This is a genomic window from Glycomyces buryatensis (genome assembly GCF_004912275.1).
In the GTDB taxonomy this organism is placed as follows: Bacteria; Actinomycetota; Actinomycetes; order Mycobacteriales; family Micromonosporaceae; genus Glycomyces; species Glycomyces buryatensis.
The window spans coordinates 1-55,285 of the sequence record NZ_STGY01000077.1; the positions used below are offsets into that span (position 1 = coordinate 1).

Annotated in this window: 47 protein-coding genes and 1 pseudogene; 15 read left to right on the forward strand and 33 right to left on the reverse strand. The window is 67.7% G+C overall.

Annotated features, from left to right (window positions below; all coding sequences use genetic code 11):
- Positions 1-420 precede the first annotated feature (420 nt).
- From FAB82_RS23725 to FAB82_RS23745, 5 genes are all read right to left on the reverse strand, one after another.
- Positions 421-2,499, reverse strand: a complete 2,079-nt coding sequence (locus FAB82_RS23725) for an alpha-galactosidase (RefSeq protein ID WP_136537045.1) — start codon at positions 2,497-2,499, stop codon at positions 421-423.
- A gap of 85 nt (positions 2,500-2,584) precedes the next feature.
- On the reverse strand, positions 2,585-3,610 hold the full coding sequence (locus tag FAB82_RS23730; RefSeq protein ID WP_136537046.1) for a LacI family DNA-binding transcriptional regulator: 1,026 nt from the start codon (positions 3,608-3,610) through the stop codon (positions 2,585-2,587).
- Between the two features lie 28 nt (positions 3,611-3,638).
- Positions 3,639-4,964, reverse strand: coding sequence for an ABC transporter substrate-binding protein (locus FAB82_RS23735; protein WP_136537047.1), 1,326 nt, complete (start codon positions 4,962-4,964; stop codon positions 3,639-3,641).
- A 44-nt stretch (positions 4,965-5,008) separates the two neighbouring features.
- Positions 5,009-5,827 (reverse strand): carbohydrate ABC transporter permease, encoded by an 819-nt coding sequence (locus FAB82_RS23740; protein ID WP_211116821.1) that lies wholly within the window; start codon positions 5,825-5,827, stop codon positions 5,009-5,011.
- 10 nt (positions 5,828-5,837) lie between these two features.
- Positions 5,838-6,788, reverse strand: a complete 951-nt coding sequence (locus tag FAB82_RS23745) for a carbohydrate ABC transporter permease (RefSeq protein ID WP_211116822.1) — start codon at positions 6,786-6,788, stop codon at positions 5,838-5,840.
- 248 nt (positions 6,789-7,036) lie between these two features.
- Between FAB82_RS23745 and FAB82_RS23750 the strand changes: the two genes are divergently transcribed.
- Both FAB82_RS23750 and FAB82_RS23755 read left to right on the forward strand, forming a co-directional pair.
- Entirely contained in the window at positions 7,037-8,350 is a 1,314-nt protein-coding gene (locus FAB82_RS23750) for a hypothetical protein (protein ID WP_136537048.1), read from the forward strand.
- Between the two features lie 361 nt (positions 8,351-8,711).
- Positions 8,712-9,872 carry a hypothetical protein gene (locus FAB82_RS23755; protein ID WP_136537049.1) on the forward strand — a complete coding sequence of 387 codons (1,161 nt, stop codon included), beginning with the start codon at positions 8,712-8,714 and terminating at the stop codon, positions 9,870-9,872.
- Positions 9,873-9,882: 10 nt separating this feature from the next.
- On the opposite strand, the gene FAB82_RS23760 is transcribed toward FAB82_RS23755, so the two are convergent.
- Together FAB82_RS23760 and FAB82_RS23765 are read right to left on the reverse strand one after the other, a co-directional pair.
- On the reverse strand, positions 9,883-10,866 hold the full coding sequence (locus FAB82_RS23760) for a pirin family protein (protein ID WP_136537050.1): 984 nt from the start codon (positions 10,864-10,866) through the stop codon (positions 9,883-9,885).
- 86 nt (positions 10,867-10,952) lie between these two features.
- Positions 10,953-11,420 carry a MarR family winged helix-turn-helix transcriptional regulator gene (locus tag FAB82_RS23765; RefSeq protein WP_136537051.1) on the reverse strand — a complete coding sequence of 156 codons (468 nt, stop codon included), beginning with the start codon at positions 11,418-11,420 and terminating at the stop codon, positions 10,953-10,955.
- Positions 11,421-11,546: 126 nt separating this feature from the next.
- On the opposite strand from FAB82_RS23765, the gene FAB82_RS23770 reads away from it, so the two are divergent.
- From FAB82_RS23770 to FAB82_RS23780, 3 genes are all read left to right on the forward strand, one after another.
- On the forward strand, positions 11,547-11,924 hold the full coding sequence (locus FAB82_RS23770) for a DoxX family protein (RefSeq protein ID WP_136537052.1): 378 nt from the start codon (positions 11,547-11,549) through the stop codon (positions 11,922-11,924).
- A 28-nt stretch (positions 11,925-11,952) separates the two neighbouring features.
- The gene (locus FAB82_RS23775) at positions 11,953-12,924 is read left to right on the forward strand and encodes a pirin family protein (RefSeq protein WP_136537053.1); all 972 of its coding nucleotides are present in this window, start codon (positions 11,953-11,955) and stop codon (positions 12,922-12,924) included.
- An 82-nt stretch (positions 12,925-13,006) separates the two neighbouring features.
- The gene (locus FAB82_RS23780; protein ID WP_136537054.1) at positions 13,007-13,954 is read left to right on the forward strand and encodes an NmrA/HSCARG family protein; all 948 of its coding nucleotides are present in this window, start codon (positions 13,007-13,009) and stop codon (positions 13,952-13,954) included.
- Between the two features lie 18 nt (positions 13,955-13,972).
- Here the strand turns inward: FAB82_RS23780 and FAB82_RS23785 are convergent, their stop codons facing one another.
- Complete coding sequence (locus FAB82_RS23785) at positions 13,973-15,244, reverse strand: MFS transporter (RefSeq protein ID WP_136537055.1); 1,272 nt, start codon at positions 15,242-15,244, stop codon at positions 13,973-13,975.
- A 323-nt stretch (positions 15,245-15,567) separates the two neighbouring features.
- On the opposite strand from FAB82_RS23785, the gene FAB82_RS23790 reads away from it, so the two are divergent.
- Positions 15,568-17,145, forward strand: a complete 1,578-nt coding sequence (locus FAB82_RS23790) for a ricin-type beta-trefoil lectin domain protein (protein ID WP_136537056.1) — start codon at positions 15,568-15,570, stop codon at positions 17,143-17,145.
- A gap of 69 nt (positions 17,146-17,214) precedes the next feature.
- Here the strand turns inward: FAB82_RS23790 and FAB82_RS23795 are convergent, their stop codons facing one another.
- The 7 genes from FAB82_RS23795 to FAB82_RS23825 are packed head-to-tail and all read right to left on the reverse strand — an operon-like array spanning position 17,215 to position 24,186.
- Complete coding sequence (locus tag FAB82_RS23795; RefSeq protein ID WP_136537057.1) at positions 17,215-17,919, reverse strand: molybdate ABC transporter substrate-binding protein; 705 nt, start codon at positions 17,917-17,919, stop codon at positions 17,215-17,217.
- On the reverse strand, positions 17,919-18,596 hold the full coding sequence (locus FAB82_RS23800) for an aspartate/glutamate racemase family protein (protein ID WP_136537058.1): 678 nt from the start codon (positions 18,594-18,596) through the stop codon (positions 17,919-17,921). The genes FAB82_RS23795 and FAB82_RS23800 overlap by 1 nt, the downstream gene beginning before the upstream one ends.
- On the reverse strand, positions 18,593-19,381 hold the full coding sequence (locus tag FAB82_RS23805) for a hydroxypyruvate isomerase family protein (RefSeq protein WP_136537059.1): 789 nt from the start codon (positions 19,379-19,381) through the stop codon (positions 18,593-18,595). The genes FAB82_RS23800 and FAB82_RS23805 overlap by 4 nt, the downstream gene beginning before the upstream one ends.
- Positions 19,378-20,373 carry a phosphoglycerate dehydrogenase gene (locus FAB82_RS23810; protein ID WP_136537060.1) on the reverse strand — a complete coding sequence of 332 codons (996 nt, stop codon included), beginning with the start codon at positions 20,371-20,373 and terminating at the stop codon, positions 19,378-19,380. Before FAB82_RS23810 ends, FAB82_RS23805 begins: the two co-directional genes overlap by 4 nt.
- The gene (locus FAB82_RS23815) at positions 20,370-21,833 is read right to left on the reverse strand and encodes an NAD-dependent succinate-semialdehyde dehydrogenase (RefSeq protein ID WP_136537061.1); all 1,464 of its coding nucleotides are present in this window, start codon (positions 21,831-21,833) and stop codon (positions 20,370-20,372) included. Before FAB82_RS23815 ends, FAB82_RS23810 begins: the two co-directional genes overlap by 4 nt.
- A complete protein-coding gene (locus FAB82_RS23820) occupies positions 21,830-23,557 on the reverse strand; it encodes a GH39 family glycosyl hydrolase (protein WP_136537062.1) in 1,728 nt (575 codons plus the stop codon). Before FAB82_RS23820 ends, FAB82_RS23815 begins: the two co-directional genes overlap by 4 nt.
- A gap of 2 nt (positions 23,558-23,559) precedes the next feature.
- Complete coding sequence (locus FAB82_RS23825) at positions 23,560-24,186, reverse strand: carbohydrate ABC transporter permease (protein ID WP_136537063.1); 627 nt, start codon at positions 24,184-24,186, stop codon at positions 23,560-23,562.
- Between the two features lie 690 nt (positions 24,187-24,876).
- Here FAB82_RS23825 and FAB82_RS23830 point away from each other — a divergent pair.
- Complete coding sequence (locus FAB82_RS23830; protein ID WP_136537064.1) at positions 24,877-25,626, forward strand: GntR family transcriptional regulator; 750 nt, start codon at positions 24,877-24,879, stop codon at positions 25,624-25,626.
- 92 nt (positions 25,627-25,718) lie between these two features.
- On the opposite strand, the gene FAB82_RS23835 is transcribed toward FAB82_RS23830, so the two are convergent.
- The 4 genes from FAB82_RS23835 to FAB82_RS23850 all read right to left on the reverse strand — a co-directional run bounded on the left by FAB82_RS23835 (position 25,719) and on the right by FAB82_RS23850 (position 33,498).
- A complete protein-coding gene (locus tag FAB82_RS23835; RefSeq protein WP_136537065.1) occupies positions 25,719-28,043 on the reverse strand; it encodes a choice-of-anchor P family protein in 2,325 nt (774 codons plus the stop codon).
- Between the two features lie 131 nt (positions 28,044-28,174).
- On the reverse strand, positions 28,175-29,470 hold the full coding sequence (locus tag FAB82_RS23840; protein WP_136537066.1) for an LppU/SCO3897 family protein: 1,296 nt from the start codon (positions 29,468-29,470) through the stop codon (positions 28,175-28,177).
- A 118-nt stretch (positions 29,471-29,588) separates the two neighbouring features.
- Positions 29,589-32,579, reverse strand: a complete 2,991-nt coding sequence (locus FAB82_RS23845; RefSeq protein ID WP_136537067.1) for a glycine--tRNA ligase — start codon at positions 32,577-32,579, stop codon at positions 29,589-29,591.
- Between the two features lie 169 nt (positions 32,580-32,748).
- Positions 32,749-33,498, reverse strand: a complete 750-nt coding sequence (locus FAB82_RS23850) for an NADPH-dependent F420 reductase (protein ID WP_136537068.1) — start codon at positions 33,496-33,498, stop codon at positions 32,749-32,751.
- A gap of 125 nt (positions 33,499-33,623) precedes the next feature.
- On the opposite strand from FAB82_RS23850, the gene FAB82_RS23855 reads away from it, so the two are divergent.
- A complete protein-coding gene (locus tag FAB82_RS23855; RefSeq protein WP_136537069.1) occupies positions 33,624-34,457 on the forward strand; it encodes a helix-turn-helix domain-containing protein in 834 nt (277 codons plus the stop codon).
- A 21-nt stretch (positions 34,458-34,478) separates the two neighbouring features.
- On the opposite strand, the gene FAB82_RS27655 is transcribed toward FAB82_RS23855, so the two are convergent.
- The 8 genes from FAB82_RS27655 to FAB82_RS23895 all read right to left on the reverse strand — a co-directional run bounded on the left by FAB82_RS27655 (position 34,479) and on the right by FAB82_RS23895 (position 45,381).
- The gene (locus FAB82_RS27655) at positions 34,479-36,068 is read right to left on the reverse strand and encodes a LysR substrate-binding domain-containing protein (protein ID WP_136537070.1); all 1,590 of its coding nucleotides are present in this window, start codon (positions 36,066-36,068) and stop codon (positions 34,479-34,481) included.
- Positions 36,069-36,294: 226 nt separating this feature from the next.
- Entirely contained in the window at positions 36,295-37,236 is a 942-nt protein-coding gene (locus FAB82_RS23865; protein WP_136537071.1) for an ABC transporter substrate-binding protein, read from the reverse strand.
- A complete protein-coding gene (locus FAB82_RS23870; RefSeq protein ID WP_136537072.1) occupies positions 37,163-38,263 on the reverse strand; it encodes a FecCD family ABC transporter permease in 1,101 nt (366 codons plus the stop codon). Before FAB82_RS23870 ends, FAB82_RS23865 begins: the two co-directional genes overlap by 74 nt.
- On the reverse strand, positions 38,260-39,327 hold the full coding sequence (locus tag FAB82_RS23875; protein WP_246039798.1) for a FecCD family ABC transporter permease: 1,068 nt from the start codon (positions 39,325-39,327) through the stop codon (positions 38,260-38,262). The genes FAB82_RS23870 and FAB82_RS23875 overlap by 4 nt, the downstream gene beginning before the upstream one ends.
- A gap of 215 nt (positions 39,328-39,542) precedes the next feature.
- On the reverse strand, positions 39,543-41,594 hold the full coding sequence (locus FAB82_RS23880) for a cellulase family glycosylhydrolase (protein ID WP_136537074.1): 2,052 nt from the start codon (positions 41,592-41,594) through the stop codon (positions 39,543-39,545).
- Between the two features lie 242 nt (positions 41,595-41,836).
- Positions 41,837-43,264 carry a glycoside hydrolase family 43 protein gene (locus FAB82_RS23885; protein WP_136537075.1) on the reverse strand — a complete coding sequence of 476 codons (1,428 nt, stop codon included), beginning with the start codon at positions 43,262-43,264 and terminating at the stop codon, positions 41,837-41,839.
- A gap of 246 nt (positions 43,265-43,510) precedes the next feature.
- Positions 43,511-44,875: a hypothetical protein gene (locus tag FAB82_RS23890; RefSeq protein WP_136537076.1), complete on the reverse strand. Its 1,365-nt coding sequence runs from the start codon at positions 44,873-44,875 to the stop codon at positions 43,511-43,513.
- Positions 44,875-45,381: a SigE family RNA polymerase sigma factor gene (locus tag FAB82_RS23895; protein ID WP_136537077.1), complete on the reverse strand. Its 507-nt coding sequence runs from the start codon at positions 45,379-45,381 to the stop codon at positions 44,875-44,877. Before FAB82_RS23895 ends, FAB82_RS23890 begins: the two co-directional genes overlap by 1 nt.
- A 132-nt stretch (positions 45,382-45,513) precedes the next feature.
- Between FAB82_RS23895 and FAB82_RS23900 the strand changes: the two genes are divergently transcribed.
- Positions 45,514-45,888, forward strand: coding sequence for a hypothetical protein (locus FAB82_RS23900; RefSeq protein ID WP_136537078.1), 375 nt, complete (start codon positions 45,514-45,516; stop codon positions 45,886-45,888).
- A gap of 176 nt (positions 45,889-46,064) precedes the next feature.
- Here the strand turns inward: FAB82_RS23900 and FAB82_RS23905 are convergent, their stop codons facing one another.
- On the reverse strand, positions 46,065-46,775 hold the full coding sequence (locus FAB82_RS23905) for an NUDIX domain-containing protein (RefSeq protein ID WP_136537079.1): 711 nt from the start codon (positions 46,773-46,775) through the stop codon (positions 46,065-46,067).
- Between the two features lie 23 nt (positions 46,776-46,798).
- Positions 46,799-46,977 (reverse strand): annotated as a pseudogene (locus tag FAB82_RS28725) (VOC family protein); the annotation flags it as partial.
- Positions 46,978-47,105: 128 nt separating this feature from the next.
- Between FAB82_RS28725 and FAB82_RS23915 the strand changes: the two are divergent.
- The 4 genes from FAB82_RS23915 (at position 47,106) to FAB82_RS23930 (ending at position 48,995) form a co-directional block, all read left to right on the forward strand.
- Positions 47,106-47,669 carry a dihydrofolate reductase family protein gene (locus tag FAB82_RS23915; protein WP_136537080.1) on the forward strand — a complete coding sequence of 188 codons (564 nt, stop codon included), beginning with the start codon at positions 47,106-47,108 and terminating at the stop codon, positions 47,667-47,669.
- A 53-nt stretch (positions 47,670-47,722) separates the two neighbouring features.
- Positions 47,723-47,944, forward strand: coding sequence for a hypothetical protein (locus FAB82_RS23920; protein ID WP_136537081.1), 222 nt, complete (start codon positions 47,723-47,725; stop codon positions 47,942-47,944).
- Positions 47,932-48,411, forward strand: a complete 480-nt coding sequence (locus tag FAB82_RS23925) for a hypothetical protein (RefSeq protein ID WP_136537082.1) — start codon at positions 47,932-47,934, stop codon at positions 48,409-48,411. Before FAB82_RS23920 ends, FAB82_RS23925 begins: the two co-directional genes overlap by 13 nt.
- Positions 48,412-48,485: 74 nt before the next feature.
- Positions 48,486-48,995, forward strand: coding sequence for an HIT family protein (locus FAB82_RS23930; RefSeq protein WP_136537083.1), 510 nt, complete (start codon positions 48,486-48,488; stop codon positions 48,993-48,995).
- Between the two features lie 196 nt (positions 48,996-49,191).
- Here FAB82_RS23930 and FAB82_RS23935 read toward each other — a convergent pair whose 3' ends face one another.
- The 3 genes from FAB82_RS23935 to FAB82_RS23945 all read right to left on the reverse strand — a co-directional run bounded on the left by FAB82_RS23935 (position 49,192) and on the right by FAB82_RS23945 (position 52,992).
- On the reverse strand, positions 49,192-50,670 hold the full coding sequence (locus FAB82_RS23935; protein WP_136537084.1) for a family 43 glycosylhydrolase: 1,479 nt from the start codon (positions 50,668-50,670) through the stop codon (positions 49,192-49,194).
- Between the two features lie 4 nt (positions 50,671-50,674).
- A complete protein-coding gene (locus tag FAB82_RS23940; RefSeq protein WP_136537085.1) occupies positions 50,675-52,171 on the reverse strand; it encodes a family 43 glycosylhydrolase in 1,497 nt (498 codons plus the stop codon).
- 368 nt (positions 52,172-52,539) lie between these two features.
- A complete protein-coding gene (locus FAB82_RS23945) occupies positions 52,540-52,992 on the reverse strand; it encodes a nuclear transport factor 2 family protein (protein ID WP_136537086.1) in 453 nt (150 codons plus the stop codon).
- A 59-nt stretch (positions 52,993-53,051) separates the two neighbouring features.
- On the opposite strand from FAB82_RS23945, the gene FAB82_RS23950 reads away from it, so the two are divergent.
- Entirely contained in the window at positions 53,052-53,717 is a 666-nt protein-coding gene (locus FAB82_RS23950; protein ID WP_136537087.1) for a TetR/AcrR family transcriptional regulator, read from the forward strand.
- Positions 53,718-53,779: 62 nt separating this feature from the next.
- Here the strand turns inward: FAB82_RS23950 and FAB82_RS23955 are convergent, their stop codons facing one another.
- Positions 53,780-54,343, reverse strand: coding sequence for a DUF308 domain-containing protein (locus FAB82_RS23955; RefSeq protein WP_136537088.1), 564 nt, complete (start codon positions 54,341-54,343; stop codon positions 53,780-53,782).
- Between the two features lie 208 nt (positions 54,344-54,551).
- Between FAB82_RS23955 and FAB82_RS23960 the strand changes: the two genes are divergently transcribed.
- Positions 54,552-55,073 (forward strand): Hsp70 family protein, encoded by a 522-nt coding sequence (locus tag FAB82_RS23960; protein ID WP_136537089.1) that lies wholly within the window; start codon positions 54,552-54,554, stop codon positions 55,071-55,073.
- Positions 55,074-55,285 lie beyond the last annotated feature (212 nt).

Sequence of the window (55,285 nt, forward strand, 5' to 3'; positions counted from 1 at the left end):
CTTTACGTCACAGACCGATCCACTAACGACAAAGAGACGCCAGTCACATCCGACCCGTGAAGTGGCTGCGGCACAACACCTCTCGCCACGACCACCACCGGCACCACCCCGCGCCCGGGTGTGCCGCCCGACCGAAGCCCAGAGGCCTTGCCCAACCCCGAAACCCCGCCACGGAGCCTCGGAGCTTTGGAGCTTCGGAGCCTCGGAGGAATCCCCGCAGGCCCTGCCCCGCAAACGGACGCCGGCCCCCGCTCTCGCTTTTGTCGCCGATGCCTTTGGCGCAGAACGACCCTCCACCGGCACCGCCCCCGCCAGCGCCCCGGCCCCCAATGCAGGCCTCCCCAAGCGCGAGAACACCATCACCGAACCCGCCGGCAAACCCACCACCCGCACATACGCCCTACCCGAACGGCATGGAGCCTAGGACTCCTTGATCAGACGAATCATGGTGGACGCGTAGTCATCCGGGGCGAGGCGCAGGTCAAGGCCATGGGAGGCGAGCACCGCTCCATGATGGACTCGATCGCTATCCTCCTCGCGGTACCGACCCACCGGGTCGAGGCCGAATAGCTTCACGAGCGGGTCGCGGTAGCCGAGACGGCGGGCTCTGCGCCAGGCCAGCACCACAGTCTCCTCGCCGCGGCTGTACTGGACCCCGTTCACCTCGCCCGCGCGAAGCGGGCTTCGCCGTCCGAGTTGGACGGTTTGCCGAACTCGCCGGTAGTCGGCCACCAGCGCGGCGCCGCGTTCGAGTTCGGATTCGGTCCAGTTGTGCAGGTTCCCGCCGACCGCCATCGTTCCGGCCATGGCAACGTGGAAGCGGAAGTCGAGCGGGAGTTCCCTGCACGTGTAGGGGTTCGGCGAGTCGGTGACCCACGCGCCCATGACGCGGGCGGGGTAGGCCTGGGCGAAGCCCTCCTGGATTTCGATGCGGTCGGCCGCGTCGGTGTTGTCGGAGGTCCACACCTGGTCCGTGCGGCGCAGGATGCCGAAGTCCACGCGGCCGCCGCCGGAGGAGCACGATTCGATGCGTAGGGCGGGATGGTCGGCGCGCAGCCGGTCGATGATGCGGTACAAGTTGCGGGTGTGCTCGAACCAGAGCCGGTCTGGGTCCTCCTCCCCCGGCCAGCCGGCCTCGGTGAAGGGCCGGTTCATGTCCCACTTGAAGAAGTCGATCTCATTGGTGCGCAATAGGTCGTCAAGGCGGCCGTGGATCCAATCGGCCACCTCGGGGCGTGCGAGGTTCAGCACGAGCTGATTGCGGATCTCCGTGCGGCGGCGATGCGGCTGGTGGTAGACCCAGTCCGGATGCGCCCGGTACAGGTCCGAGTCGGGGTTGACCATCTCCGGCTCGACCCAGATCCCGAACCGCATCCCGGCCTCGTGGACGCGCTTGATCAAGGGACCCAGGCCGTCCGGGAAACGATCGGGGTTCGGGGTCCAGTCCCCCAGGCCCGCGCGGTCGTTGACCCGTGCGCCGAACCAGCCGTCGTCCATCACGAACAGCTCGCAGCCCATCGCGGCGGCCTTCTCGGCCAGCGCGATCTGGCTCTCGGCGGTGATGTCGAACTCGGTTGCCTCCCAAGAGTTGTAGAGGACCGGCCGAACCTCTTCGGGATGCGGCAGCACATGCGCGAGCGCGTACTCATGCCAGGCGGCGGCCGCGCCCGCGAAACCGTCCTCGGTGTACAGACCGGCGGCGATCGGTGTCTCCAGGTCTTCGCCCGCCTTGAGGCTGATCGCGATCGGGTCGTGGCCGAACCCGGCCGAGACGGCGACGCGCCCGGAAGGGGCCTTCTCGACGGTCATGCGCCAGGTGCCGCTCCACGCGAGCACCGTCGCCCAGACGCGGCCGTGGGACTCGCTCGCGGTGCCGTCATCGACGGCCAGCCACGGGTTCGCCTGATTGCTCGTGGTCCCCCGCCGCGAGCCGATCACCGTCTCCCCGACGGGCAGCGAGGTGCGGGTCAGCTGCGTCTCTGCGGCCCACTCGCCGTGGAGCTGACTCAATCGGTAGTCCTCGAGTTCGGGCACGATCCACGTGGCCGAGTCAGCCCGGAGAATCGTGATCGGGTCGATTCCGTTGTTGCACAGGGTCATCGATCGTTCAATGACGTCGGAGTCGGGGAAGACTCGGTAATGGACGCGCGCTTCGAGCGGGTAGTGGACGTCGGCGAAGACGAGCGTCAGTTCCTGTTCGGTCTCGATGGATTCGGTGAAGGTGAGTTCCAGGTCCCGGGTCCCATCGCCGAAACGCACCTGGAGGCCGGTGGGGCCGTAACGGAGGGCGGACGCCGGGTTGAAGTCGAGCACCGCGTCCCGGCCGTCGGTGAGCGGCCGCCCGGTCGGCTTCGGCAGGTCCAGCAGCGACACCGCCTGCTCTCGATGCAGTCTTGGCCCCCAGTGGAGTCCGTGAAGGCGGTCGTCTTCGTCCAGGGCCACGACGTAGCTCGTGTTCGGCGTGTCGATGGTCCAGAGGCGGGTGTCGCGTGCTGGCATTTGGTTTCCTTTCGCACTGGGTGTGGTTGCCGTGGCGAGAGCCCGGCCCGGACCGGGGCGGGCTCTCGGAAGCGCCTGGGCTCGTTCAGGAGCGGGGACGGGCGGGCCCCGAGGTCTCCCGGACGATCAGTTCCGGGGACCGCCAGGAGGTTCGGGGTTCGGGGCCGCCTTCGAGCTTGTGGCGGAGGAGTTCGAAGGCGCTGCGGCCGACCCCGCGGAAATCGAGGTCGACGGTGGTCAGGCCCGGTATGTGGTAGGCGGCCATCGGGCAGTCGTCGAAGCCGATGACGCTCAGGTCTCCGGGGATGCTGCGCCCGGCGTGGTGGGCGGCGTGGAGGACGCCGAAGGCGAGGTCGTCGTTGCCGCACATGATCGCGGTGGCCTCGGGGTCGGCGACGAGATCGGCCGCGGCTGTGGCCGCAGAGCCGATGGTCCAGCCCGATGGGATCACTTCGGGCGGTTCGATCCCGGCCTCGAGGAGGGCCTCGGACCAACCGTCCTGTCTTCGGGCCTTGCCCGGCATGGCGAGGTAGTGGACCGTCCGATGTCCCATGGACAGCAGGTACCTGGTCGCCCGCTTGGCGACGAGGCGGTCGTCGAGCGGGACGAGCCAGTCGGCGGCGCCGGGCTCGTCGCGGAGCTTGTCGTCGCCGGTGGCGACCACCGCGCCCGGCTGGGCCTTTCTGAGGATGCGCCGGGCCTGGGTGGTGGTCTCGTCGTGAGCTATGACGATCGCGGGGGCGCCGTCGTGGGAGAGGCGGCCGAGGATTTCGCCCTCGGTGTACGTCTGCTCGGGGTCGAGCACGGAGATGAGGACGGTGAAGCCGGCGGCGCTGGCGGCGTCCTCGATGCCGCGAAGCGTTTCGGCCGTGCCGTACAGGGAGGTGTCGAAGGTGAAAACGGTGACCGACCGCACGGCGCCGCCGGCGAGGGTGCGCGCCGAGCGGTTGGGTCGGTAGCCCAACTCACTGATCGCGGCCTTCACCTTCGCGCGGGTGGCGGCGGCGACCATCGGCGCGTCATTGATGACCCGCGAGACGGTCTGGTGGGACACCCCTGCGCGCTTGGCCACGTCGAACATGCTGACGGGCTTGGGTTCGGCTGCGCTCATGGCGGTCGGTCACCTTTCGGTTCGAGTGCTATTCGGCGTTGGCGATCTCGGCGACCGCTGCGGCCGCTTCCTGGGCGTCCTTCTGACCCAGCCAGACCTGATTGAACTCGTCGAGCGCGGCCGTGCCGAAGGCGGCATCGTTCATCGAGAGCGGGTAGCCGGTGGTGGTGCCCTCGGCGGCGGTCTGGAAGCCCGTCACGTCGATGTCCTCGCCCGCCCAGTAGTCGGCGAAGCCCTCATTGAGGGAGGAGACGCCGGGCCACACCGAGCCCAAGTCGGTCGCAATGGATTGCGCCTCTTCGGAACCGAGGAACTTGACGAACTCCCAGGCCTCGTCGGGGTTCTCGGTCCCGGCGTAGATCGCGTTGGACAGGCCGTTGATGACGGTGCCGGAGCCGACCGGGCCCGAGGGGTTGTCCGCCACCGCCCAGGAGCCCGGCTCTAGGCCGTCGCGGTAGAAGCTGAGCATCCACGAGCCGTCGAGCGTGGTGGCGGCCTGTCCGGGGACCACGTAGTCGCCGGGGACGCCGCCGTTGGGCTGGTTGGTCACTGCGGCGGGGACGGCCACGTGCCACTTGTTGTACAGGTCGGCGGTGAATTGGATGGCTTCGACGCATTCAGGTGCGTCGATGGTGTAGTCGCCCCAGGGTTCGTTCTGGAGGGAGCAGCCGTTCTGGACCGCGTAGTTCCACCAGTCGGTCTGGCCGGTGTTGGAGGACATCGCCGTCCCGTACTGGACCACGTTCTCGGGGTCGAAGTCCGAGCTCAGTGCGTTGTTGCCGTTGGCGTCGACGGTGAGTTTCTGAAGAAACTCCACATAGGTGCCGCCGTCGACGGGGTTCCATTCGAGGTCGCTCACGGTGGCCGGGTCGATCCCGGCGGCTTCGAGCGCGTCGAGGCGGTAGACCAGGGCGATCGAGTCCCAGTCCTTCGGCAGGCCGTACTGGTCGTCCTCGAACTGCCAGGAGGCGTAGAGGTTCTCGGGGTAGACCGAGGGGTCGACGCCGTCCTCTTCGATGTAGTCGGTGATGGGGAGCAGCACGCCGTTGTCGGCGTAGGTCGGGAAGCGCGAGACGTGGTTCCAGAACACGTCCGGGGCGTCCTCGGCCGCGAACTGGCTGTCGAGGCCGGTCCAGTAGTCCTCCCAGGGGTTCTGCTCGAGTTCGATGGTGATGTCGGGGTGTTCGGAGTTGAACTCCTCGACCATCGCCTCGAGCGCCGGGCGCTGATTGTCGTCCCAGAAGGCGTACCGGAGTGTGACAGCTCCGTCGTCGTCGCCTCCGCCGCAAGCGGCGAGCCCCAGCGGGGCGGCGAGGGCGAGGACGGCGAGGGCCGCCGATCGCGTCTTGTTCATCTGACTTGCCTTTCTTCGTTGAGAGGTCGGTCTTAAGGGGTGGATCACTTCATGCCGCTCAGGGCGATCGAGCGGACGATGTGGCGCTGGAAGACCAGGAAGACGGCGACCAGCGGGAGGAGCGCCATGGTGGAGGCGGCCAGGATGAGGTGGTACTCCTGGTTGAACTGGGACTGCATCTGGGCGATCCCGCGGGTGATGACGCGCGTCGACTCGGAGTGGGTGATGATCAACGGCCACAGCAGGTTGTTCCAGGTGTTGACGAAGCTGATGATCGCGAGCGTCCCGAGGATCGGCTTGGACATGGGGAGCATGACCCGCCACAGGATGGTGAAGGTGCCGGCGCCGTCGATGCGGGCGGCCTGCTCGATCGAGGCGGGGATGGTCTTGAAGTACTGGCGCACCAGGAACACCCCGTAGGGCATGAGGAAGCCGAACACGAACGGCAAGATCAGCCCGACGTGCGTGTCGACCAGGCCCAGCTCCCGCACGATGATGAAGGTGGGCACCAGGGTGACGATCTGCGGGACCATCATGGTCGCGATGTAGGCCCAGAACAGCAGGTCCCGCCCCGGGAATTCGAGCCGGGCGAAGGCGTAGGCCGCCAGGGTGGAGAACACGAGCTGTCCGATGGTGACGGCCACGGCCACGATGATCGAGTTGACGACGAACGTCGCGAAGTCGTACCGGCCCCACACGTCGGCGAAGTTCGACAGGATCGGATCGGTCGGCGGCGCCCACGGCTGGGAGGTCAGGATCTCCTGCTTGGATTTGAAGGCGGCGTTGAGGGTCAGCAGGTACGGACCCATCGAGAGCGCCGCGCCGGCCACGAGGACGAGGTAGAGCAGGGACTTCTTCAACACTGGCGGGCTCCTAGCTGAAGTCGTAGACGGTGCGCTTGCGGAAGAACAGGACCTGGGCGAGCGTGATCGCGGCGATGATCGCGAACAGGATCACCGCGAGCATTGAGGCGTAGCCGGCATTGCGCTGGGTGAACGACTCCAGGTAGATCTGGTAGTTCAGGGTGGCCGTGGCGCCGGCCGGGCCCCCGGCGGTCATGACGTGGATCGTGTCGAAGACCTGGAACGAGCCGATGACGCTGGTGATGAGGACGAACAGCATCGCCGGACGCAGCAGCGGCAGGGTGATCTTGAAGAACCGGTAGGCCGGCGACGCACCGTCCACATCGGCGGCCTCGTAGAGCTGGACCGGGATGGCCTGGAGTCCGGCCAGGAAGAACAGCATGGTGTAGCCGGTGAACTGCCAGATATTGACCGAGGCGATGACGGGCATGGCCCACGCCGAGTCGGTCAGCCAGTTGGCGCCGTCGATCCCGAACACGTCGAGGAACCGGTTCAGCCCGCCGTTGAGCGGGTCGAAGATCCACCGCCAGATGACGCCCAGCGCCACCGGCATGGCCATCCACGGCAGGACGTAGATGACGCGAAAGGCGTTGCGGGCCCTGATCTTCGCGTTCACCGCCAGGGCCAGCAGCAGCGCCAGCACGGTCTGGGCGGGGATATTGAGCAGCACGTAGTAGAAGGTGTTGCCGATCGATTGGACGGCACGTTCATCGCCGACCAGGTCGCGGTAGTTCTGCAGGCCTATGAACTCGGGGTCGGACAGGAGGTTCCAGTCGTAGAAGCTCAGCGCGACGACCACCACGATGGGCGTGATGAGGAAGAGCGCGAAGCCGACGATGCTCGGGGCGAGCATGCCGTAGGCCTCCAGCGCGGTTCGAAGGTTGTGGCGCTTTGCTCTCGGGGGCTTGGGGTGAGCGCTCACGGGTCCGGACGGGTGCTCGGTGTCGTGAAGGGTCTGCATGGCACCTGACTTGTCGCGTAGGGATCGGACGATGCGAGGGAATGTTAGCGCTCACGGAACGGCGGTGTCAAGATCGATGTCGACATTTCCATGCCTGGATTCGATTGCCTTGGATTTTGACGGATCTATACGGCAATACCGGTAAATTTATCCCGCTTTCATTGACTACTTTCGATGTCATGTCTTACGATATGATCCTGTTAGCGCTCACAGATTCCGGCACGCAACACAATGAAAGGACCTCCCCCATGCTCACGAATCCACCCCCGATCAGGCGCCGACGGCGCACCCTGATCGCGCTCGGCGCGCTGTCCGCCGCGCTGGCGCTGACGGCAACGCTGTTCACCGCCGTCACCTCGCAGGCACAGGTCGAGACGCAAAGCGTCCTGGTCGTGGATGCGGGCTCGCCGATCCGGCCCGTGAGCCAGGTCGGCAACGGCATGCTCTACGGCCTGGCCGATGCCGAGACACCGCCGCTCGACCTGCTGCTGCCGTTGAACCTCAACACCTTGCGGCAGCCGCCGCCCAATCACGAGCACATCCCCAACGGCGAGACCGAACCCGTCGGCGACACCCTGGACGTGGCCGGCAACGCCATGGCCGCGGGCGCCGACATCACGGTCGACATGGCGGACTCGCTCAACGGATTCCCGTACGACTGGCAGGGCTGGGACGACTGGCTCGGACGCGTCGACCGGATGATCGCCGACCTCCAGGCGCGCCCCGACATCACCAACGTCACCGCCTGGGAGATCTGGAACGAGCCGGACTGGACCTGGCACAGTTCGGCCGGCGACTTCAACGACGGATGGGACCGCACCTACGAGCGCATCCGCGCCAGTGACGCGACGACGCCGATCATGGGACCGAGCATCACGCACTACAACGAGGCCTGGCTCCGCGACTTCCTGACCTCCGCGAAGGACTCGGGCACCCTGCCGCAGGTGATCTCCTGGCACGAGCTATCGGGCTGGCAGGGCGTCGAGCAGCACATCAGCGACTACCGCGACCTCGAACGGGAACTGGGCATCGAGCCGCTGCCGATCTCACTCAACGAGTACGCAGCTCCCGAGGAGATTGACGTCCCCAGCACCGTCAATCACTACATCGCCCAGTTCGAGCGCGCGGGAGTGCGCGATGCCCAGCGCACGTTCTGGTTCGAGGCCGGGACCCTCAACGGACTGGTGCACGACAATCAGCCGACCGCGTCGTATTGGATGTACCAGTGGTACGGCGAGCAGAGCGGCGACATTGTGGACGTCGTCCCGACCACCTACAACGACGCCGTCGCCTCCTACGACGCCGACGCGGAGGAGGTGAGCATCGTGTTCGCGGGCGAAGCCGGCGACAATACGGTCCAGGTCGACGGACTGGAAGCGCTCGGCTCGACCGTCACGGCCACGTTGGAATACGTGCCCGGCTCGGGCCGAACCACTCCGGTGGACGGCGCCTCGCACGTCTGGACACAGGACTTCTCGGTCAGCGGCGGCAGCGTCAGCATCCCGGTCGACGACCAGGACCACCTCGGCGCCTACCGCCTCGTCATCAATCCGGCCGGGTAGGGAGTCGGCGTCCCGGTCGGCGAGGCCGTAGAGGTTCTGCACCGCGCCGACCGGGGCGATCCCTTGGGCCCTTTTTGGGGAACCGAACGTCGTCAGAGCCCTGGACCGCGGGACACCAGGGACGGCCGGTCGGGGCCGGAGAGGCGAAGGCCGCACCGATCCCTGCCGCGGCACCGGTAATGAGGACAGTCGGAGGGGATGGTGATCGCTCGTCACTCACCGACCGGTATATCCAGCGGGAACCGGAGGCCTGCGACCGCCGCCGAGCCGTCTGAACGCGTCTCCGCGTTCCGGCGCAGTGTTATGGAAGCGATGCCACGAAGCCCGCAACCGCGTACTGGGGCCAATTCGTAGAGTAAGTATGCGCATCTTTCGAACGAATACGGCCGCGGTGAGACGAGGCGGCCTCATCGCATTGGCTGCGGCGACCGGATTCACCGCGGGCTGCCAGTCGTCCGGATCGGACGACGAGTCCACCGAGGTCGGGGACGAGGAGCTGCTGACCGTCACCACGATGCTCCAGGAGAACCGCGAGCTGATCATCGATATCGTCGATGCCCAGGAGCGTTTGATCTTCGACTGCATGGAGGAACGCGGCCATACGGTCCACAACGGACACGAGCGCCTGATGTGGCGGTTCCAGAAGCAGGCCCTACCCGACGTCGAGGGAGTCGCCACGAACTGGCTCGTGGACCGCGAGATCGCAGAGGAGTGGGGCTTCGGGGTGTGGACCTCGACGGTCGACATGTACGGCTCCGAGGAGCACCTGGAGTTCGAGGCCTTGCGCGTGCCGGAGGGTGAGACGTTCGCGACGGTCGACAATTCGGCCTTCGAGGACCTCTCCGAACAGGACCGGTTCGATTGGTTCGTCGACTTCTACGGCGAGGAACGGGCCACGATGGACGAGGGCTGGCTGATCGGCGAGCACACCGGAGGGGAGGGCGGCCTCCTGGGCACCGCCAAGCCCGGCGGCTGCATGGGCGAGGTCACGGCCGCGCTCGACCTCGACCCCGAGTTCGTCCCGGCCCCTGACTTCGGCGAGGAGGTCGGGACCTGGTCGACGTTCCCGTTGCCGCCGGGCATGTCGGTATTCAGTTCGGGCGAGCTCGACGAACAGGTGCGCCAGGAGCGGACCACCGAAGAGGACTTCCTGATCTGCCTGGACGAGGCGGGCTGGAACGGCTGGGACTTCAACGCCGGGGGCAATCTCAATGTCCACTACTACATCGACGCCGCCTACGGCGTGACCGGGGACGCGAGCAATCCGCTGCCGGAGGCCTTTACGGAGGGCGCTCCCGAGGCGCCCCACGACATTGCCACCGACGCCGAGGGCCGCCGCGACTGGGAGATCGGATTCGCCACCGATATCTGGGACTGCGTCGATGAGACCGGCTTCGGCGCGGACGCCGACCGGGCCTGGAAGCGGGTCTACGGCGGCCACTTCCTCGAAATGGAGACGGAGATCTACGCCTGGCAGGAGGACATGCGAGAACTCATCTCCGAGGCGCAGGCCCTCATCTAGGCGGCGCGGATCAGCTCGGGTTGCGCCGCGGGGTGATGACGGCATTGGGCAGCGCAGGTGCCCGAAGCCGCTCCCCCGGATAGCCGACGACGGCGCCAAAGCGGTCGGAGGCGGCTTCCCAGTCCTGGCGGGCCTGGACGATGTCGTCGTGGCTGCGTCCGATGAAGTTCCACCACATGACGATCGCCTCATCGAATGGAGGGCCGCCGAGCAGGATGGCCCGGGCCGGGGCGTCCGACTCGTTCGACAGCGCCAACGTGTCACCGCCGCACGGCAGATAGCCGAGTTCGGAGGGGTGCAGCATGGTTTCGGCCATGCGCACGTCACCGCCGTCGACGAGCAGGCCGTGCTCGAAGCCAGGGTCGACGGCGAGGGTGGCGGCGGCGCCCGGTTCGAGGTCGATCTGGGCGCCTAGCAGTGGCGTGAACGTCCGCACCGGCGAGGTGTCTCCGGCGAGGGAGCCGAGGAAGACCCTGACCTCGGCCCCGTCGACGCGCACGGGTTCGGGCACGTGATGCTGGAAGTCGCGTCCGGCGCTCCGGTGTGCCTCGGGCAGTGCGACCCATAGCTGGACGCCGTGGAGGACGGCGGTATCGGAGGTGGAGACCTCGGAGTGGCAGATGCCGCGGCCGCCGGTCATGAGGTTCACCTCGCCGGGCCGGACCATGGCGCGGGTGTCGAGGCTGTCGCGGTGCTCGACCTCACCGCTGAACAGCCAGCTCACCGTCTGCAGGCCGGTGTGAGGATGGGGCGGGACGTTCATGCCGCCGCCCGCCGGTACGTCGACCGGGCCGTAGTGGTCGGCGAAGCACCAGGCGCCGATCAGCGTCCTGGCCCGCTGCGGCAGGGTGCGGCGGACGTGCATTGCCCGCACTCCGCCCAGCGGCACGTCCCGCGCCTCGAGCACCTGTACCCGGGTCGCCTCGCTCGTACGCACGCCGTCGATCGGGGCTCCGCACCGCATCTCCGCCGGCTCGACTTCGACGTTGCTCATCGAGACCACTTCCCGTCAGTACTCGTTGTCAGGTCATCGTATGCATTCGGTCGCGGACGACCGGTCATTCCGGGCGAGGTGTGCGATCACTTGCTCACGTTGTCGATCTGTTCGAGCATGCGCTCGGAGAGGCGGCCGAGTTCGGCGAATTCGTCGGCGCTGAGGGCGTCGATCACGAGGCTGCGGACGGTGGCGACGTGTTTGGGCGCGGCGGCCTCGATGGTCTCGCGGCCATGCGGGGTGATCACCACGAAGGCGCCGCGGCCGTCCTCGGCGCACTCCTTGCGGGAGAGGAGGTCCCGTTTGATCATGCGACGGATCTGGTGGGACAGCCGGCTCTGCTCCCAGTCGATCTCCTTGGCGAGGTCCTGGAACCGCACCCGGCCGTCGGGGACGTCGGTGAGGGCCACGAGGACCTCGAAGTCGGCTCCGGAGAGCTTCGAGTGCGACTGGAGGTCGGCGCCCAGTCGCGCCACGAGCTTCTGGTGCAGGCGTATGAAGGCGCGCCACGAGCGCTGCTCGTCGGCGCTCAGCCACTGGTCGGTGTCGTTCATCGGGCCAATGCTACCCCCTACTTGACACATCATCTATCTAGCGGTACATTAGTTGACACGTCATGCATCACCGAGCAATGGTAGATGATGCATCAAGTACGATCCGGCGTCCGAAAGGTGGAAACCATGAACGTCGTCCTCTGGATCCTGGCGGGCGCGCTCGCCGCGTTCTTCCTCTTCGCCGGCCTCTCCAAGCTGGCCCAGCCGAAGAAGAAGCTGGCCGCCACGCCCAATATGGGCTGGGCCGAAGACTTCTCCCCCGGCCTCATCAAGACCGTCGGCGCACTCGAAGTGCTGGCCGCGATCGGGCTCATCCTGCCCGCCGTGTTCGACATCGTCACCGTGCTCGTGCCGCTGGCCGCCAGCGGCCTGGTGGTCCTGATGGGCAGCGCCGCGCTCACCCACGCCCGCCGCAACGAGGGCCGGGCGATCGCGACGAACCTCGTCCTGCTCGTCCTCGCCGCCATCGTCGCCTGGGGCCGCTTCGGCCCCCACGCCTTCTAGACGCTTCCAGTCCACAAGGAGCAGCATCATGCCCGCCATCACCGTCGAGGACCTCCTGGTCCTCCCGCGCCTGCCCGAACTCGACCCGGCCGCGACCCGCGTCCGGCCGGTGCGGCAGCTTGTGACCGCGCCGATCGGAACCGAGGGCGAGGGCTTCCAGGTCCGCCGCGGCTTCGCCGGTGTGTCCATGCAGGACCTGGACCCGTTCGTCCACTTCGACCAGATCGGCGAGGTCGAGCTCGCACCCGGCGAACCGTTGGGCACGCCCTGGCACCCGCACCGCGGCTTCGAGACCGTCAGCTACATCATCGACGGCGCCATCGAACACCAGGACTCCAACGGCGGCGGCGGGCTGATCAGCGACGGCGACACCCAGTGGATGACCGCCGGAGCCGGGATCCTGCACATCGAGACCCCACCCGAGAGCCTGGTGGCGAGCGGCGGGGTCTTCCACGGGACCCAGCTGTGGGTCAACCTGCCGAAGGCGAAGAAGTTCTCCCCGCCGCGCTACCAGGACATCCGCGGGGGCCAGGCCGCGCTGCTGACCACGCCCGACGGCGGCGCACTGATCCGCGTCATCGCAGGCGACATCGCCGGGCACGCCGGTCCCGGCGTCACCCACACGCCGATCACGCTCACCCACATCACCGTCGAGCCCGGCGCCCGCGTCGACCTGCCCTGGAACCCCGGCTACAACGCCCTGGTCTACGCCCTCAACGGCTCCGGCACCATCGGCGAGGAACGGCGCCCGATCCACATGGGCCAACTCGCCGTTCTCGGCCAGGGTGACGCCCTGACCCTCCAGGCCGATCCGAGCCAGGAATCGCGCAGTCCCAAGCTCGACCTCTATGTGATTGGCGGGCAGCCGATCCGGGAACCCGTGTTCCACTACGGGCCATTCGTCATGAACACCCGCCAAGAAGTGATCCAGGCCGTCGAGGACTACCAGGCCGGGCGCCTCGGCGTCATCCCGGCCGAACGGCTCCCCCACACCGGCTGAACGCCCACCGAACCACCCCTGGGCCCCTATGGTCCGCAGGGGGAAGCATCCAATCGTCAACTCCGATTTGAGAGAGAAGATCATGGCAGAGCAGAAGATCATCGCAGTGGTCGGCGCGACCGGCGCCCAGGGCGGCGGGCTCGCCCGCGCGATCCTGGCCGATCCCGAATCCGGATTCAAGTTGCGCGCCATCACCCGCAATGCGGGCTCCGACAAGGCCCAGGAACTCGCCGAACTCGGCGCCGAAGTGGTCGAGGCCGACCTCGATGACGAAGCCGGCCTGGCGAAGGCACTCCAGGGCGCCTACGGGGCGTACCTGGTCACCAACTTCTGGGAGCACGGCTCCCCCGACCGCGAATACGACCAGGCGGGAAACCTGGCCCGGGCCGCCAAGACCGCCGGCGTCAAGCACGCGGTCTGGTCCACCCTGGAGGACACCCGCGCCTCGATCCCGGTCTCGGACGACCGGATGCCAACCCTGATGGGCAAGTACAACGTCCCCCACTTCGATGTCAAGGGCGACGCCAATGCCCTGTTCACCGAGGCCGGCGTCCCGACCACGTTCCTGCAGACCACCTTCTACTGGGAGAACCTCCTCTCGTTCTTCCCGCCCAAGCGGCAGGAGGACGGCAGCCTGGTCCTCGCCTTGCCGATGGCCGGGGGCAAGCTCGCCGGGATCGCCGCCGAGGACATCGGCCGCACCGCCTACGGCATCTTCAAGCAGGGCGCGCCGTTCATCGGCAGGACCGTGAGCATCGCGGGCGAGCACCTGACCGGCACCGAGTACGCCGCCGCGTTCGCCGAACTGCTCGGCGAACCGGTGCAGTACTACCCGGTCCCGTTCGACGGCTTCCGCGCGGCCGGGTTCCCCGGCGCCGAGGAGATGGGCAACATGTTCCAGTACTACGCCGAGTTCGACGACGAGTTCACCGGCCGCCGCGACCTCGACAAGGTCCGCGAACTCAACCCGGAGCTCAAGACGTTCAAGGAATGGCTGGCCGAGAACAAGGACGCCTTCGCTGGTATTTAGCGGTCGGACCGCCCGGAATCAGGGCACCGACTTGATCTTCCAGACGAGTACCCCGCCGAGCAAGGTCACGACGGCGGTCAATGCGTACAGGCCCGAGTAGCCGCCCAACCCGGCGACGATAGGGGCCGCCAGCGCCGGTCCGAGCACCTGCGGAGCGGTGTTGGCGATATTGATGATTCCCAGGTCCTTCCCGCGGTCGGCCGCTTCGGGGAGGACCTGGGTAATGAGCGCCTGGTCCACCGAGAGATATATCCCGAACCCCGCCCCCATGATCGCGGCGGCCGCCATCGACATCGGCCAGGTGTGCCAGAAGGCCAGCAGCACGGCGGCGAAGGCCATGACGGCGGCCGAGGCCGCGACCAAGGCCTTGCGGCGGCCCAGCCGGTCCGAGAGCACGCCCCCCGCAACGCAGGTGGCGATCACTCCGCAGGTGTAGATCAGCGTCAGCACCAGGACGCCCTCGTCGACGCTGTGTCCCGGGAACAGCTGCTCGTATCCGACCGCGTCCTGGAGGAAGAACAGCAGGTAGAGCGTGCCGGTCGCATTGCCGAGCATGACCAGGAATCGGGTGAACCAGGCCCAGGCGAAGTCGGGGTGGGCGCGAGGCGAGATCCACATTCCCGCGAGGATGACCCGCCATGAGACTTCTCGGCGCTCGGCCCGAGATATCGGCGGGTCCTTCGTGGTCAGTACGAAGGGCAGCACCATCGCGACCGTCGCCAGACCGATCACCAGGTATCCGGAGGCCAGGCCGGTCACGAGCATGGTGACGATGACGGCGCCGACGACCAGACCCAGGGCCTGTGGAAATCCGATCCAGCCGGAGACGGTGGCGCGCTGGCGCACCGGAACGTGATCGGGAATGGCGGCGTTCAGACTGGCGTACCCGGCATTGAGCGAGGCCTGCGCGAGGCACCACAGGATCAGCACGCCCGCAACCGTGGTCTGCATCCCGAGCAGAGCCAGTGCGGCGGCGCCGATGACGACGCCGCCCAGCGTCCACGGGTGCCGTCGACCGAACCGCCCGGTGGTGCGGTCGGACAGTGCCCCGGCGAGCGGATTGGCGATGACCGCGACCAGGGCGCCGGCGCCGGTTACCAGTCCGAAGACGGCGACCTTCGAGTCAGGGGCGATGGCGGCCAGCTGAAGTGGCAGCAGCACCTGGATCGGGGTGTAGAAGGCCATGTAGACGCCGAGCATTCCCGCGGTGATGCCGCCGATCCAGACCGGGCCGACCTTGCGCCGGGGTTCGACCAGGGCGGCCGGAACGGGGGTCGGCGTGGTGGTCATCGACTCTGCCGCGCAATCGGTTCGCGGATCGCTCTCTCAAACTGGAGGGCCGATGTGGCCGCCCTCCGGCTGCATCCGTCCGGTGGTCGCATTGCGGGCATGGGCACCTCCGAAAGCGACGGTGAGGGATTCTCGTGAATCTAGCAGTTTCCGAACTCGCAGGTAACCCTTGCAACGGTGGAACTTTCGCTGCCACGCGAAGCGGCATTTCCCTTGCGTACCCCCAAAACTGGCATACCGTGCAACCTTCACATTACCGCCGGGTAACGGTAGTCTCCCTACTACAACCCGTTGACAGCGATGTTTCCGAATAGGAGACTGCCATGTCCACTCCCCGGCGACGGCTGATCGCGGTGCTGGCCACCGCGATCCCGTCCATCCTCGCATTGTCCACAATGTCCTTTTCGGCTCAGGCGGCCGAGCGACCCGACGTCGTTCCGCTGCCCGACCACCTCGAAACCATCCGCGCCGCCGAAGCCGTCGAGCTCTACGGCAGCGCCGACATCCTCCCGCTCGAAGACCGGAAGTCCTCCCTGATCTCCATGGGGGACAGCGAGATCTCGGGCGAAGGGGTCGGCAACTACGACCCCGCCACCCATACCGACGGCAACTGGTGCGACCGCTCCTACGACCAGGCGCTCTTCCGCGCCGGCATCGAAAGCGACGTCCAGTACAACGTCTCATGCTCCGGCGGCGCCTCGCCGCACCTGGTCGAAGGCTCGGGCCAGCAGCAGTGGAACGAGCTGAACCAGGGCGACAACCTCGCCATCAAGGCCCGCAACACCCACGTCAAGCTGGTGTGGATCGTGGTGGGGGCCAATGACGAAGGCGGCATCGAGTTCGGGCCCGTCGCCACCCAGTGCGCCACCCAGCGGATCCTGCTCCAGGGACCCTGCTGGCCCGATCACACCGAGGACTGGGAGGCCCGCGTCGACGTCAGCCGCCAAGGCGTCGAGACCGCGATCGACGCGGTCCGCCAGACCATGACCGATGCCGGCTACCTCGCCGCCGACTACGACATGGTCGTCATGTCCTACCCCAGTCCCGGCGGCCCCGACGTCGAGGACAACCCGGACTTCCCCGGCTGGTGGGAGGGCGGCTGCCTGCTCTACCTGGCCGACGCCGCCTTCGCCCGCAATAAGGCCGTGCCCCTGTTCGAGCAGGGCGTCCGCGAAGCTGCGCTCAATCAAGACGTGCGGTACCTCGATGCGCAGCGGTTGTTCGACGGCCACGGCGTCTGCGAGGCCGAGCCCTGGGCGCGGGGCGTATACGCCGAGGTCGGACTCCTGCCCTCCGAGCACGCCTTCCGACAGTCGTTGCACCCCAACTACCTCGGTCACGGGGCCTTCGCCCAATGCATCACGCAGTTCTACGAGCATCCCGAATGGGACACCTCCACCTGCGTCGATCCGGCCAGCAGCAACAGCGCCGAGCTCTATGAGGGACTGTTCGAGTTCCAGGACCTCCAGCACCCCGACAGCGGCCTGTGCGCGGGCGCCGAGGGGTACGACTCCAGAAACGGCACCGCCCTGGTCTCCTCGGACTGCAATGGCGCCCGCAATCAGGGCTTCTGGCTTGACGAGGGTCAGGGGTCGCTGCACGTGGAGCTCAGCCACGACCGCTGCATCGACGTCGAGGGCGGCACCATGCAGGCCGGAACCGCGCTGGTGCTGTGGGACTGCAATGGCGGCCTCAACCAGGAGTTCGTAGTGACCGACACCGGAATCCATCCGGCCGGCCACTCTGACCTGTGCATCGGCTTCGATGGGGCCGGAACCGAGGTGCCGGCGAAACTGACCGAGTGCGGCACCGCCGCAAGCGGATTCGGTCTGGTCGACCGCGACTACGCCGACCCCGCTGGTTACGGCTACGACGACTGGATCGGATCCAGCGTCTACTAGCGGCGCAACGAAAGGCGATTCAATCGAGGGCGGGCCACTAGATATCGGCGGCTCGCCCTCGGGGCGCTCTCACCGCGTCGGCCCGGGGGCCTCAAGGCCCGCCTCCAGATAGCGTTCGACGGACTTCGCCGCTCCGAGGTGGGCGACGAGAGAGTCCGCCGCCTCGCGGTCCTTCGCATCGCTCCCGGCCGCCGCCGCGAAGACCGTGTAGTGCTGCGCCGCTTCCGGAAGCGGGCCGACGAGCCGGGCCTGGGGTACGAACCGCAGCTCGCTCAGCTGCTGCACGGCGAGGTCCGCGCGCCCGTCGAGCACCGCTTCGGCCGTGAAGCCCTTCTCGATGACCGTCGCGCGCGCGTCGATCTCCTCCCTGATACCCAGCGCCGCAATGAGAGAGGCGAAATACACACCGCTCGCTCCCGTCCGCGAATACGCGACCGAGCGCGCTCCCAGTAGCGCCGACTTCAATTCATCCACTGTGGAAATATCGGGGAGTTCGCCCGATCCGGGTTCGGCCGCGAGGCCCACGCCGACGCGGGCGATGTCCACCAGCGAGGATGCGTCCAGCACCCCATCGTTGGCCAGTCCGTCGAGCTGGGATCGCACCCCGATCATCACGTCCGGACGATCCCCGGCCGCGATCCGTTGCAGCAGCACATTGGTCGGGTCGAAGACCGTCTCCACCTCGACTCCGCCGGCGCGAGTGAAGTCGTCGATCACCCCCGCGTCGAGGGCGAGCCGGACGGCGAGCGTGCTGAAGAGTCGAATGGTCGGCATCAGTGGGGCCTTTCGGTGAGGAGGGTCTTGAGCATCGCCGCCGCGGCCTGCGGGCCGGAGACCACGGGCAGGCCCAGGCGCTGTTCCAGGAGGGCGGCGGCGGGGGCGAGCGAGTACTGGGCGAGGACGACCGCGTCGCAGGCGGCTTTGTCTGCGACCACGTCGGCGAGCGCATTCTCCAGCGCGTCCACGTCGCCGCTGCGGCTTGGTCGCAGCGCGGCGTCGGCGGTGACGACGTCGACCCTCGTTCCTACTCCGGCGTCCGCCAGGGTCGACCGGAGCCGGGCGGCGGCATCGATCGCCGCCGTCTCGAACGACGCGACCACCAGGACGCTCCCCCACCGCTCCCGGACGACCCGCGCGAAGGCGGCCTGGTCCGGGGCCAGCACCGGGATGTCGAGTTCGGCAGAGGTCGCGACCGTCCCGTACATGGAGCAGGTGAGGAGCACCGCCGCCGCTCCCCCGTCGCGGGCGAAGCCGATGAGGCGCGACATGCGTTCGGCGAGTTCAGGAGTCAGCCCGCCAGCCGCATCCGCGTCCGGAAGCAGGCGATCGTCCAGGATGTTCCACGGCTCTGCCTCCGGGAAGACGGCCGCGAGACCGTCCACCGCGGGTGCGACCGCCGCGCTCGTGCCGTGGATCAGGGCGAGTCGCGGCCGCCGGTTCTCGGCGGTCATCCGAGGAGTTCCCTTCTCCAGGAGAGTCCTTCGCGGGTCCCTGCTGCGGGCGCGTACTCGCATCCGATCCAGCCGTCGTATCCGCTGGCCTCGATGGCGGCGAACACCTGCCGGAAGTTCAGCTCCCCGGTCCCGGGCTCGTGCCGCGAGGGCGGGTCGGCGATCTGCACGTGGAACGCCCCGGGGAGCCCCTGGGAGAGCAGTCGGAGGATGTCGCCCTCGTCGATCTGGGCGTGGTAGACGTCGAGCAGGACCCCGACGTTCCCCGCGTCGCACGCGGCGGCGACCGCGTGTGCCTGTGCCTGGTTCTGGAGGATGAAACCCGGTGCGTCGCGTTTGTTCTGCTCCTCCAGCAGCAGGCGGACGCCGGTGGGCGCGGCCTGTTCGGACGCCCAGACGACATTGGCCACGTAGCGGGCGAACGCCTGGTCGCGGCTCACTCCAGGCGGGACCATCCCGCCGACGAGGTGCACGAAGTCGCCGCCGAGTTCGACGGCGTACTCAAGGGACTTCAGGAACTCGCTCCGGAACCTCGGGGCCAGGTCTGGAAAGCAGGTGATCCCCTGCTGCTCCGGCGTGCCCCGCTCCCCCATCGGCGTATTGATCAGCACCAGGTGAAGGCCATTGTCCTCCAGCCGCTTTCGAAGTTCGGCCCGCGAGTGCGCGTATGGGTCGGGGAATTCGACGGCGTCGAAGCCCGCCGCGGCGGCGGCCGCGAACCGGTCGAGGAAGTCGTGTTCGGTGAACAGCCATTTCAGGTTGGCGTCGAATCGCAGGCCGCTCATGACTCCACTCCTGTTGCGGCAGTGCGGTACGCGGGGTTGACGAGATTGTCCGGCTCGGCATTGCCGCCGAGGTGGTCGATCACCTGCCGGGCCGCCATGAGGCTCGATCTGGCCCGAGCTTGATGTGTCGCGGCGCCGATGTGCGCGGTGATGAGCACTCGGTCGAGCCCGCGCAGCGGGCTGTCCGCGGCGAGCGGTTCCTCTTCCAGGACATCGAGTGCGGCGCCCGAAAGGCGCCCTTCCCTGATCGCCACCGCCAGCGCGGACTCGTCCACGATCCCGCCGCGCGCCGTGTTGACCAGGAACGCCCCGGGCTTCATCGCCGCGATCCTCGGCGTGTCGATGAGGTTGCGGGTGGTCTCGTCCAGGGCCATGTGGAGCGTCAGGAAGTCGGATGCGGCCAGCACCTGGTCGAGGGTGGCCTCCTCGATGCCGTGCCGCGCGGCGAAGGACGAGTCGAAGTGCGGGTCGAACGCCATGACGGTCATCCCCATCGCCCGCGCGATCACCGCGACGGCCTTCCCGATGGATCCCAGTCCCGCAATGCCGAGGACGGACCCGCCGAGCTCGGTCCCGCTCGGCTGGTCCCAGGCTCCGGCGCGGATCGCCGCGATGTTCTGGGGCAGGAGGCGCGCGCCATTGACGAGCTGGCCGATCACGAGTTCCGCGACGGAGCTTCGGTTGACGCCGGGGGTGAAGGTGACGGCGACGCCCTGGCGGGTCGCGGCCTCGACGTCGATATTGTCGTAGCCGACCCCGCACCGCCCGATCACGGTCAGGCGGTGCGCCGCGTCGATCACGTCGGCGTCGAAGGAGTCGGTGCCGGCGACGATGGCGTCCACCTCGCCGACGACGTCGACGAGCCGTTCACCCCTCGCCTTCCGGTCGGCCGCCCTGCGGAACACCGTCTCGCAGCCGGCGTCCGCCAGCAGCCGGTCGACCTCACCGCCCGGTTCGAGATAGGCGGTGGTGATGAGCACTCGCGCGGTCATTGTCCCTCCTGCTTCTGTTGTGCCACTTGCGTGTAGACGGCGACCGTGTACTCATTGAGGCCTTCGGTGCCGCCTTCGCGCCCGTATCCGGAGGACTTGACGCCGCCGAACGGGGCCTCTGCCACGGCCAGCGCCGTGGTGTTGACGCCGATCATGCCGACGTCGAGGCGCGAAGCCACGTCGCGGGCGGCGTCCTCGGGCCCGAAGACGTAGGCGGCGAGTCCCTGTTCCACGGCGTTGGCCCGGTTCACGGCCTCGTCGATGGACCGGTACGGCAGCACGGGCGCGATCGGGCCGAACGGCTCCTCCGTGAGGATCCGCGCGTCGTCGGAAACGTCGGTGACGACGGTCGGCTCGAAGAACCATCCCGGCAGCGACTCGACCCGGCCGCCGCCGGTGAGCACGCGCGCACCGCCCTTTCGGAGATCATCCATGAGGGATTCGACGGCTCTGAGCCTGCGTTCGTTCGCCAGTGGGCCGACCTCGACGCCGTCCCGGTCGCCCGGACCGACCGTGAGCGCCGCGGCCGTCTCGGCGAAGTGCGCCGCGAACTCCTCGGCGTCCCGGTCGGGGACGAAGAACCTGGTGGGCGAGATGCAGACCTGTCCGGCGTTGCGGAACTTCGCGCCGGCCAGCGCGCGGGCGACGCCGGGTACGTCTGCCCCGGGAAGCACGATCACGGGTGCGTGCCCGCCGAGTTCGAGGCTGAGCGGTTGCAGGTGCTCGGCGGAGAGCTGCACGAGTTCCCGGCCGACGAGTATCGATCCGGTGAGCGTGATCTTCCGGATGACCGGCGAGCCGATGACCTCCCGGGCGATCTTGGGTGCGTCGCCGGTGACGAGGGCGATCACCTCTGGCGGCAGTCCGGCGTCGATGAGCGCGTTGACGAGCGCGACTGCCGCGCCGGGGGCCTCCTCCGCCGGTTTCACCAGGATGCTGCATCCGGCGGCGATGGCAGGGGCGATCTTCCGGGCCGGGAGCGAGGCGGGGAAGTTCCACGCCGAGAATGCGGCCACGGGGCCGATCGGGCGGCGCTGGACCGTGAACTCGCGTCGGCCGTCGGTCCAGGTCCGGCCGAGGTCGCGGGTGGCCTCCGTTGCGTACCAGTCGAAGTGGCCGGCGGACTGCTCGATCTCGGACCTGGCCTCCCCGAGCGGTTTCCCCTGTTCGGCGGTGATCGTCCTCGCGGTTTCCTCGGCGCGCGATCGCAGGATCGCGGCCGCCGTGGTGAGGACGCGGGCCCGCTCCCCGGGTTCGGACCGGCGCCACAGCGTGAAGCCGCGCTCGATGGAGGCCAGGGCCGCGTCGAGGTCGTGCTCGTCGGCCTGTGCCACCGATCCGATGACCCCGCCGGTGGCGGGCTCGCGGAGTTTGAGGGTCCGGCCGCCGGTGCCGGCGCGCCACTGACCCCCGATGAAAAGAAGCGAGTCGCGTTCTCTTGCAGCTGACTTCACGCTCATCGAGGCTCCAGCACCACGAGGGAGACCGACGGCAGCGGGAGGCGGGTCTCGTACCGGAGGCTTCCCTCGGACGCTGCGACGATCCGCTGCTCGCCCACCGTCTCCAGGCCCTGCCGGGCGAAGATGCGCCCCAGCGTCTTCTCGTCCGGCTCCTGGGGTGATCCGAGCTCCTTCCACACCGTGTGGGAGTTCGAATGATCGGCGTCGATCCGGTATTCGGTCACGGCGTAGGAGGAGGCCGCGAGCCCGGCGAAGCCGAGCACCGTCTCGGTGGATTCGACGTCCTGGCTGTACTGGTCGTCGCTGTGCCGCCAGATCAGGGCCGCGACGGTCCCGTCCTCCGCGATCGACGCGAGGGCGTCGACCTCTTCGGGCATTCCGTGTTCCCGTCCGGACAGGTCGTCGATCGGCCACGCCGCGTCGGAGATGGCGCCGATGCGGCGCTCGCCGAGTTTCGCGAAGAGCCGGTAGGCGTTCATGAGCGGTTTCTCGATGCCGCCCTGGGTGATCCAGGAACGCGTGCCCTCGAAGTAGCGTTCGCCCTCGAAGTAGAACGACCAGGTCGTCGCCTGCTCGATATTGTCCCGGTGGTTCGCGCTGAGGTCGAGGAGCTTCTTCATGAGCTTGGCCTGGAACACCGGGTAGTACTCGTTGTTCTGGAACTGGAAGTTCGCATTGTCGTAGGCGCTGTGGTGGGCGGGGACGCCCGCGTCGCACTCGTCGATGATCGCGGGGAGCTCGGCGTATTCGGGGAACTCCCCCATGACCGCGAGCAGCCGGTCCACCTCGAACAGCATCTTTGCCGCGGACGGCGACTCCTGCACGGGCGCGGGCGCCCCGATCGGTCCATAGGTTCGCCACGGCGTGAACGCCGATCCCTTGGTGTGGAACGAGACGTAGTCGAGCGGGGCGCCGGTGCGCGAGCAGTGGTCGAGGAACCCGCGGAGGAAGTCGACGCCGGCGTCGCCGCCGGTGACGGACGGGCCGCCGATGCGGGCCTCGGGCAGCACGCCGCGGATCGCGGCGGCGGTGACGGTGTAGAGGTCGTAGTACTGCTGCGGCGTGCCCCTCCAGTAGAAGATGTCGGGCTCGTTCCACAGCTCCCACACCCACTTCGAGACCTCCTCGGCCCCATAGCGTTCGAGCGCGTGCTCGGCGGTCGCGGCGCACAGGCCGGCCCACTTGCCGTAGTCCTTGGGCGGGAACGACCAGAGGCCGTTCTCGTAGGCGCTGTAGACCGTGGGGCTCGGGATCGTGGTGAACACTTCTTTGGCCTTCTCGGGCACCAGGTCCTTCGGGGTGAACCCGAGTTCGACGAGCACATGGTGGCCGGACCCGACGATGGCGTCATAGGTCTGGTCCAGGAGCGTGAAGTCGTAGTACGGGTTGCCCTCGGCGTCCTCGTGGTAGACGTTCCCGTTGCCCCAGTGGGGCTGTCCCCATCCGCTGCCCGAGCAGAACATGTAGTGGGGTCGCACGTGGAACGGCCGCGGGGAGAACTCGCCGATCTGCCGGAGCAGTCGCTTCCCGTCCGGGCGGTAGGTGTAGTTGATCTCGTCGTAGCCGAGGCTCGCCCAGATCGGCGTCAGGTCGCCGAGTGAGGTGGAGGCGTCGATGCGCACGTCAGCGCTCCTGACATGCGGAGCGTCCGGATCGGAGCGGGCCGCGCTCGGGTGCGCCCCGTTGTGCCCCGCGTGTTCGGTGGATCGCGTGCTGTTGGCCATGGTCAACCTTTCAATCCGGTATTGCTGATGCCCTGGACGATGAATCGCTGGGCGAAGAGGAAAACGAGCAGTGGGGGCGTGATGGCGAGGATGGTCGAGGCCATGACCACGCCGTACTCCGAATCGCCGTATGCCGATCGGAAGGTGATGAGCGCCAGCGGCAGCGTCTGCATCGAGGGGGTGCTAGTGGCGATAAGCGGCCACAGGAAGTCGTTCCACGCGGAGAGGAACACCAGGATGCCGATGGTGGCGAGACCGGGCCGGATGAGCGGCAGCACGATGTAACGGTAGTTCTGCCAGGCGTTCGCGCCGTCGATCTTCGCGGCTTCGGTCAGTTCGACGGGCAGGTTCACGATGAACTGCCGCAGCAGGACGACCCCGAACAGCGACACCACGTGCGGGATGATGAGCGCGCCGTACGTGTTGAGCAGCCCGAGCGCCGCGAACTGCTGGAACAGCGGAACCAGGATGACCTCGGTGGGGATCAGCATCATGAGGACGATGAGGCTCAGGACGACCGCGCTGCCGCGGAACGGCAGGCGGGCCAGCGCGTACGCCATCATCGAGCAGACGACGAGCGCCAGCACGGTGGCGACGATCGCCACGACCGAGCTGTTGAAGAACGCCACGAAGACATTGCGGCGGGTTGCCGGCGATGGTCGAGGTGACGAGCTTGGTGAGGTAGTCGCCGCCGTAGGCCGGCGCCGACATGCGGATCTGCGCTCCGGTCGACTGCCGGTTGTACCTGTCGACGATCTGCTGCATTACGACGCCGTCGGGCCCCGTGTAGAAGGTGACGAACTCGAGCACGTTGCCACCGGCCGCGGTGGTGTCGTCGAAGGGTGAGCTGCAGGCGTTGAGAAGCGATCCCGCGGAGACCGCGGCTCCCGCCCCGAGGAGTCTTCTTCGTGTCATTTGGACCATTCGGTGCGCCTCCTTGCGCGGCCCCGCGACTTCGCGGGGCGTGACCGATAGGGGGATCTTGCGGCACCTCCGTGCCAATTCGGCGACGCTATCCCAGCGATTGACGATTGTCAACAAGAAACAATCAGCAATATTCTGCTAGGATTGCCGTACACCAACCCATCAGGAGGACACGTGGAGATCCCCCGCTGGCGGTCGCCACGAACATTCGAACGCCTCGCCATGGCGCGGGCCGCGCAGCGGATGACCGCGGCGGCCGGTCCTTAGGATTGCTCGCCCCCGGCCGGCGCATTCCTCGCCCGAACGATCAGGGCGTGATCCGGCTCCGGCGCTGCGGAATACACTGTGCATCCCTGATCGCGACACGATTGCAGACGAGCCGAAGAAGGACGCGCGTGGCGACATTGAACTTCCCGAGCGAACCGGCGACGACGCCGGCCATCTCCACGCTCATCGCCGACCGGTTGCGGGAGATGATCACCCGAGGCGTCCTCGCCCCGGGAGAGCGCCTCAAGGAGGTCGAACTCGCCGAGTCGATGTCGGTGAGCCGCGGACCGGTGCGCGAGGCGATCTCCATTCTCGAACGCGACGGCCTGATCGAGTCGCAGCGCCATCGCGGAGCGCGCGTCATCACCCTCACGTACGACGACATCGAAGAGGTCTATTCGCTGCGCATCGCCATCGAACGCCTGGCCATGGAGCGGTGTGCCGCCCGCTTCACCGACGAGACCCTTACCGCGATGGACGAGGTCATCGACCGGATGAAGGAGCTCGCGGGCACGACCGACGGCGAGGACCACGTCGCACTCGACCTGGAGTTCCACGACCTCGTCTACGAGGCCGCCGATCACGCTCGGCTGCAACGGACCTGGGCGCTGCTGCGAAGCCAGGTCGCCATGTTCCTCAATGCCCGGACCGACCGCGAGGACTTCCGGTCTTCGGCGTGGAAGGAGCACGCCGAGCTCCGCGACGTACTGGCGTCGGGCGACGCCCCCGCCTCCGTCGCCGCGATCGAGAAGCACATCGGATGGACGCTCCGCCGCATCCGCCAGATGCGCGACGCCGAACCCGGGCAGACTGCGGCGTCAGGACCTCTATCCGGCCCCGGACCGGAAGGCAAGACGGACTTCAGCCTCCCCCGGTAACGGGAAGTCCGCCGATGCCACGGAACGGACCATGGCGAAGGCCGGTGCGCCAGGGTGCTCATTCTGTCAATGTGCGGGCCCAGGTCACGACATCATTCGACGCAGTTGTGGACATCGCTGGTGGCCGAGGCGATCACGATGTCAACGGCCCCGTCGGCGGCGGTGAGGTGGACGGCGTTGACGGTCAGGCCGTGATCCGCGCCGGACACCGGTTCCTGTTCATTGACGACGAGCTTCGCCGCTCCGCCCAGGTCGACCGTCGCATTGGCTTCGCCGGTGATCTCGACGGCGTCTCCGCCGACCCTCAGTGTCAGGTCGGTGGCGCCGTCCGCCGACCCACCCGCGTCGCAGGTGCTGGTCGAGCGGGCGGTGGCGCCTTCGATCTCGATCACGGGCAGGCCCGGCAGACCGATTTCGGCGTTCTGAACGCTGGTGGTCGACGTCGAGGTGCCGGGCGCGAGGCTGGTCGTCACCTGCGGGCACACGCTTTCGGCACTGATGACGAGAGTCGATACGTCAGCCACGCAGCCGGGGTCGTTCTCGGTGGCGTCGGCAGTGCGGATCGGCCCGGTATCCGGGGTCGGTTCCAGCCCCGCACCGAGATCGAGGAGGTCGACCTCGGCCGACAGTCCGAAGGCTCGCCCGGTGTAGTACTCCAGCAGCACCGTGTCATCCACACTGGATGATTCGTAGTAGTCGTCGCCGTCGAAGGAGAGGTTGACCGGAACCGTCGCCTCCTCGTTCAGCGGCTGGTCCACCGATTCGATCTCGCACGCGGCCTCGCCGTCGCCGTTCGTCACGGCATCGCAGGATTGGCGGTCGTCGCCCTCACCGAGCGCCAGTGTCACCGACCGATCCGCGACGGGCGGGCCATCGTGCGTCTCCTCGGTGAGGATCCCGGAGAGCTCGGTGGGTGTGCCATTGGCAACGCGTTCCGGGCCGGTGTAGCGCAGCGCCGTCTCCTGTTTGGAGACCGTGAACGAGACCGTGTCTTGGCTGGAGGCGAGGTCGGAGGACCCGCCGAAGCTCGCGGTCAAGGTGGTCTGCCCCGGCCGCTGGGTCGGCGTCAATGCACAGGCGGCGACGCCTTCTGCGTCGGTGGTCGCGCCGCAGGACTGCGATCCGCCACCGGAACCTAGTTCGAAATCGACCCGCTCGCCCGAGACCGGCCCATCGCCGTCGGTCAACCGGGCCGACGCGGTGAACTCATCATGGAAGTCGGCCTCGGTGGGGCCGGTGTAGGAAGTGGTCGACCCGGGCAGGTCTCCGTCGTCGCCGTCATCGTCGTCGCCGTCCGATCCGAGCTGACCGACGTGGATGTGCTCGACCTCGTTGGCTGCGTCCCCGTCAGCGTATTCCTGCGTTCCGGACTCGAACGCCAAGTACACCTCGTCGCCGTTCCTGCCGATGCCTTCGGACATGCTGGGGGCGCTGAAGCAAGCGGAGGCGAGCTTGAATAGCTGACCGTGGGGCGGGCCGAAATAGATGTTCTCGCCCATGTCCTCTTCATCCACACGGTAGAGGTAGCTGCGCTGCTTTCCTCCTGTCGTGTGATCGGGGCCGACACTGAAGTAGTAGTCACCGTCGACGACAGCCATGCCCTGGGTGCCAAGCGGGACAACGTACTCGTTGCCGATCTGCACCAGCACTCCGCCTTCGCCGATCTCATATTGCCTCATGATTGGGGCCAGGAGATCATCCGATCGTTCGTAGCGTCCGGCATAGATGGTCTCCCCATCGGTGCCGAGCCACCCCGACCCCTCGACATCCTGATCCCTGTAAGTGGCCGACGGCATGTCCTCCAAGGGAACTCCATTTTGGGCTCCTTCTTTAATGCCGTCCCTGAGTTGGTCCAGACCATACCGGCGAATGGAGACCGTGGGCTGTCCACTGCCCACGTATGCCCAGTCGCCGAGGACCACGATCCCGCCCAAATGCCCCTCAGTGGTCTTGACCGTGCCGATGGTCTTCCCGGTCTCGGGGTCGATGCCGTAGATGATGGAGTCGTAGCCGTCGCGGTAGGCGCCGACCAGTAGCAAATCCTTGCCTTGTCCATCCCAGTCGGGCCAGTAGGCCAGACCTTGCGGAATCCAGAAGCTCGTGCCACCGGGGGCCAGATCCCGCAGGAACGGCAGCGTGTCGTCATCCTCTCCGACCTGTGCGAATCGCTCGTTGTATTCGGCTGATGCCGACGCCGAGGGCGAGCCCTCCGGATTGGTGGGATAGAAGACTTCCCCTCCCGGCTCGGTTTCGCACGCGATCGTCCCTTGGGAGTCGACGTCGTCCTGCTCGACCGCCGCCGATTCCCATTCCGCCACATCGGCTTCCGGCGACTCCTCTGGCGCCGTGACGGCCAAGGACAGCACCAGCACACCGCCCGCCACTACCGATACCGCCTTGCCTGCCAAGCGCCTCATCAAATCCCGCCCCATCGTGCGTTCGCCTTCAGCCCGATGGAGTTTCGATCCATCGACTCGCCTCAATCCGTACTATAGGGGAATTGCCCTCATTTCGGGGTACGCCGTGTTGTGCTGCGGCGAGCGCGGATTTACAACCAGCCCCAGCAGGCCGTGAAGGTGTGCTCGGGGAAGTCCGGGTTGGTCCAGTTGTACCAACCCCAACCGTTGCACCAGCTTTCCGAGTCGACGTCCTCGCTGGTGCGGCCGGTGAGGTAGACATTGCCGCTGGAGCAGTCCGAGACGAACTCGAAGTATTCGTAGTCGCCGGTCATGCTCATGCAGTGGTCCATCTCCGCATAACCGATGTCCCCGCCCGGATAGATCATCTGGAGGCACAGCACGACATCCAGATAGGTCTCACTCGTGGTGTAACTGATCGCGTGGTTGTAGTAGGTCGATTCCGAGCACATGCCCATATCCGACTGGCCTTCCAGGCGCTCCAGCACCCGGAACGCTCCGTCCTCGCAGCCGATCGTCCCCCATGCCGATCCGGTCTCATTGGGACCGTATACGCATTCGTCCACTTGGGCTTGATAGGCGTCGTCGCCGTCGATGGCGATGTAACTCAGGCACAGCACCCGGGAGGCCGCGGTCGAGGTGACGGCCTTGTTCGCGTTCTCGACGGAGTCGCAGGACGCCAGGTCGGAGGTGCCCTCGAAGATGTCGACCGTCTCGAACGACCCGGCCCCGCAGGAGGTCGGCTCGATGTCGGCGCTGTACTCGTCGCCGTAGTCGACGAAGCAGTCCCCCACCACGGCCGCCTCCACCGGGTCCAGGGGTTCGGTCTCCTCCTCCTCGGTCCACGGTTCGTCGGTTTCGGGATCGGTGTCGGTCAGGTCGGTCGAGGAGAAGTCGTCGCCGCCGGTGTCAGCGTCGCTCTCGTTGCCGCTCAAGGCGACGCCCGTGATGAGCACCGTGGCGGCCGCGATGACGATCGCGGCCCAGCCCTTGAAGGTCAACCCGAGGACCGTCGTCAGGCCGGTGCCCGAATCGCCGGGAACCGGCATGGTGAAGTCCGCGACGGGGACGTCGGCGGTGAGGCCCGAATCCGGGTCGAAGCCGAAGCCGGGCGCCTCTTCCGAGGGCACGTGCATCTCCGGTTGCGGGTCGGCCCCGTCCATGCCGGGCTCGAATCCGAAGCTCGCGTTCGGCCTTACCGTGTCGTCATTGTCGTCGCGGTCCGATCTGGATTCGGATCGGCGCCCGGAGCCGCCTGGGCGTCCCAGGTCGGCGGTCCGGTCGTCCGAGTCGCGATCCGTTTCGCGGTGGTCCTGGTCGGCCTCGTAGCCGGAGCTCGAGTCGGAGGATCGGTCCGGTTCGGGTGGAGGCTGCGAGGAGCCCTGGCTTGAGTCGGAGGAGCTGTAGCTCGAGTCGTTTGAGTCCATGCGGAGAGCATGGGAGGGACGGTCCCCGATCGGTCACGGATCAATCCCCGACCTCGCCCCGCCGACGACATGAGAACACCGGCCGCAATCGATGCGGCCGGTGGAAGCGCAGGGCCGGTCAGATCTGGACCGCGCTCCAGTCCAGACGGGAGGCCGCGTTCCGGTGGAGCGCGGACAGCAGACCGAGGCGCTGGGACCGGACCTGCGGGTCCGGGTCCATCACCAGTACTTCCTCGAAGAAGGCATCGACGGCATCGGGCAGGCCTGCGGCGAGTTCGATCCAGTCGTCCAGTCGGCCGTCCGCACCGTCGGCTCGGTCGAGGTCCCCGAGGACGGCTATGAGTCGCTGTTCGCTTGCGGCCGTGAGGCGGTCGAAGTCCGACACCGCTGCCACATCGGAGGGCAGGATCCGACTGATGCGCTGCATCGCGGCGGCGAGTCGTTCGAAGCGGTCCGAACCGAGTTCGGATTCGAGCTCGCTGAGACGCGCCTCGGCGAGGGCGGGGCGCTCGGCCAGCGGCAGCACCGCCGCGACCAGATCGAAGCGGCGGCCCTCGTCGATCAGCTGCTGCGCGAGCCGATCCCGCAGGAACCCCTCCATGGCGCCCGCATGCTCCGCGGTCACCTCGACCGGCTGCACCGACGCCGCCGCGCGAATGCACTCGTGCAGCGACAGGTGTGCGACGGCGGGGGCGGCGGCCCGGTGGACGGCGATGAGACCCAGTGCGGCCCTGCGCAGCGCGAAGGGATCCTTCGAACCGGTGGGCATGCCCACCGTCGAACCGAGGCCGACGAAGAAGTCAAGGCGATCGGCGAGGGCCAGCAGCGCCCCCGCCGTGCTCTCCGGGACGCGGTCCCCGGCCTGGCGGGGCAGTTCGGCCTCGAAGAGGGCTTCGGCGACGGCGCCGTCCTTTCCGGCCTCCAGCGCGTAGGTGCGGGCCAGCGTTCCGGCGAGGCTGGTCATCTCAGTGACCAGCTGCGAGCCGAGGTCGAACTTCACCAGCGCCGCCGCCTCGGTGAGAACGCGCCGGTCCTCGTCCGCGATGTCCGCGAGGTCGGCCAGGGCGGCCGCGATCGCGCGGATGCGGTCGGCCCGGTCGGCGATGGAGCCGAGCCGGTCGGCGAACGCCAGGTGGCCGAGCCGCTGCCGCATCTCCTCGATCGGCGTCTTCAGGTCGGCGCGGTAGAAGAACGCGGCATCCTCGAAACGGGCCCTGAGCACGGCCTCGTTGCCCACCCGGACGGTCGGCTCATCGATGGGGCCGTTGGCCACGGCGACGAAGTGGGGCAGGAGCTCCCCGTCCCCGCCGCGAACCGGGAAGTAGCGCTGGTGCTTGCGCATCACCGAGGTGAGGACCTCGTCGGGCAGATCCAGATACGACTCGTCGAAGGATCCGAGGACCGCCACGGGCTGCTCGACGAGGAAGTTGACCTGATCGACCAGTGCCGCTTCGGCATCGAAGTCGACGGCGCCGTCCACGGCACGGGCCGCCTTCGCGGCCTGCGCGACGATCCGGCGGCGGCGGTCCTGCTCGTTCAGGACGATGCCGTTGCGTTCCAAGGCCGGAGCGAGGTCGTCGGCGGCGGCGATCGGCAGGATCGGTTCATCGGATGAGCGGTGGGCCCGGGTGAGGCGGCCCGCGGCGAGCCCGGAGGCGGCGGCGGGAATGACGTGCGGCCCCCACATGGCGCCGAGCCAGCGGATCGGGCGGGTGAAGGCCAGCTTCGGGTCGGACCACCGCATGTTCTTGCCCGAGCGCAGCCCGCCCGCGATGTCGCCGATGACGTCCGCGAAGACCTCCAGCGCGTGGCGACCGTTCTGGGTGCGAACCGCCGCGACGTGGGTCGCACCCGCGGACTCGACAGTGGTGAGGTCGGCGACGTCCACGCCGTTGGATCGCGCGAAGCCGAGCGCCGCCTTGGTCGGATTGCCCTCGGCGTCGAAGGCGGCGGCGGTCTTGGGGCCGCGCGCGGTCACCGTCCGGTCGGGTTCGGACGCCGCGACTGCCGCGATCTGGGCGACGATCCGGCGGGGTGTCGCGTGGACAATTACGTCGCCGTGGTCGAGGTGCGCGCCTTCGAGCAGGGCCCGCAGACGCTGCTCGACATGGGTCCTGGCCGCCTGCGCTTCGGCGGGCGGCATCTCCTCGACGCCGATCTCGAACGCCACGGTCTGCGGATCGGTATCGGCGGGAACGACAATCGGCGCCGGGGCCGCCTTGCCCTCGGGCTCCACCGTGCCGAGCGGGAATCCCGCCTGGCCGCGCTTGGCGATCCACTGCTCGGCGACCTCGTGGGCGAGGCCCCGCATCCGGGCGAAGGCGGTGGCGCGGTCGGAGGTCGACACCGCTCCGCGGGCGTCGAGGACGTTGAACGCGTGGGACATCTTCAACACGTTGACATGCGCGGGGATCGGCAGGCCGAGCTCAACCATGCGGGCGGCCTCGTCGCCGTAGCGGTCGAAGAGTTCCCGGTGGGTGGCGATGTCGGCGTCGTCGAGGTAGTAGCGCGACATCTCGTACTCGCCCTGGCCGAAGACCTCGCCGTAGCTGATCCCGGGGGCATAGGCGATCTCCTTGAAATGCCGAACGCCTTGGAGCGCCATGAGAATGCGCTCCATGCCGTAGGTGATCTCCACGGACACCGGGTCCAGGGCGACACCACCGGACTGCTGGAAGTAGGTGAACTGGGTGATCTCCAGGCCGTCGAGCCAGACCTCCCAGCCCAGCCCCCAGGCGCCGAGGGCCGGCGAGGCCCAGTTGTCCTCCACGAAGCGGATGTCATGGGCCCGGGTATCGATTCCCAACGCCGCCAGGGACTCCAGGTACAGCTCTTGCGCGTTTCCGGGCTCCGGTTTCAGGATGACCTGGAACTGGGTGTGCATCTGGATGCGGTTGGGGTTGTCGCCGTACCGGGCGTCGTCGGGCCGCACGGACGGCTCGACGTAGGCGACCTTCCACGGCTCCGGTCCGAGCACCCGCAGCGAGGTCGCGGGGTTCAGGGTTCCCGCGCCGACCTCGGTGTTCATCGGCTGGACGGTGAGACAACCGTGCCCGCTCCAGAAAGTAGTCAGGCGTGCCAGGGCGTCTTGCATGGTCAGGTCGGTCACGGTACTCACCTCGAATTCAGTACGGAATCCAGAACGCGAGTCCCCTCGCACGGCACCTGGATGGAGTCGCTCACGGGGCATGCTATCGGGACCGGCCTCAAATTCGTCGGCCGGGTCGAAGGCTGAAGCGACCCGGCCACGAGGACGTCCCGTGCCGCATTCGCGACCCCTAATCAGCGGGGTTTGGGAGCCTGGTGTCGCCCGCGGGGAGGCGGACCGCCGCCTCGATGAGTTTCGCGACTTCCGCTGCGGGAACCGGGGTGCCGGAGGTCTGCCCCACCCAAGTGAGGAAGTCCGCGACGCCCTCGGCGGGCATTTCCTCCAGGTACGGCTTTACGTACACCGGGGTCTCCGGCGCGCTGCGCCAGCTCTCGGCGAGGGTTCCCGCGTCCACGGTGTCCCAGCCGAGGGCGTCGAGCAGCCGGTCCGCCTCGGCCTTCGCTGCGGCGTCGTCGCCCGAGATGGGCAGCGCGCTGCGGTCGTCCGCGCCCGCGGGCCGGGCCAAGCTGACGATGTGGCTGAATGCGATGTTGTTGAAGGCCTTGACGACCCGTGCCCCAGCGAGGTGGCGTTGCAGCAGCTCGCTGGAGGTCAGCTCGCCCGCATCCAGTTCGGCGAGGTGGCCGTCGCGCTGCGGGTAGTAGTTCGAAGTGTCCAGCACGGTCTTGCCCTCCAGCGCCTCGACGGGGAGCCGGTCGAAGGCACTCAGCGGGACGGCCGCCACCACCAGGTCCGCTCCAACGGCGGCCTCGGCGGGGGTGGCCGCGCGGGCCTGGGCGCCCAGGTCCGCGACGAGGTCGGTGAGCGTCTCGGGGCCGCGCGAGTTGCTGAGGACGACCTCGAAACCCTCCGCGATGGCAAGGCGCGCAACGGCGGTGCCGATCATGCCGCTGCCGATGAATCCGATGGTTCCGGGCATTGCTTCGCTCCATTCGTTCGGGACTTCGGTTTCTCTGACGAAGCTTGGCTCGGCCAGGTCGGTCCTGCCAGGGTCGGGTTCTGCGTACTCACGGCGTGATCACCCAGCCGGAGTACGGTTTCCGCATGGACTACCGGACCGAGTTGCGGGAGTTCCTCAAGTCGCGGCGGGCCCGCCTGCGACCGGGGGACGTTGGGCTGCATGACCATGGCAGGGCGCGCCGGGTCGCGGGGCTGCGGCGCGAGGAGCTGGCCCAGCTGGCGAGCGTCAGCATCGCCCACTACACGCGGCTGGAGCAGGGCCGCGGCGACCAGGTCTCGGACGAAGTGCTCGACTCGATCGGCGCGGCGCTGCGGCTGGACGCCGACGAGCTGGCCTATTTCCACTCGATCGCGCGCCGTCCCCGACCGTGTGCGGATTCCGGGGAACATGCGGAGGAAGTGCCGACGGGGCTGCGTTTCCTACTGGAGTCGCTGCCGATCACTCCCGCGCTGCTCGTCGGTCCGCACACCCAGATCGTCGGTTGGAACGACCTCGCCGTCGCCGTCTTCGGGGACTTCCCCGCGCTGCCGCCCGAGCACCGCACGCTCTCGCATCTCCTGTTCGCGGAGTCGGGCACGCGCGAGCTGTACGGCGAGGGATGGGAGCGGGCGGCCCGGGATCACGTGGCGCACTTGCGGTTCCTGTACGGGCGCTATAGCGGGGACGTCGCGATCACGGCGCACATCGAGGCCTTGCGGGTGCTCAGCGCCGACTTCGCGCGAATGTGGGCGGAGCATCCGGTCGCGCAGTTGCGAACTCGGTCCTATGTGCTGCACCATCCGGTCGTGGGCGAGCTGACCCTGCACGGCGAGCGCATCTCCTTGCCCGACAGGCCGTCCTGTTACGGCATGGACCTGTTCGCCGCCGAGCCGGGTTCGGTCTCGGAGCAGGCATTGCGCAAGCTCGGGGACCAATAGGCGTAGGAGTCGATCAGAGGCCTATTCGGGGAGGCCGAGGACGACGGGTCCACCTGCTTCGAAGCCGATTTCGACCCGCAGCGGACCGACGGTACCGGGGAACGTGCGCAGGCCGTTCGGCTCACCGCCGCACCAGGTTTCGATCTCCTCTGCCGGTCCGGAGACGTCGATGCGGGTGATGCCGGTGGGTCGGCGGCGGTGCGCGGCGTCCAGCGGCGGCATGCCCTCGGGCCAGTGGATGGGGCACGGCAGGTAGCGGCGTTCGAAGTTCGCGCCGAAACCGGCCAGGACGTAGGGCGGGAAGCCGGGGCCCTCGGCGGGCACGTCCACCACGGACATCTCGTTGGCGGCGGCGACCTCCCGGAGCCGCAGCTCGTCCTCGAAGGCCACCAGCCAGGCCATCGCGACCATGGCCGCGTCAGGGTTCGCCTCGAACGCCTCCAGCTCGAACCGGAGCAGCGGCGGGGCGTCGGGGGCGGCTTCCTCGCCGTTCGGGTAGTGGATCTCCAATATCTGGTCGGACCGCAGAGGCACGACCAGGTTGGACAGTCCGAGTCCCGGCATGACGCGGCCTCTCGCGACGCCGAGGCCCGCCTCGCCGAGCACGCGTTCGGCATCGGCGCTGGACCGGGCCGCCAGCACGACATGGTCGATCTCCATCAGATCCGCCTTCCATCCAGCAGCGGCTGGAACGCCTTGCGCGCCAGTCGATCGGTGTGTCAGAAGCCCATCCGGGCCATCCTCCGCCCCAACTCTATACTGACAATCATTGCCGATATAGCCGCGACCCGAACCGTCGACTGCTCCTGCCGACGTACTCCCCCATATTCGGGCCCGTCTCCCGGTGACCCGCTCGACTTCCCCGCTCGATCCGTTCCACAAGCGAGCTTTTGCGAGCAGGTGGTCGTGCAGGGTCGCCAGATCGGCGTCGACCATTGCGCCGGAACGGGTCGCCAGGTACAGGGTGTTGATCGGGGGGATCTCCGGTTCGAGCAGCGCGACGAGCTCGCCGCCGGCGAGGTCGTCGGCGCACAGGTACGTCGGCAGGACCGAGATTCCGCCGGCGCTCTTCACCACTGCCAGGACCCCGCGCAGGTCCGGCACCACCACCGCGGGCGCTCGAATGGACGCCGATGCGAAGACATCCCGCCAGTAGCGGCGAACGATCGGCAGGTATTCCGCGTATGCGATCAGCGGGAACTCCTCCAGCACCGCCGGCCCTTCTGCGGCGAGGCGGCCCGCCGGGATCCGGGCGCAGGCCTTCGCGGAGGCCACCAGCGCGAACTCCTCGTCCACCAACGCGGTCGCGGTGATCCCGCACATCCTGGGGCGAATGGTCGACAGCACGAGATCGAGTTCCCCGTCCGCGAGCCGCGCCAGCAGCTCGTCGGCCAGCCCGAAATCGAACCGCAGCCGCATGCCGTCGGCCACGAGATCGCCGACGGCGGGCACCACCCGACTGGTGAGGAACTCGGCCGGACCACCGACGTGCAGCGGCTTACCCAGAGGCGGATTGCCGAAGTCGCGCTCCACGATCCGGTCCAGGTCGGCGATCGGTCCGCGGACCTCCCGGATATCGGTTTCGGAGATCGCCGCGCCGATGAGGATCAATCGGCACGTTTCGGAGAGCGGTTCGGATGTCCGCTCTCCGTTGCGCGATAGGGACGAGTGAAGCAGCGAATTGGAGCGAATACCAATAAGGAGGCTTTGATGGCGGCCAACGGAAATCTATAGATCCTGCGTATCTCCCAGGCCGCCAATGGAATCAGGTCTGGACGAGGAAAAGCGGCATGGGACGACGCGAGCGTCGTCCCATGCCGCTTTCGGGTTTCGGGCCTCAGGCGGCCAGGTACTGCTCTAGGTCGTCGAGGATCATGCCGGCGGCGGTGACGCCGATGCCGGTCATCCAGACCTCGTCGTCCACCGGGTGCGCCTTGCCGGCCTCGACCACCGACATCGACTCCCACAGCGCACCGGAGGCGGTCTCCTCCATCTGCGCGGCCGCGTCGTCGCCGTAGGCGCAGTAGAAGAGGACATCGCCGTCGGCGCTGTCGATCTCCTCAAGGGACAGCTCTCCGAAGCGACGGTCCTCGGCGCCCTCCATCACCTGGAGCTCGGGACGGCCGAGCCCAGTGTCGCCCAGGACGATGCCGGAGAACGAGTCAGGGCCGTAGTAGCGGACCATGTCGGGCATGAAGCGGACGATGCTCACCTCGGTCGCGGACAGGTCGCCCAGGCTCGCACCGAATTCGGCGGCGCGGGTCTCATAGGCGTCCAGGAGTTCCTGCGCCTCCTCGCCCTTGCCCATGGCCTCGCCGTCGAGCAGGAAGTTCTCCTTCCAGGAGATGCCGACGTTCTCGGTGAACACGGTCGGGGCGATCGCGTCGAGCTCGTCGTAGAACTCCTCTTGGCGGAACTTCGAACCGAGGATCAGGTCGGGGTTCAGGCCCTCGATGGCCTCCAGGTCGGGCGAGGTGAGGGTGCCGACGACGGTCACGTCCGAGAGGTCGCCGAGGTAGGTCGGCAGCGTGGTCTCGTCGGTCTGAGCCGCGCCAATCGGGGTGACGCCGAGGGACAGGGCGGTGTCGATCTTGTCGGTGTCGAGCACGACGACGCGTTCGGGCGCGACGGGGACCTCCGTGGTGCCCATTGCGTGCTCGATCGAGCGGGTCTCCCCCTCCGCCTCGTTGCGTTCGGCGGCCGGGTCAGAGGTGCCGCACGCGCTCAAGGCGAGCGCGCAGGCCGAGGCCAGGCCGGCGGCCAGCAGCGTTCTTCTCATTGCGAGTTCCTTTCGTCATCAACAGATACAGGAGGTACAGGCCGCCGATCGCGGCCGTGAGCACCCCTGCGGGGATCTGGTAGTCACCGAATGCGGTGCGGCCCAGCCCGTCCGCCGCCACCAGCAGCACCGCCCCGGCGAGGGCGGTGGCCAGCAGGGGCGGGCGGGAGGTGCGGGCCAGGCGCCGGGCGATCTGGGGCGCCGCGAGCGCCACGAACTCCACGGCGCCCACCTGGGACACGGCCACCGAGGCGAGGACCACGCCGAGGACGGCGAGCCCGACGCGCCTGCCGGTGACGCGGACTCCCAGACCGGTGGCCGTGGGGTCGTCGAGGTCGCTCGTGTCGAGGGCGCGCTGGGCCCAGATCAGGAACGGCAGCGCCAGCGCGAGGAACACCCCGAGGAACGCCGCCTCGTTCCACCCGCGTCCGGCGAGCGTGCCGATGAGCCAGATCTGGGCGCGCTGGGCGTCGATCGGGGCGGCGGCGAGCAGGAGCAGCTGGGTGCCGGACTTGAGCAGCACCGCGACCGCGATGCCCGCCAAGACGAAGCGGGGCGCGCTGAGCGACCCGCGTGATCCAACTGCCAGCACGATCGCGGCCGCGGCGAGACCGCCGGTCAGGGCCGAGGGCCCGAGCATCGCGTAGCCGAGCCCGGCGGTCAGCGCGAACGTCGCGGCCAGTCCGGCCCCGGCGGTGACCCCGATGATGTCGGGGCTCGCCAGCGGGTTTCGCGCGACGGACTGGATGAGCGCGCCCGACAGCGCCAGCGCGGCCCCCGCGACGATCGCCAGGACGGTGCGGGGCAGGCGCAGGACCTCCACCGTGCGGTCGTAACCGGTCTCGCCGGTGAGCGTGGCGACGACGTCGGCGAAGGTGATGTAGGTGTCGCCCAGGCAGAGCGAGACGGTGGCGGCGCAGAGCAGCACGGCCAGGAGCAGGAGGCAGACGGCGGCGCTGCGGCGGTGCACGGTCATCGAGTACGCGCCGGCGCGCAGCGCGGTCCGGCCGGGGAGGTCCAAGCTCATGTGGTCACCCTTCGGGCCCGGCGGACGAGGGCGATGAGCATCGGCGCTCCGAGACAGGCGCAGACGATCCCGGCGGGGGCCTCGCCTTCGACGACGATGCGGCCGATGATGTCGGCGCCCAGCAGCAGCGCGGGCCCGAACAGGAGGCTGAGGGCGAGCATGGGCCGGTGGCTCGCGCCGAGGGCCCAGCGCGCGAGATGCGGAATGACCAGTCCGACGAAGCCGATGGGTCCCGCTGCGGAGACGGCCGCTCCCGTCAGGAGGGCGACGGTGAGCGCGGCGGCCGCTCGGGTGAGGCCGACGCGGTGGCCGAGTCCGGCGGCGGTCTCGGCGCCCAGTTGCAGGCCGTCGAGTCCCCGCGCGAGGATCAGGGCGATGAGCAGGCCGCCCAGCAGGAACGGGGCCATGCCGGCGGCGACGGCGCCGTCGCGTCCGGCCAGCGAGCCGACGGCCCAGAACCGGTACTGGTCGAAGGACTGGACGTCGGTGGCGAGGACGGCGTAGATGACCGCCGAGAGGCTGGCGTCGATCGCGGCGCCGCACAGCGCGAACGTGACGACGCCGCCGCCGGTGTTGCGGGTGGCGATCGTGCTGACGGCGTAGCCGACGACGCCGGCGACGAGGGCCCCGGCGATGCCGAGCCACACGTATTGGCCGATGGAGGTCATGCCGAAGACGCTGATGCCCAACACGACGCCGAGGCTGGCGCCGGCGGCGACGCCGAAGATGCGGGGGTCGGCCAGGGGATTGCGGGTGAGGGTCTGCATGAGGACCCCGGCGACGGCGAGCCCGGCCCCGGCGAGGAGGCCGACGGCGGTGCGGGGCAGGCGCTGCTCCCACACGACGGCGGTGGCGACGGGGTCGCCGCGGTGGACGAGCGCGTCCCAGACTTCGGCGGGGGCGAGGTCGCGCGCGCCGACCGCGAGCGAGGCCAGCGTGATGAGCGCCAGGGCCAGGAGGGCGACGGAGTAGACGAGGACCGGTCGGCGCCGGGCGACCCGGGCCGCGGGAGGGCGGTCACGGGCGGCGGGCGCGGGGCGGGGCGAGAGGACCGGGGAGGACACCCACTGATCGTAGGCGAGCCTACCCTTACTCGTCTGTATCCGTATCGGATTGTGACGTGCGCGAGGCGGTCCCGTCACCCTCCGCCATATCGGGAGACTCCCCTGAATCGGCATCGGCCGGACCCGCTGCCGCGGACCGGAAACCGGACCTTTCGCGGCGAAGCCCGGCACGGCGCCGCCCCCGAAGCCGGGCTTCGGGGGCGGCGTCCAAGCGACTAGGACAGTGAGCCGGTGACGTTGCCTCCGGATTCGGTGACGTAGTAGGTGACGGTCTCTCCGCTCCAGAAGTGGAACGTCAGGGTGACCTTCTGGCCGTCGTTGACGTCATCCCAGAACGCTGTCGGCAGGCTGATGTTTCCGGCCGAGTAGTCCGGGCTGAACGCGCGGGCGAACTCCTTGTAGGTGGTCCAGTTTTGCGGTCCGGCGGCCGTGCCGTCCGCGTACGTGGCCTCCATGGTCGCCAGCTGGTCTCCGTTGAACGCGGTCGGGATCGCGAACGAGCCGGAGGAGCCCGAGGTCGCGGACATCGTCGGCGTGTCGTAGGAGATGATGCTGATCCGCCACGGCGCCCCTTGCGAGAACTCCGCGTGCAGGTCGGCCTTGACTCCGTGGTCGCGGTCGCCGAGCAGGCTGGTGAGCCGGCCCGCCTTGATCGTGAGCGTTGATCCCGAGACTGTGTAATCGGTGCCTTCGACGAGGTTCTCCGTGCCCAGGCGCAGGTTCTGGAACGTGGTCCCGTTCGGGTTGAGATCGAGGGACACGTCCGAGACGGTGCCCGACTTCGCCACGTAGACCTGGTCGGAGGAGGCCGTGCCCGAGCGGGTGGTCCAGCTCGCCTCCATCATGTCGTAGAGCTCGGTGTCCCTCCATTCGAACGTGGTCCGGTTGAAGTGCTGACCGTTGTCCCACAGCTGGAGTGTGAGGCTCTTCTGGCGGGCGTAGTAGCCCACGTACTCGAAGAACTTCAGCTTCTCGCCCTGCTCGACGGTGCCAGTGTGGGCGTCGAAGCCCAGCAGGCCCCACTCGCCGACGATCACCGGGATGTCGTTCGCGACGAACTTGTCGTAAGAGCGGTCGAAGTACCCCTCGATGTCGGCCTGGACCTCGGCATTGAACTCGGTGTAGCCCGCGACGTTCACGCTGAAGGGCCAGAAACCGTAGAAGTGGACGGTCGCGGCCAGGTTCGGGTCGTTCAGCGAGCTGATGGTGTCGCCCAGCGCGTCGAGGTGGTCCTGGTCGGCACTGGTGTGCAGGGTCGGCAGAACGAGCACGCGGGTGGCGTTGCCGCCGCCGGAGCCTCGCACGATCTCGTGGAACTGGACATTGAGGTCGTTCAGAAGGCCCTCGGCGGTCGCATCGTCCACATCCCTGAACTGCGGCTCGTTCACGCTCTCGAACAGCACTTCCGGCGGCGCGTCGCGGAAGCGGGTCGCGAGCTCCGTCCAGATGGCCTCGTAGCGGGCCTCCACCTCGGTGCGGTTGGTGTTCATGTCCCACAACCAGATCCACGAGTCGTGGTGGATGTTGATGAGGACGTGCAGGTCGGCCTGGATGGCGTAGCCGACGACCTCTTCGACTCGGTCGAGGTAGGCGTCCTCGACGGCGTAGGGCGCGGTCTTGGACTGGTGGTTGTCCCAGGTGATCGGGATGCGGATGCTGTTGTAGCCCTGGGCGGCGATGTTGTCGACCAGCTCCTGGGTGACGCGCGGGTTGTCCCAGGCGGTCTCGTCGGAGCCGACGGCGTCGAGGGTGTTACCGAGGTTCCAGCCCGGCTCCATCGCGGCTACGGTCTCCATGGCGGTGGCCTCACCGGTGGGCGGCGGGGTGGTCGGGTCCGTGACCGAGCCGGTGCACACGACGCCGTTGAGGCTGAACGAGCTGGGGATCCCGTTGGTGCCGGACCAGGAGCCGTTGAAGCCGAAGGAGACCGAGTTGTCGGTGGCGATCGACTTGTTGTAGCCGAGGTTCTTGGCGGTGACCTGGTCGCCGGAGCTGGTGTGCTTCGCGTTCCAGATCTGGGTGATGCGCTGGCCGTTGGGGAAGGTCCAGGCCAGGTCCCAGCCGGAGATCGACTCACCGTAGTTGGTGACCTTCACATCGCCGGTGAAGCCGCCGCTCCACTGGCTGGCGATCTTGTAGTCGACCTGGCATCCCTCGGCCGCGTAGGCGGCCGTGGGAACCAGGATTCCGAGCCCGACCGCGGCGGTGGCAATCGCCGTCGTCGCCAGGGCTATCCATCTGCGGGTACGTCTCTTGACGCCGTTCATGGCACTCCTTTTGTCAGCGTCGACTTCCGGGGGGATGAGGTCGGGCACGACCCATCGAAAGTCCTCAATGCAAGAGTAAGTTGGATGTCCCAACTTTGTCAACCACTCCCGACCAGGAGGTTTGTAGTCCGCCGCGGCAAGATTTTTGAACCGATATGCGGCATATGAGACCATCCATATCGGATCAGGAAACGACGGACTCGGGGCCGGTGATCGGATCACCGGCCCCGAGTCCGTGGCTCTCAGGTGGTGATGCGGAAGGTGGCGTCCGAGTACCCGGTCCCGGCGCTCACGGCCTCCAGCTTCAGCACGTAGCCGTAGTGGCGGATGTAGCGGGTCGGGTGGTTATAGGACTGGAACGAACTCCATCCGGAATTGGCGAGCCCGGCGACCTGGCGGAAGGTCGCGTCCTGCGCGAACTGCGACGAGTCGTCGTTCGGGGCCAGCGCGAAGTCGAAGTCCACGTGGCGCAGGAAGTGGCCGGGGAAGTTCACCGACTCGAACGAGACGTAGCCGGAGGAGGACGCCAGACCCGGGACGAGCCGGAACTGCGAGTCGGCGGCGGGTGCGACGCCCGGGTCGATCCGCACGTCGAAGTCGGCGTGGCGGACGTACCGGTCCTGGAAGTTGTAGGACTGGAGCCGGTTGAACACGGGGTTCTGGTAGCGGGCGAGCACCCGGGACCGCTCGGCCGCGGTGAGGTTGAGGATGAAGCCGTGGCGTTTGAGGTTGGCGCCGAGACTGTAGCCGGAGACGGTGCGGTAGCTCGACACGCTCGCGGGATTGGTGGTGAGCACGGGCATGTAGCCGCGGCCGGTGGCGAACTGGTCGAGCCACAACGCCCATTCGTTGCGGTCGTTGAACTTCGCCCACATGGGGCCCTCGACGCCGGTGCCGGCGACGTTCGCGAGGTCACCGAGCCTGGTCCAGGAGCCGGTGAGCGAGTTCGCCCCCTCGATGACGATCTGGTTCTCCTTGGAGGCCCGGTAGTAGCGGTAGCCGCCGGTGCTGTCCGCGACCTCGATGATCTGGGTGTCGATGAGGCCCTGGGTGCCGGACCGGTCGATGTAGACCTGCGGGGTGGTGATGGAGCGGAAGTCGGTGGTGCGGGCGCTCCAGATGCGGTGCTTCTTGATCCCGTTGCGGGTGGAATTGGTGGCCCAGTAGAGGAGGAAGTTCCCGGCGGAGGCGTCCCAGATGGCCTCGGGAGCCCAGGCGTTGCCGGCGTCGCCGAGGGACCCGGCGACATTGAGCAGCCGGGGGACGGACCAGTTGACGAGGTCGGTGGACTCCCAGACGACGAGGGACCTGCTGCCGTTGTTGGCGGCGTCGTTCCAGGAGGTGCCGGATCCGATGTGGAGGTCGGTGGCGACGATCCAGTAGCGGTTCCCGGCCGGATTGCGGACGATGATCGGGTCGCGGACGCCTCTGGTGCCGATCGGGGTGCGCAGGACGATCTGGCCGCGGTTGAGGTCGGTCCAGTTGAGGCCGTTGTCGGAGTGGGAGAGGTAGATCTGCTCGCCGCCGGCGCCCTCGCCGATGAAGTGGGCCATGAGGTAGCTGGCGTAGGCGGTCTGGGCGGAGGCGGGGCTCTGGACGGTGGTCACCAGTCCGGTGGTCGCGGCGGCGGCCGCGCCGAGCAGCACGCCTCTGCGGGAGAGTCGGGTCATGGAATTTTCCCTTCGTAACCATGGGGATCGCTCGATGTGAGGAGGAGGAATGAGAGCGATAACAACCGCACGGGCCGGTCGCGGAAGCGGTTTCGGGGAGGCGGCCGTTCCCAAGATCGATCAGCCGGGGCAGAGTTCGCTCACACTAACCGCAACCCAAAGAGAAAGTCAAGTAGTTGAATATTTACCGCCGCGTACCAAAATGGCCGGGCGCAGAAGCGCCCGGCCACCTGCTCGTCATACGGGTCAGCGGATGCCGGCGACGATCGCGTCGAGGGTCTCGAAGTCCACCAGCGGGGCCTCGGTGCCATCGACCGTTTCGACACCGACGCCGATCATCCAACCGTCGCCCGCCCGGTACTCCAGGGCGGTCAGGCTCGGGCGCTCACCCTCGATGGTCCGGTGCACCGACGTGTCCCACGGCCCGTCCGCCGCGATCTCGCATTCGGCGTCCGGGCACTGCGCGTAGGACGCGGCGACGTCCTCCGCCGGCTCCTCCCCCGCGTCCTCGACCTGCTCGGCCTGCACGAAGAACCGGACGGTCTCCCCCGACTCGAGTTCGGCCAGGACGAACAGCATGTGGGTCGCCTCCGAGCCGTAGACCGGCCCGCCGTATTCCGCGACATCCGAGTGCAGGCGGACGAGGTCGACCGAGCCCATGTCAACCACGGTCCCCGGGATCTCGTTCTCCAACGCGCCCACCAGATCATCGGCGAGGTCGCGTTCGGCGGGCAACTCGATCTCGGGTGCCTCCTGGCCTACCGGGATGGACTTGATGATCTCGACGACCTGGTCGAGGCTCGGGCCGGACCGGTCGGACTCAAAGCGCAGCGAGAAGCTCAGCGACACCACGACGTCGTCGCGAAACAGGAACGCCCCCACCATCGGGTACTCCGCCGAGCCGCCTGCTTCGGTGTCGGGGTTCACGAAGTCGGTGCGGGTGCCCTCCATCAGAAGGACCCGTCCCTCCTCGGCGTCGACCCAGGAGCAGGTCAGTCCCTCATTGCCGGCGCACTCCTCGTCCTCCATCTGCGATTCCCAGTTTTCGCCCCCGGTCTCCCAGGCGGCCCCCGTCATCCGGGCCCAGTCCGGTGCGGAGGCGTCGGCATCGTGGAACGCCACGGACTCCTCCATGTAGTAGCCGTCGAAATCGCCTTCGTAGTAGAACCCGTCGTAGTCCGGGCGGGATTCGAGGCAACTCCCCATCGGTTCGCCGTCGAGCTCCGCCAGCCCTTCGAACAACACCCCGGTGTAGGCGGCGGCGGTGCGCTCCTGCTCGTCCGTCTGCTCGTCGGGAACCGGGCAGTTGCCGCCGTCGGCGCGAACCCACTGCCCCAGGAAGTCGTCCTCGACCGGGTCCGTCGGCAGGTCCTGCGGTACCGCGCTGCCGGAGGCGGCCGACTCCCCGTCTCCGCCGAGGGCCGCGGGAATCCCCACTGCCGCACCGAGTGCCAGCACGGCGGCCGCGCCGCCGGCGGCCGCGATCCCGACCTGCCTGCGGGCCACACCGCGCTTGCCCGACCGAACGATCGCCTCCGGGTCCACCCGGTCGCCGTCCACCGGCCCGGAGGCGGCCCTACCGAGCAGGTTCCGCACTTCATCCTCGTTCATCACTTGCTCCCTTGGCTTGCGAGGTTCGACGTTGCGTAGTAGTCGCGCAGGGTCTTCAGGCCGCGCGAGGTGTTGCTCTTGACGGTGCCGGTGCTGCATCGCAGGATCCGGGCGGTCTGCTCGACCGACTGGTCCTCCCAGAACCGGAGGACGAGCGTGGCCCGCTGCCTCAGCGGCAGCCTGGCGAGGATCGCCGCGGCCTCGGTCTGGTCGTCCGCCCCGCTCGTGTCCCCGGTTTGTTCGGGCGGGTCGGCGTAGGAGTTTTCGCGGCGGAACCAGCCGCGGCGGGTCTGGTCGACCAGGACGTTGGCGAGGATCCGCCGCGTATAGGCGTCGGTGGTCTCGCGACGAATCCGGTTCCAGGCTCCGTACAGCTTGATCATCGAGGTCTGGACGGCGTCCTCGGCGCGATGCCAGTCGCCGCAGGTGAGGAACGCCGTACGGAGCAGGGCATCGCGTCTGGACTCCACATACTCGCGGAACTCGCTCTCGGATTCGGGGGTCATGGATCGCCTTTCGTAGCTTCTCCGTCGCCGTTTCTACGGATCGGATTCGTCCCGGGGTTGCATGGGGCGCCGGGTTTCTCGGGGAGCCCATTGGGGACACCCGCTGACCCCGAAATCCGGTAGCGTCAAACCATGCCCGCCTTCGCGATCGCAGGCCTAATCCTGCTCGCCATACTCGCCGCCTTCCAGATCGCCCTTGCCGCCGGAGCGCCCTTGGGCCGCCTCGCCTGGGGCGGCCAGCACGCCGTGCTGCCTCGAAAGCAGCGCATCGGAAGCGTGGTCGCGCTCCCGATCCTCGCCGTGTTCGCACTGTTCCTGCTGAGCAAAGCCGGCCTGGTGTCGATCATCGGCGAGCCGCTGTTGACGATCGGGATGTGGGTGATCGTGGCCTACCTGGTGGCGATATCGGTGCTGAACCTGTTGTCGCGCAGCAAGCTCGAGCGCTTGATGGCGCCGGTCTCGCTGGTGATGGGGGCAATGTTCCTGGTGGTGACGTTGACCGCGTAGCAGCGGGCACCACCCATCGGTCATCCACGGGCGTCTCGGTCGATCGACCGAGCTATTCCTATAGCGCCTCGGCGGCGATGTGGAGTGGCCTCGAGGAGGCGTCGGCCGACTACGAACAAGGCCGCCGCGCAGTTCTTCACCGAGACCGGCAGCAGAACCGCCCGCCCGGATCGCAACTAAGGGGTGTCGTCGAGCTTGTCAACGAGCAGGGGCGCAACCACTCTCAGCGTTTCGGCCTCTGACAGGTGTATGCGGGCGTCGTCGGCGATGGGGCCGCCTGCCGCGACCTGCGCGCCCATTGCCGTCAGGTCCGCGAAGGTCGAGCCGTCGTCTAGAGTGTCCCAGGCATTGAGTGGCATCCAGATCAGCGCCGCGATATCGGGATCATCCGGTTTGAAGGCGAGCTCGTCATCGACGAGCTCGGCAAGGAACATCCCGCAATAGGTGTACGGCCCCGCCGGCAGGCCCGGCCGAAACGGCCGGGTCGGGTCGATGTTCCGTCGCCGCTGCACGGCGAATGGGGCGGGCTGGTCGGCCGAGCGAGTCTGATGGAGTTCGTCGCTGTCGCCCTCGTGCAGGTAGGTGCGAGTCGAGGCGGTGAGCTGGAGCGGCATTCCCAGTTCCTCAATGCCCTCTCGGCGCGCGCATTCCCAGAGGTCTTCTCCGGGTTCTTGCCCACCGCCGACGCCACCGATGGACCAGTCCGTTCCGGTGGCCTCATGGGCGCTGATCCCGTCGGCGCTGAGTGTGGTGAGCAACTTGCCGTCACGTACCAGCAAGACGCCGGCGCAGAACGGACGTCCACTGGTAAGGCGATGGACTTCCAGAGCGCCGGTGGCGCCCTGGCGCCACAGCTGCTCTTCCAGCTCCGAGCGATCGAGCGACATGCCGCTTTCCTCCCGAGGTCCGGTCAGAACGATACGAGGCAGAACGGGTGACCAGACGGGTCTGCGTAGATCCTACAGCGGTCACTCAGTTCCTTCAGATATCGCGCGCCCAGAGCGAGGGCCGCTCATGTCCGGCATCGAGGTCGTCGACTCTTACATCGAAGTGGATCTGCTGCGGCACTTCAGGGTCCGGCCATGTCGGCGCCGTGGCCGTCGAGGGCCGACCAGCGCGTCATGAACCGGTGAGAATGGTCGATGCCGGGGGAATCGCGAGCCGCGATGTGGTCGGCGGTCGTATGGTCGAACCTGGTACCGAGGAGGGGATCTCAGATGCGCAGCGTGACCTATTCGATGAATGTCTCACTTGACGGCTACATCGTCGGGCCGGACGGCGGCTTCGACTGGTCGGAGCCCGACGAGGACGTCTTTCGCTTCTGGATCGACGAGATACGAACGGTCGGCGTCCACCTGTTGGGGCGGCGCCTGTACGAGACGATGCTGTACTGGGAGACGGCCGACCAGGATCCCTCGCTCGGCGACGCCGAGCTCGAGTGGACCGCGCTCTGGAATCCGCTCCCGAAGGTGGTGTTTTCCAGGACGCTCCCGGCAGTGCAGGGCAACGCCCGCCTGGCCTCCGGCACCCCGGCGGAGGAGATCAATCGGCTGCGGGCCGAGTCGGGAGCGGGCGACATTGCGATCGGCGGCGCGACGCTCGCCGCCGAGGCGGCCGCGTCGGATCTGATCGACGAGTACCGGGCCATTGTCTACCCGGTGCTGGTCGGCGGTGGCATTCCCTTCTTTCCGCAGCGTGAGCGCCGGGTGGATCTCGAACTCGTCGAGACCCGCACCTTCAACTCGGGAGTCGTCTACCTCCGCCACCGTGTGACGCGCTGACCAGAGAAGGTGCGGTCTGAACCGCTGATGGGAAGGCCGTGATCGTTTCCCGGATGTTCGACTTCGGCCGACGGCGGATCGTACAGACCCCGGACGCTCTCCTTGTCGCCGAGATGAACTGCGGCGAGGGCGACCTGGTGCTCTCGTACCTGGACCTGGAGCTGTTCCCCGTCGACCTTGAGGAGGGCTCCTTCGATATCCTCATCCAGGTGCTCACTGCGACCATGCCCAATCCCTTTGATCCTCCGAAGGAGGACCCTCCATGCGAAGAGTGACCACTGTCGGCTTTGGTCTGTGGGCGATGGCTCCGCTGGTGCTGGTCGCCGGGGCCGGGTGCGTGAATATCCCCGGTTCCGGTGGCTGTGTCTCCACCGAGGTCGAAGCGGCCGCCGTCGCGACCGGCGATCCGACCGAACCGGTCGTCCTGACCGGTCGCTTGACCGCCGATGGAGAACCGGTCGAAGGGTCTGAGCTGGAATTCTTCCTCTTCCGCACCGATGAGAACGGGGAGTTGCAGAACGGGACCACCCTCGGTGAGGTCGAGACTGACTCGGACGGTCGCGCCGAGCGGGTCTTTGAGGGTGGTTCCCGGGACCTCCCGGCCTTCAGCACCGAGACAGTGGCGTCCTATAGGGTCGAGTACTCCTCGGACAGCAATGTGGACGGCGTCGAGTACTGCGCCTCAAGCAGTGAGCAAGCCGCCCTCGACGTGCCATGCGCCGGATTCGGCTGCGAATGGTGACCCCGGTGTCCGATAAGGCCGAGATGAGCGAGCATCCAGCTTGAAGAGCCGAATCGAGGGAGACGAGCTGCAGGATGGACGACCCGGGAGTGGCGAAGGTGCCGTTCGACATCGGCGCATACGTCCAACGGACCAAGGAAGGGCCGTGCTTCATATGCGCCCTGGTTTCGGGCGAGTCAGAAGCCTTCCACGAGATCGTGTTCGAAGACCGTGCTCACGTGGCGTTCCTGAGCAGGTATCCGACCCTGGCGGGCTACACGCTGGTCAGCCCGAAGCGGCACATCGAGGACGCCGTCGGAGGGTTTACCGAGGAGGAGTACCTCGCCATCCAGGCAGTGGTCCGGAAGGTAGGCCTAAGTCTGCAGGCGGTCCTCCCGGTCGAACGGGTCTACGTGCTCTCGCTGGGCAGCCGGCAGGGGAACGCGCACGCGCATTGGCACGTGGCGCCCTTGCCGCCGGGGATTCCTTACGAGCAGCAGCAGTTTCACGCGCTGATGGCCGAGAACGGCATCATCGAGCAAGATCCGGAGACGAAGGTCAAGCTCGCCCAGCGACTTCGCAACGCCATCCACTCCCAGGGCTAGCTACCGGCAAGCGCTTGAGGCCGCGGCGGCGGATGGCGATATCAACATCGCGTACTGCTGCATCGACTTGCGCACCTTGAATTGCGGATCGGACATGTAAAGGGCCCCGGCCTGCGAGCCGGGGCCTCGATAGTGCGATCTCAGCGAGTACGCGGCCGGCCCGTGAACAGGGCTGGGGCCGCGTGGCCCGCGTCGGTCACTCCCCCGACGGGGCCGGGAACTGGACGCCGTTGGCGATCGGCGAGCCGAAGTTCGGGGTGCCGTCCGCGTTGAACGTGAACTCCTGCACCCGTGTCTGCCTCGTGTTGCCGCAGCCCTGGCTGGACGAGGTGTTCCCGTGGTAGACCAGCCAGTGTTCGGTGCCGTCCGGCGAGGTGAAGAACCCGTTGTGAGCCGGACCGTAGACGCCGTTGCCCTGCTGGAACACCGGCGTCGACTTCTTGGTCCACGACGAGGCCGCGAGCGGGTTCGAACCGGTTAGTTCGAGCAGCCCCAGCTTGTAGTCCGGGGTGTTGCACGAGGAGGCCGAGAAGGTCACGAATGTCCGCCCGTCGTGCTGGAGCACGGCCGGAGCCTCGTTCACGCGCGCGCCCACGGTCTCCCAGCTCGCGCTCGGACGCGAGATCGTGGCGTGCGAGCCGGTGACGGTCCATGGGTTCGACATGGCGGCGATCCGGATCGACTGGTCGGCGCCGACCCATTCGCTCCACATCAGATAGAGACCGCCGTTGACCTCCAGGTAGGTGCCGTCGATGTTCCACTGGTTCGGCAGCGGTGTGCCCATGAACTCGTAGGGCCCCATGGGAGTCGAGCTCGTCGAGCGCAGGACGTGGAGTTTCTGGCCGTCAAGGTTCGTCTGCGAGTTCCCGGAGGTGTACATCAGGTACCAGGTGCCGTTGATGCGGTGGAACTCCGGTGCCCAGTGCGAGCAGCAGCGGCTCGGGGTGTTCGCGTCGTTCCAGACCACGGTGTCGCTCGCGGTCTTGAGCCCGGCCAGGGTGGTGGCGCGGCGCATGATGACCGTGGAGTTCCAGGTGGTGGTGGACATGTAGTAGTAGCCGTCGTGGTACTCGATCCACGGGTCCGCGCCGTTGTTGCGGATGGGGTTGGCGAGGGTGGTCTGCGTGCCGTCTCCGACCGCGTTGAGCCGCCATTTCTGGGCGATGCCGGCGTTGTAGGTGTACTGCGAGATGCGCGCTCCCGCGGTCGTCGACCGTTCCCACAGGTCGAGGGCCTTGCCGGAGAAGCGGTTGATGAAGCTGTAGGTGCCGTCGGAGTGCTCGGTGACCGACCACTGCTGGTTGGTGCCGCCGAGGTCGGTCCACTGCGCGATGGTCGCCCCGTTTTCAGCGTTCCATTCGTAGACGTCGAGCACCATGCTCGAGTGGCGGACCTGAATGCGGTAGTAGCCGCCGCCGGCGTCGATGAACCGGAACTGCTGGTTCGTCGCATCGGTGCGGTTCCATTGGGTGAGTTCGGCTCCGGCGGTGGTGGAGGCGCCCTTGATATCGAGGGCGAGGCCGGAGTGGGCGCTGGTGATGACGTACCAGGTGCCGGTGTTGACGGCGGCCTGGGCCGGGGCCTGGGTGGCCGCGACGAGGCCGAGGGCCGCGAGCGCGGTGGTGAGGGCGAGCGCGATGAACGTGCGCCAGCGTCGGCGAGTGGTCTGCAGCATGGTGTCAGCTCCCGTCCAGGACGGGCCAGCCCGCCGAGTTCCATTGGATTTGTTCGATATCGAGCGAGAAGCCGCCGCTCCGGCCGTACGCGTGATAGGCCATGAATCCCCTGTGGATGGATTGGCCACCCGCGGCGACGTTGGTGCCGTATGCCCCGAGGACGACGGTCCCGCCGCCGTTGCGCATGTCGACGCCGCTGGCGTCGACGAACGGGCCGGTCGGCGAGGTGGAGCGGCCGACGGTGATCTTGTAGGTCGAGTTCGCCCCGGCGCAGCAGGTGCCGATCGAGGTGAACAGGTAGTAGTAGCCACCGCGCTGCATCATCGAGGGGCCTTCGATGCCGCCGCTCTTGGTGGCGAGGCGGATCGGGGTGGCGCCGGCCTTGGGTTTGCCTGAGGGCCAGTCGAGTTCGATGGTGTGGATGCCCTGCTGCCAGGAGCCGAAGACCATCCAGTGCCTGCCGGAGGCGTCGACGATGATGTTCGCGTCGATCGCGTTGTAGGCGTTGCCGTTGTAGGACTGGAACACCGCGCCGCGATCGGTCCAGCCGTAGCCGGGCGCGGACGGGTCGAGGCTCGGGCTGGTGGCGAGGCCGATGGCCGAGCGCTGCGAGCCGAAGGTCGAGACCGAGTAGTACAGGTAGTAGAGGCCTTGGGCGGCGTCGTAGTGGATCTCGGGTGCCCAGAGGTTCTCGGAGCCGGGGATCTGCTGCGTGGTCCATGCCGGCTTGGTGTTCCACATGTACCCGGCGTTCTGCCAGGTCTGGCCGCCGTTGGTGGAGCGGAGGATCGGGATGTTGCCGTTGCTGAAGCGGATGTCGCCGGTGGCGTAGACGAACCACGGCTGGCCGGCGCATCCGGCCCACAGCGCGGGGTCGTGGGCGCCGAGGGAGCCGCCGAGGCTCGGCGGCTGGGTGGGGCCGCTGGCGCAGTCGTTCGGCTGCGGCTGCTGGCCGCCGCCGATGACCGCGAGGCTCCATTGCTGGTTGGTGTCGCCGGTGGCGGTGTACTGGGAGATGCGCCCGCCCGCGGCGGTCGACCACTCCCAGACGTCGAGTCCCTTGCCCGAGAGGCGGTTCACGAAGGTGGCGTAGCCGCCGGATTCGGTGACGCGCCACTGCTGGTCGGTGGCGTTCGCGTCGGTCTCCTGGACGACGTTCGCGCCGTCGGCGGTGGACTGGTTCTGCAGGCCGAGGACTTTGCCGCTGTGGCGGGATTGAATGCGGTAGTAGCCCCCACCCGCGTCGATGAATCTGAACTGCTGGTTGGCGGCGTCGTTGCGGTTCCACTGGATGAGGCCCGCGTTTTCGGCGGTGGAGGCGCCGTTGATGTCGAGGACGAGGCCGGAATGCCGACTGGTGAGGACGTAGTTGGCGCCTGAGTCGATGGCGGCGTGGGAGGTGGAGGGCGTGAGGAAGGCCAGGCCTGCCGACGCGATCACCGCTGCCGCGAGCCCGGCGAACCAGGATCGGCGTCTGTGCCGGACTTGGGGAGTGCTCATATGGATACCTGTCTCTATAAAGTGAGGGATAGAGAGACCTCTATGTTAACGGAAACATCTACCAGAACTCAAGACAATGGACACAGACAAATGCGGGAGGCGGCTCGGCCGCCACCCGCTCACTCCCCCGTTGCTCATACCTAAGCGCGGATCTCCGGTCGTTCTCCCAGGTCGATCGGCACCACAACCCCCGAGCGCAGAGACTGGACGGCCGCGTCGACGACCACTATGGCCGCGTACCCGTCCCACGAGCTGGGACCAGTCGGCTCCAATCGGGACACCACCGTCGCAACGACTTCACTCGTGGCCCCGCGACGGGCTCCGGTTCCGCCGTCTCCGTGGCCCCGTGGGACCGGAGCGTTTCGGCCTCAACCGGTGATGGGAGCCGCGAGGGCCTCGGGATCGCCCGCGTCGGCGACAATACGAAGCGCGCGCTCGAGAACCTGAAGGTCCTCAATGGTATCGACCGACGTGACGCGACCCCAGGCCAGAGTGAGGAACTGGAACACGGTGTTCTCGTACCGGGCACCGCCGGGCAGCTCACCCGACACCTTTGAGCGCACGGCCACGCGAGTGCGCCATGGGCCGCCATCGACCACAATGTCCTGGATGTCGAACCTGGCCCCTGGCAGCAGTCGAAAGGCCCTCTCCCACCAGCGGATCATCGCGTGCTTGCTCGTGCGGCGACCGCCGAGGGCATGGTCGCCGTGGAATCGGTACTCGAACGAGGGGGCCAGACCGTTCACCATCGGCATGTAGTCGCCACCGTTGATCCTCTCGAATGTCGAACGCACCTTGGCCCTGACGATCCGCTTGTACACCTCTACCTCCGTCTGCGGTCCGCGCCGCCGCTCGCATTTATGTTACTATCAGTAACATTATGAGTCATCCCGGCCGTCCGCGCAAGCGCTCCACTGAGCAAGACATCCTGCGCGCCGTCGCGGAACTGGTCGCCGAACGCGGGTACGCCCGTGTCACGATCGACGAGGTGGTGAAACGGGCCGGGACCAACAAACCCGCGTTCTACCGGCGGTTCCGAAGCCTCGCCGATGTCGTGCCGCAGTTGCTCGCCTCCCGCCACGGCACCGACGAGGACATCGACACCGGCACCATCGTCGGCGACCTGGTCGAAGTGCAACGGCGCCAACGGCTGCTGTTCACCGACCCGACGGTGATACGCGGCTTCGCCGGATGGCTCGCCGACCTCGACGCCGACCCCGAGCGCGGAGCGTCCTTTCTCGCCGAATACCTCGGCCCGCGCCGCGCCTACACACAGGTGATCCTCGCCCGGGCCGCAGCCAGAGGCGAGATCGCCGAGAAAGCGGATCCCGGCTGGATCGCAGACCTGCTCACCGGGCCGCTCATCATGCACGTCGTCATGCCCGGCCTCACCCCGGTCGACGGCGCCCTCGCCGAACGCAGCGTCCATGCTGCCCTGGACGCACTCGGCTACCGGGGCGACCGCTCGACCGTCGACCTCGATGACGCCGCGCCCGGAGGTAATACGTTCTTACTCGTACCCAATTATTGTGAGGGCGCGACGTGAAACCACGTCGCGCCCTCTAAGCGTTCGTCACTTTCCATACAGCGTGCGCATCGTCTGCGGGGTTATTCGGTGGTCTCTTCGGCTCCTTCTTCAGGGGCCGCGCTCTCTTCGGTCTGCTCGGGGTTGTTCTCGGTGTCCGCGGGCTGCTCCGGCTCGCCACCGTCCGCAGGCTGGTCGGCACCGTTCTCGGAATTGACGAGTTCCGCGAGCTCGTCCTTGAGATCCTCGACCTGCTGCTCCATTTCCCCGAGCTCTTCGGCCTCACTCGCGCACTCCTCGACGGAGGCGCCGGCGTCCAGGCATTCCTGCTCCGCCTCTTCGGCGGCCGAATCGAAGATCACGATCTTCCACCCGAGGGCGAAGCCGACGGCCAGAATGCCGAGCACCAGGCCGGTGGCGGCGGTGGCGTTGCCGGCGCCTTCGCGTTTGCGGGCCACGGCGAAGCCGATGATGGCGAAGACGATGGCGAGCGCGCCGAGGACGATGCTGCTGATGTTGATCAGGGGAAGCCAGAATCCGAGGATCGCGAAGATCCCCAGGACCAAGGCGGTGACGCCGAAGCCGTTGCCTTGCTTGACGGGAGGTTGGGCTGTCGGGGTGGGGGCCGGATTAGGCGAATATGCCACGATTGCTCCTGAAAACGTCGCTCTCTGAATGACCTTCGGGATGCCGGGGCCCAGAGTTTAGAGCATTGTTCGAATTGCGGGTCATGCCCCTAAAATCCATTTTCGACATAACTGCGGCTGATCACTGCCGCGACCAATGTGGTACCCGCAATTGCCTTGGGGTGTCTCATGATCGAGCCCTTCTCAACCTAATTGACACTTTTGGTGGGTGAGGGCGACGACCACCCGGGCGATCCGGATGACCCGGCAGGGTTCGCAGCAGAGTTTCCGCCTCGAATTCGACGACTGCGGCTGGGGCCACTACCTCTGCGACCTCGCCGCGATCGACGCAAAGATCGAACTCTCCTCGGCGACAAGCTCCCGAGTCCTATTGCCGCATCTCGCCGACGCCCCGGACGGTCCGTACCACCTCGACCACACGATCAGCCGTCAAGAATTTGAAGCGGGCACCCACGATCTGCTGGCGCGTTGCGAACTGCCGATCCGGCGGGCGCTGGACGAGGCCGATCCCATCTACCGCGACATCGATCAGGCGATCCTGACCGGAGGAGCGACCCGGATGCCGGCCCTGGAACCGATGGTCCGCCTGGCGACCGGATGCGCACGGTTCAACCAGGGCCTGATACCGGAAGGCATCGCCACCGGAGCCGCCTTGGCGGCGGGAGTGCTCACGGGAACCGTTAAGGACACGCTGCTGCTGGACGTGGGTTCGGCGCAGAAAATACGGTGAGCGCCACGCAGACCCACAACGAGGAATCAGCAAGCCCACAAGGCAGGACCGGAACCAATTCCTGCCGCAAGATACCGCCTGCCACCGGTCAAAGCCGTTCGCAAGCGGTCGCAAACGAACACATGGGCCCCACGAGGGGGCCCATGGTGGTGTGGACCTACTGCGCCATCGCGCCCTAGAGGCCTTCCATTTTCACTGGGAATTTCAGGATG

Excerpts from the sequence above, each read along its gene's own strand:
- FAB82_RS23895 (WP_136537077.1), bottom strand. The coding sequence starts at position 45,381 with ATGACCCCCGAATCCGAGAGCGAGTTCCGCGAGTATGTGGAGTCCAGA.
- FAB82_RS23935 (WP_136537084.1), bottom strand. The coding sequence starts at position 50,670 with ATGCTGCAGACCACTCGCCGACGCTGGCGCACGTTCATCGCGCTCGCC.
- FAB82_RS23735 (WP_136537047.1), bottom strand. The coding sequence starts at position 4,964 with ATGAACAAGACGCGATCGGCGGCCCTCGCCGTCCTCGCCCTCGCCGCC.
- FAB82_RS23795 (WP_136537057.1), bottom strand. The coding sequence starts at position 17,919 with ATGCCGACCATTCGACTCTTCAGCACGCTCGCCGTCCGGCTCGCCCTC.
- FAB82_RS23800 (WP_136537058.1), bottom strand. The coding sequence starts at position 18,596 with ATGACCGCCGAGAACCGGCGGCCGCGACTCGCCCTGATCCACGGCACG.
- FAB82_RS23855 (WP_136537069.1), top strand. The coding sequence starts at position 33,624 with ATGGACTACCGGACCGAGTTGCGGGAGTTCCTCAAGTCGCGGCGGGCC.
- FAB82_RS23835 (WP_136537065.1), bottom strand. The coding sequence starts at position 28,043 with ATGAGGCGCTTGGCAGGCAAGGCGGTATCGGTAGTGGCGGGCGGTGTG.
- FAB82_RS23850 (WP_136537068.1), bottom strand. The coding sequence starts at position 33,498 with ATGCCCGGAACCATCGGATTCATCGGCAGCGGCATGATCGGCACCGCC.
- FAB82_RS23950 (WP_136537087.1), top strand. The coding sequence starts at position 53,052 with ATGAGTCATCCCGGCCGTCCGCGCAAGCGCTCCACTGAGCAAGACATC.
- FAB82_RS23940 (WP_136537085.1), bottom strand. The coding sequence starts at position 52,171 with ATGAGCACTCCCCAAGTCCGGCACAGACGCCGATCCTGGTTCGCCGGG.
- FAB82_RS23810 (WP_136537060.1), bottom strand. The coding sequence starts at position 20,373 with ATGACCGCGCGAGTGCTCATCACCACCGCCTATCTCGAACCGGGCGGT.
- FAB82_RS23730 (WP_136537046.1), bottom strand. The coding sequence starts at position 3,610 with ATGAGCGCAGCCGAACCCAAGCCCGTCAGCATGTTCGACGTGGCCAAG.
- FAB82_RS23755 (WP_136537049.1), top strand. The coding sequence starts at position 8,712 with ATGCGCATCTTTCGAACGAATACGGCCGCGGTGAGACGAGGCGGCCTC.
- FAB82_RS23750 (WP_136537048.1), top strand. The coding sequence starts at position 7,037 with ATGCTCACGAATCCACCCCCGATCAGGCGCCGACGGCGCACCCTGATC.
- FAB82_RS23790 (WP_136537056.1), top strand. The coding sequence starts at position 15,568 with ATGTCCACTCCCCGGCGACGGCTGATCGCGGTGCTGGCCACCGCGATC.
- FAB82_RS23785 (WP_136537055.1), bottom strand. The coding sequence starts at position 15,244 with ATGACCACCACGCCGACCCCCGTTCCGGCCGCCCTGGTCGAACCCCGG.
- FAB82_RS23865 (WP_136537071.1), bottom strand. The coding sequence starts at position 37,236 with ATGAGAAGAACGCTGCTGGCCGCCGGCCTGGCCTCGGCCTGCGCGCTC.
- FAB82_RS23770 (WP_136537052.1), top strand. The coding sequence starts at position 11,547 with ATGAACGTCGTCCTCTGGATCCTGGCGGGCGCGCTCGCCGCGTTCTTC.
- FAB82_RS23725 (WP_136537045.1), bottom strand. The coding sequence starts at position 2,499 with ATGCCAGCACGCGACACCCGCCTCTGGACCATCGACACGCCGAACACG.
- FAB82_RS23815 (WP_136537061.1), bottom strand. The coding sequence starts at position 21,833 with ATGAGCGTGAAGTCAGCTGCAAGAGAACGCGACTCGCTTCTTTTCATC.
- FAB82_RS23900 (WP_136537078.1), top strand. The coding sequence starts at position 45,514 with ATGCCCGCCTTCGCGATCGCAGGCCTAATCCTGCTCGCCATACTCGCC.
- FAB82_RS23880 (WP_136537074.1), bottom strand. The coding sequence starts at position 41,594 with ATGAACGGCGTCAAGAGACGTACCCGCAGATGGATAGCCCTGGCGACG.
- FAB82_RS23840 (WP_136537066.1), bottom strand. The coding sequence starts at position 29,470 with ATGGACTCAAACGACTCGAGCTACAGCTCCTCCGACTCAAGCCAGGGC.
- FAB82_RS23820 (WP_136537062.1), bottom strand. The coding sequence starts at position 23,557 with ATGGCCAACAGCACGCGATCCACCGAACACGCGGGGCACAACGGGGCG.
- FAB82_RS23925 (WP_136537082.1), top strand. The coding sequence starts at position 47,932 with ATGCGAAGAGTGACCACTGTCGGCTTTGGTCTGTGGGCGATGGCTCCG.
- FAB82_RS23760 (WP_136537050.1), bottom strand. The coding sequence starts at position 10,866 with ATGAGCAACGTCGAAGTCGAGCCGGCGGAGATGCGGTGCGGAGCCCCG.
- FAB82_RS23745 (WP_211116822.1), bottom strand. The coding sequence starts at position 6,788 with ATGCAGACCCTTCACGACACCGAGCACCCGTCCGGACCCGTGAGCGCT.
- FAB82_RS23930 (WP_136537083.1), top strand. The coding sequence starts at position 48,486 with ATGGACGACCCGGGAGTGGCGAAGGTGCCGTTCGACATCGGCGCATAC.
- FAB82_RS23915 (WP_136537080.1), top strand. The coding sequence starts at position 47,106 with ATGCGCAGCGTGACCTATTCGATGAATGTCTCACTTGACGGCTACATC.
- FAB82_RS23890 (WP_136537076.1), bottom strand. The coding sequence starts at position 44,875 with ATGAACGAGGATGAAGTGCGGAACCTGCTCGGTAGGGCCGCCTCCGGG.
- FAB82_RS23780 (WP_136537054.1), top strand. The coding sequence starts at position 13,007 with ATGGCAGAGCAGAAGATCATCGCAGTGGTCGGCGCGACCGGCGCCCAG.
- FAB82_RS23905 (WP_136537079.1), bottom strand. The coding sequence starts at position 46,775 with ATGTCGCTCGATCGCTCGGAGCTGGAAGAGCAGCTGTGGCGCCAGGGC.
- FAB82_RS23920 (WP_136537081.1), top strand. The coding sequence starts at position 47,723 with ATGTTCGACTTCGGCCGACGGCGGATCGTACAGACCCCGGACGCTCTC.
- FAB82_RS23775 (WP_136537053.1), top strand. The coding sequence starts at position 11,953 with ATGCCCGCCATCACCGTCGAGGACCTCCTGGTCCTCCCGCGCCTGCCC.
- FAB82_RS23870 (WP_136537072.1), bottom strand. The coding sequence starts at position 38,263 with ATGAGCTTGGACCTCCCCGGCCGGACCGCGCTGCGCGCCGGCGCGTAC.
- FAB82_RS23885 (WP_136537075.1), bottom strand. The coding sequence starts at position 43,264 with ATGACCCGACTCTCCCGCAGAGGCGTGCTGCTCGGCGCGGCCGCCGCC.
- FAB82_RS23805 (WP_136537059.1), bottom strand. The coding sequence starts at position 19,381 with ATGAGCGGCCTGCGATTCGACGCCAACCTGAAATGGCTGTTCACCGAA.
- FAB82_RS23765 (WP_136537051.1), bottom strand. The coding sequence starts at position 11,420 with ATGAACGACACCGACCAGTGGCTGAGCGCCGACGAGCAGCGCTCGTGG.